Raw genomic sequence first — 57,671 nt, 5'->3', positions numbered from 1 at the left:
ATCTGTTTTTTCTTTGTTGGCCAAAAAATACCCTTGAAGATTATCCAAAAAAGCCCTTAGTTTTTTTTGTTTTAAAGCCATTTTTACCGAAGCAATAAGGGTAATGAGTAACCCATACCTCATGGTATACATGGCCTTTCCCTGTAGTAATTTGGCTTTTTTGTTATAAGCATTTCCCAAAGGGCGCAAGTGTTTAACCTGCAAGTTGCTATCTGTATAGATGTTAAAACCGTTGTATTGGGCAAGTAGCTCGTCCACGGTATCCCAGCCCATGGCGGTTTTAAGCCCCCCAATAGCCCTAAAGCATCTTTTGCTATATGCTTTAAAAGCACCGCGCACATGGTCTTTGTCCATAGGGTGATTTAGTTTCCAATCCCCATTTTTATCCTGTTCATAGGCAAATCCCCCTGCTAACCCAATTTTTACGTCTTTAGAAAAAATCTTGGCTACTTTTTCAAAATAGGAATCGGGAAGAATTATATCGGCATCTAATTTCACTATAAAGTCATAGTCGTCATCCAATTGTTCCAAACCTTTATTGAAGGCATTAACAACTTTACTGCCTGGCAAATGGGCAGTGGACGAATGTGCATTGATCTTAGATATATAGCTGTATTTGGCTGTGAAGCTATCTATTATTTGCTCGGTATTGTCCGATGAATTATCATTTACCACAACAACTCTTTTAGGAGGTAAGGTTTGCGTAACCACAGATTGCAAGGCGTCCGTTAAGAACAGGCCTTCGTTATGTGCAGGGATGATAATATAATACTTCACCGTTAAATATATATTTGTTTTAGTGGTTGAATCGGTCCGTTTTCTGTCTGCTGAAGTACAGGTGCAAACTCAAGGCTGTTTTTTTCTTTCGGCATACACAATGTAATATCTGGGGGTAAAACTGCGTAGCAATGGTCTAATCCCAATTTTTTTTACGGGATTGGTCCATTTTGCCCTATCTTTAATTTCCCACCCTGCTTTTTCCAATAACCAATCAAACTGCCAGTCTTCAAACTCGTGATAGTGCCTGTCCCATGGATCGGTCTTGCTTTTATAGGCAGATGAAAACCATAATCTTAGTGGAATACTGGCCACCAATTTTTCGCTTTTTATCTGGCTAAGAATATTGAAAGGGGCCAAAAGATGCTCAAAGATTTCAAAAGCAGTGACAACTTCCGCCTTGGTTGTGTGGACAGCGGAATAATCCAGATCCAAATCTTCACCTTGTGTGTTTTCTACCTGATATCCATTTTCCTTCATAATCTTGGAAAATGGATTTTCCACCCCAAGATCTAAAATGGATTGGTCGGTAGATATGTGTTTTTGAAGAAATTCCAGGGTATGTTTAAAACGTTTGTTCGGGAAGGTTCTTTCGTACATCGGCAGGTATCTGGTTTGTTTTATAACATGTTTTTGCGGCTTCAAAGGGAATGGATCCCAAAACCAGAAACAAAGATATTTGAAATAGTGTTAAGTGGTCTATGGATTATACCCTGTAGACAATGGCGTTTATGTTCATGCCTGCACCAACACTGGCAAATATAACAACATCTCCCTTTTTTATCGACTGATTTTCCATTTTTCCATTTTTCACCATATCAAATAGGGTGGGTATGGTGGCTACCGAACTATTTCCCAATTTTTCTATGCTCATAGGCATAATTCCATCGGGCATTTCCATATCGAAAAGTTTATAGAAACGTTTTACAATCGCCTCGTCCATTTTTTCATTGGCCTGGTGAATGAATATTTTTTTTACCTCGGTAATTGGCACCCCACTTTTATCCAAACTATCTTTCATGGCCTGGGGAACATGGGTAACTGCAAATTCATATATTTTTCGGCCATACATTTTTATATATAGCGTGCCGTCTTGGGCAGTTTTGGAATAGGACTCGCCAAAGAAGAGAAAAAAAGCTTCCTCATTGGCATAGGTTGCACTATTGTGGGATAGGATTTGGCCAGCATTATCACTAGCTTCTACAATAGTGGCCCCTGCGCCGTCAGAATAGATCATGGAGTCCCGATCATGCTTGTCCACAATTCTGGATAGGGTTTCTGCGCCAATTACAAGGCACTTTTTGGCAATCCCACTTTTGATAAATGCATGTGCTTGGATTATTCCTTCTATCCAACCTGGGCAACCAAATAAGAGGTCATAGGCAACGCATTTGGGATTCTTGATCTGTAATTGGTGTTTTACACGTGTAGCTAAACTTGGCAAGGCATCTCCTTGGGACTGGCCAACAGACACGTCACCAAAATTATGGGCAAAAATTATATAGTCCAACTCCTCTTTGTCAATTTTTGCATCGGCTATTGCCTTTTCTGCTGCAAAAAATGCCAGTTTGGAGGTGTTTAAATTATCTGCGGCGTAGCGCCTTTCACTGATTCCGGTAATGCCTTGGAATTTTTGAATGATTACCTCATTAGGATGTTTAAAAGGGGTGCCGTCCTCATTTAAAAAATCATGATTTTCAAAATCTGAATTCTTTGTTACGATGGATGGTAGGTAAGAACCAGTGCCAGTAATGCCAATGTTCATAATGATATGCAAATTTAATAGTATAAATATAAACCAATTGGGCCGCGGTAATTTTTGTCCTTTGGATTTGATATGATGTTCAAGATAATTGCGCTTTTGCAATTGTCAATAAAAAAGCCTTTCACAATTGGGTGAAAGGCTTTAAAAGGCTTGGTTTTGTTGAGGTTTTTATGCTTCCGCATAAGCCTCGATAGGAGCGCAGGTACATATTAAATTACGGTCTCCATATGTGTCGTCTACGCGTCTTACACTAGGCCAAAACTTGTTTTCCAATATATATGGCAAAGGGAAGGCGGCCTGTTGTCTACTGTACGGAAACTCCCATTTGTCAGTGGTCACCATTTCCAAAGTATGGGGTGCATTTTTTAGGGCATTGTTGTTGTCTTCGGCTGATGCTGCATCAATTTCTTCACGAATGGATAGCATGGCACTACAGAATCGATCCAATTCAGCTAAGCTTTCGCTCTCCGTTGGCTCTATCATAAGTGTTCCGGCAACTGGGAAAGAAACGGTAGGTGCATGGAATCCATAATCCATTAATCTTTTTGCGATATCCGTAACTTCTATGCCATTTTCTTTAAATGGTCTACAGTCTATAATCATTTCGTGGGCAGCCCTACCTCTTTCCCCGGTATATAGCACATCGAATTTTCCACTTAGCTTATTTTTAATGTAGTTTGCATTTAGGATTGCCGTTTTGGTAGACTGGGTCAAACCATTTTCCCCTAACATTTTTATATATCCATAAGAAATCAAACATACCAAAGAACTTCCCCAAGGAGCAGCCGAAATCGCTGTAATAGCTTTGTCTCCGCCAGTTTTAATTACAGGGTTTCCAGGTAGAAACGGCACCAATTGTTCCGCTACACAGATGGGTCCAACTCCCGGACCACCACCACCATGCGGAATAGCGAAAGTCTTGTGCAGGTTTAAGTGGCAGACATCGGCTCCAATGGTGGCAGGATTTGTCAATCCTACCTGTGCATTCATATTGGCTCCGTCCATATAGACTTGACCTCCGTTATCATGGATCAATTTTGTGATTTCCTTAATGGAGGATTCAAATACTCCGTGGGTAGACGGATAAGTTACCATTAAGGCGGACAGATTGTCTTTGTGCAGCTCGGCCTTTTCTGCTAGATCGGCCACATCTATGTTTCCGTTTTCGTCGGTTTTTGTAACTACTACCTTCATGCCAGCCATTACTGCCGAAGCAGGGTTGGTGCCATGTGCAGAGGCTGGTATCAAGCAAATATTTCTATGGGTTTCCCCTCTGGACTCATGATAGGCCCTTATAACCATTAGGCCGGCGAATTCTCCTTGTGCCCCGGAATTTGGCTGTAAAGAAGTTCCTGCAAACCCGGTGATGATATTCAGATCTTTCTCCAATTCCTTAAGGATGATCTGATAGCCTTCGGCTTGTTCAATAGGTACAAAAGGATGGATATTTCCCCAACGCGCCATACTCAAAGGAAGCATTTCGGAGGCAGCATTCAATTTCATGGTACAGGAACCCAAGGAAATCATGGAGTGGTTCAAAGCCAAATCTTTTCGTTCCAATTTTTTGATATAACGCATCAATTCTGTTTCCGAGTGGTAAGAATTGAATACGTTGTTCTCCAAAAAGGTTGAGGTACGCGCAAGCTTGTTTTCGAGCAAGGATTGTGATAAAAGGCCATTGATTGTAATAGCTTTTTTGCCGATAGCTTCGGCGAAGATATTCACTATTAATTGTAGGTCTTTTATGGAAGTGGCTTCGTTCAATGCAATAGATATGGTGTCTGCATCAACGTATAGGAAATTAACCTCATATTTTTCGGCAATGGGCCTTACTTTGGAGGAATCTGCCTTTATACTTATGGTGTCAAAATAGGAAGTGTTAGTTTGATACAACCCTAATTTTTCAAGACTATCCGCCAAGGTAACGGCTGTGGAATGAACCTTGTTTGCGATATATTTTAATCCTTTTGGACCGTGATATACGGCGTACATCCCGGCCATAACGGCTAATAGGACCTGAGCTGTGCAGATGTTGGAGGTAGCCTTGTCCCGTTTTATGTGCTGTTCCCTTGTCTGAAGTGCCATCCTTAAGGCCGGCTTGCCATCGGTGTCCTTTGTAACTCCGATTATTCTACCAGGGATACTCCTTTTGTACTCTTCCTTTGTGGCAAAAAAAGCGGCATGTGGTCCACCATAGCCCAAGGGAATACCAAAACGTTGAGTGGTTCCAACAACCACATCGGCTCCAAATTCGCCCGGAGGTGTCAATAAAGCCAAACTTAAGATATCTGCGGCAATGGCAACTTTTATATTTTTTTCAACGGCCTTGGCCACGAAGGAGGCATAATCATGTACTTGACCATGCTTGCCGGGATATTGCAACAAGGCACCAAAATAATCGTCACCGAATTCGAAGCTTTCGTGGTTGCCAACTATAAGTTCTATTTCGAGTGGGGTGGACCTTGTTTTTAATAGGGACAATGTTTGGGGCAATATTTCTTCTGAAACAAAGAATTTTAAAACGTTGTTTTTCTTTTGATCCCTACTTCGTACATCAAAGAGCATGGTCATGGCTTCTGCCGCGGCAGTACTCTCGTCCAAAAGGGAGGCATTGGCCAATTCCATTCCTGTAAGTTCGGCTATTACGGTTTGGAAATTCAATAAGGCCTCCAAGCGCCCTTGGGCAATTTCAGCTTGGTATGGCGTGTAGGCCGTATACCATCCTGCGTTTTCCAAAATATTTCTTTTTATCACAGAAGGAGTTATACTTTCATGATAACCTAGCCCTATATATGATTTAAAAACTTTGTTTTTCTCGGATAAGACTTGAATATGGGACAAATACTCGTGTTCACTCATTGGAGTCTCCAAAGCCAAGGGCTTAGCAAGACGAATATCGTCTGGAATAGTTTCTGTGATCAACTGGTCTACGGAGTTGACATTGATGGTTCTTAGCATCTGTGGAAGGTCTTCTTCTCTAATGCCGATATGGCGCAAGGCAAATAAGTCTGTCCTCATAAATTCAAGCAATTTTAATCTAAAATATAAGTGAGCAAAAATACTCATTATTTATGTTTATTTTGCGGCTTTTACTTCCAACTATTTCAAAGTTTTTAACTAAAATAAGAGGTTATGAACACTTTGGTTATTTTTGATTTATGAACTGGCGTAGATACTTATTTCATTTTTACTTGGATGCCAGTATACATGTAGCACTAGCCGTTTTTGCATTTATTGAAATCACCTGCGTTTTTTTTGGATTGTCCAGGGACAACCATATAGCATATTTGGTATTTTTCGGAACCATTGCGTGTTACAATTTTGTGAAATATGGGGTGGAGGCAAAGAAGTATTTTCTAGTAGCCAATACTTATCACAAGAATATTCAAGTGGTCAGTTTTATTGCAGGGGCATTTGCTCTATATCATTCCTTTTTTATGTCTTTTGAAACTTGGATCGGAATTTCGATTTTGCTGGTTTTGACCAGTTTATATGCAGTTCCGCTTTTGCCCAACGCAAAAAATCTTAGAAGTTTGGGGGGGCTCAAAATTTTTATAGTGGCTTTAGTGTGGGCAGGTACAACGGTTGTCCTGCCAATAATAGCTGCAGATATGGTTTTGGATTGGGATGTTGCAGTAGAGTTGGTACAGCGATTTCTAATGGTCCTGATCCTAATGTTACCTTTCGAAATTAGGGATTTGGATTATGATGATCCGGAACTAAGAACTTTGCCCCAAAGATATGGTTACTTAAAAACAAAGGTTTTTGGAGCAGTAGGAGCGGTGGTTTTTTTCTTTTTGACTTTTTTGAAAGATTACCTTACGTATTTTGAAGTATTGGGCAAGGGTCTGGCATTTCTTGGTCTAGGAGTATTGATGCTGGCGACCCGAAGAAATCAATCCCAATTTTTTTCTTCGTTTTGGGTAGAGGCCATTCCAATTTTTTGGTGGGTATGTATTTTGTTGTTGGATGTCTTTTTAAATCCTTGATTTTAACTCCGTTTTCATTTTTTCCTTTTCCTCTACTGGAAGAGTCTTAATATTTGCTTTGGAGCAAAGAGAAGTTAGCTCTGTGTTTTTTTTGGAAAATGATTGACAGGTTTTGCAAAATAATACGTGTAGTTTGATCTTAATTTTCTCTAAGAAAGAGGCTTCCTTATACTGAACTTTAGTACAAATTATTTCAACGTCCTTACAGCTTTTCATATCTTGAACCAATTGTTGTTTAGGCAATCCATGAGAACAGTTCTTGCTCTATGGAGGATAACCCAAAGATTAGACGGATTGATGTCCAGCTCCTTACATACCTCTTCGGTACTGAGTCCGTTTATAGTTTTCAGGGTAAATGCCAAAGCGTGTTTTTTGGGGAGCTTGGCTATACAATCCTGAATGGCTATGCCCAATTCTTCGTTTTCTATTTGGCTGTTTTCCAATAGGCTCATTGGGTCCGCGACTTGTTCTTCCAAAAAGTTGCTATCGGCCTCACTATTTTGATTCTGGGTAATACGGACCATGGATTTCGCCTTTTTTGAATTTATTTTGCGATAATGATCAATTACTTTTCTTTTTAGAATAGAGATCAGCCAAGTGCGTTCAGCGGCCTCTCCTTTAAAATTTTTTGCAGATTTTAATCCGGCAAAAAAAGTTTCCTGTACCAAATCTTTGGCAATTTCAGAATCGCTTACCCGGCTTACCGCATAATTGAAAAGGTAATCGGAATAACTATCGACCCAAATGTCCGGATTTAATTCTTGTTTTGTCATACCTGTTTGTCCTTTCAAAAATAAGTGATTTTTTTCTGAAGAAGAATTCTTATTTTTGATTAAGCAAATAAGTTATGAGAACAATATTTCTTTTTTTGGTGGTATTAATGCTGCAAACGGGCTGTTCACAAGAAAATAAGACCAAAATGCCGATAGTCGACTTTAAACAGGAAATGTTGGATAACGCTATTTTGGTAGATGTTAGGACCCCTGAGGAATTTAGTGCAGGGCACTTGGAGAATGCCGAGAATATTAATTGGTATGACGATGATTTCTCGGATCGATTTAAAACAGTGGACAAAAACAAAACTATTTACCTCTATTGCAAGATGGGGGGCCGCAGTGCGAAGGCACAGGAAAAGTTGAAATCTTTGGGTTTTACCAATGTGGTTAACCTAGAGGGGGGATATGATGCTGTTAAGGCAAACAATTAATCCCGAGGCATCGGCTAGGCTATAACGGTTGACTTGGGTGCCCTAAATGGTTCCTGGGAATTTAGAGGCTATGGTAAGATATAAGTCAAAAATAGGTTGGATTATGGTAGTTGCAGTCCTGCTTTTACTTTTAGCGCCTATTGTTCAGTTGCTGAAATATTCTTTAAGTATTGGCACTATCTTAATGTTAATCCCTTCAATTTTTATTGGTTACCTCTTTGTTTCTACCTATTATGAAATTGGTAATGGAGTCTTAAGGGTTAAAAGTGGATTTTTGGTAAATCGTTCCATTCCCATAAGCTCCATAACAAAACTGGAGGCTACCAAAAATCCTATAAGTGCACCGGCCACTTCCTTCGACAGGTTGGAGGTTTTTTACAACAAATATGAAAGCGTTATCATTTCCCCTAAAGGGAAACGCGCGTTTATAGGCCATTTAAAACAGCTAAATCCCCAGATACAGGACAATACGGGATTGTAAATTGTATACTCTGGTTCAGGAAAAAATGCACTCAGTAATACATCCCGGTAGCGGATTGGATTTTTGTCATAGTCGAATGCTGAAACTAATTGGTAGTCTCAGCTAACAAACCTGCCCTTTTTAACAAGGCCTCTATCTTAGGTTCGCTACCTCTAAAGCGTTTGTATAATTCCATAGGCTTTTCAGTTCCGCCTTTAGATAGAACATTGTCCTTAAATTTTGTGGCCACTTCTTGATTGAAAATACCTTTCTCCTTAAAGTAGGCAAAGGCATCCGCGTCCAATACTTCTGCCCACTTGTAGCTATAATATCCAGAGGAGTATCCGCCTTGAAATATATGGGAAAATGAGGTGCTCATGCAGGTTTCAGGACATTCCGGGTATAGGTCTGTTGGTTCAAAAGCCTTAACTTCCTGTTCCTTTACGTTGCTGATACCAGATGGATCTGCACCATGCCACGACATGTCCAACAGGCCAAAACTAATTTGTCTTAAGGTGGCCATCCCTTCTTGGAAGGTAGCCGAGTCTTTTATTTTTTGTACCAATTCCATAGGTATTACTTCTCCCGTTTGGTAATGCGTGGCAAACAACTCCAATGCTTCCTTTTCATAGCACCAGTTTTCCATGATTTGGCTGGGAAGTTCCACAAAATCCCAATATACAGAAGTTCCGGACAGGCCTGGGTAAACCGTATTTGCCAACATGCCGTGCAATCCGTGGCCAAACTCGTGGAACAAGGTGGTAACCTCATTAAAAGTAAGTAAGGAGGGTTTGCTAGCGGTAGGTTTGGTGAAATTGCAGACATTGGAAATATGTGGACGTACATTAATTCCGTTTTGAACGTATTGCGCTTTGTAGGATGTCATCCAAGCGCCTCCGCGTTTTCCCGGTCTAGGATGGAAATCTGCATAAAACAGGGATACTAGATTCTTGTTCTTGTCATAAATGCGATATGTCTTTACATCCGGATGATATTTGTCGATATCAAAAACTTCTTCAAATTGCAGGCCGAATAATTTTGCCGCTACTTTAAATACTCCGGCAATTACATTTTCCAATTTAAAATAGGGCTTAAGTTTTTCATCGTCCAGATCGAACAGTTTTTGCTTTAATTTTTCAGAATAATAGGCTCCGTCCCATTTTTCCAATCGGTCTATTTTGTCCAATTGTTTTGCGAAGTTTTCCAACTCGGCAAATTCCCTCTCTGCTGCCGGTTTTGCTTTTTCCAACAATTCTTGAAGAAATTGGTGGACTTTTTCAGGTGTTTCGGCCATGCGTTCCTCCAGCACATAGTGCGCATGTGTTTTATACCCTAACAGATTGGCCCTTTCGTGTCGTAGGTTGGCAATGTTTATTATATTTTTCTGATTGTCCAATTCATCGTTATGAAAGCCTTTGCTGCCAAATGCGATGGAAAGTTCCTTACGTAATTTTCTATTACTGGCATATTTCATAAAAGGAATATAACTGGGGTAATCCAAGGTAATCAACCAGCCGTCTTTGTCCTTTGATTTTGCCAATTGCGCAGCTGCCTCTTTTTCCCCTTCAGGAAGTCCGTCCAAATCTTCCTCGTTGGTCAGGTGCATTTCATATTTGTTGGTCTCGGCCAAAACATTTTCCCCGAATTGAAGCTTAAGTTTGGACAGTTCGGCATCAATTTCACGTAGGCGCTTCTTTTTATCCAAGGGCAAATTGGCGCCGTTCCTACTAAAACTTTTATATTTTTTATCGAGAAGGGTTTGTTCCTCGGTGGTCAGTTCCAGATCATTCCTTTGGTCGTATACCGTTTTAACCCGCTTAAACAATTCCTCGTTCAGGGTAATGTCATTGCTGAATTCCGACAATAGGGGAGAAACCTCCTGGGCTATTTTCTGAATTTCTGGATTGGTCTCTGCAGAATTCAAATTAAAAAACACACTGGATACCCTATCCAATTGTTGCCCGGCAAAATCCAATGCGGCTACGGTATTTTCAAAAGTAGGAGCCTTTTTGGAGTTTGCAATGGCATCGATTTCTAACCTGGCATCCTCAATGGCCTGCAAAAATGCAGGTTTAAAATGTTCATTTTTTATTTTGGAGAATGGTGCTGTATCAAATGGGGTCAATAATGGATTCATATTGGGGTATTGCGTTTTTTAATGGGTATTCGGTTTCAAAATGGATAGTAAAAATGGATAACTATTTAAGATTTTCCTTTTTTCATTTCCTCGGCTCCTTCAATGACCTTTTGCTTCAAGCCTTCCTTGTAAAAAATAATCTTGTCCAGGACACATTTATCCGAGCTTCCAATGATCTGGGCCGCTAAAATTCCTGCATTTTTTGCACCATTAAGTGCTACTGTTGCCACGGGAACACCTCCCGGCATTTGTAGTATGGATAGGATGGAGTCCCACCCATCTATGGAATTGCTGCTTTTTACGGGAACACCTATTACGGGTAGAGGGGACATGGACGCCACCATTCCCGGTAAATGTGCTGCCCCACCTGCACCGGCAATGATTACGGAGTAGCCATTTTTATGGGCATTCTTGCTAAAATCGAACAATTTTTCAGGGGTACGGTGTGCAGAGACAATATCTACATCTACCTCAATGTCAAAACCTTTTAAGATATCAATGGCTTCTTGCATAACAGGGAGGTCGCTGGTGCTTCCCATAACTACGGCTACTTTACTCATATCATTGAAAATTTTTATTCGCTAATTACTTTTATGGTATTCTTAACTTGTTCGGCTATTCTTCTTGCCTCTTTAATGTCGTTGTTCACTATGGTGACATGTCCCATTTTTCTGAAAGGCCTGGTCTGTTTTTTACCGTAAATATGTGGTGTAACGCCATCCATGCTCAATATCCTTTCTATATTTTCATAGACCACGTTGCCGGTATGGCCTTCTGCACCTACCAAATTCACCATAATGCCGGCTACTTTGCTGGCGGTATTTCCCAAAGGAAGGTCTAGAATGGCACGTATATGTTGTTCGAATTGGTTTGTATAACTTGCTTCAATACTGTAATGTCCACTGTTATGGGGTCTCGGGGCCACCTCGTTTACCAGAATTCTATCGTCCTGTGTCTGGAACATTTCCACGGCCAAAAGTCCAACGTGCTTAATTTTATTGGAGAGTTGTAATGCTATTTCCTGGGCTTTTTCCGCTATTTTGGCGTCTATGCGTGCAGGACAAATAACATATTCCACCTGATTGGCCTCAGGGTGGAACTCCATTTCCACTACGGGATAGGTTTTTACTTCCCCACTGGCACTCCGTGCTACGATCACGGCCAGTTCATTTTTGAAATTTATCATTTCTTCGGTAATGCATTCGCCAGCCGGCAGACCGTTCAGATCTTCCAGTTTGCGAACTACCTTGACCCCTTGGCCGTCATATCCGAATTGTGTGGCTTTCCAAATAAAAGGGAATTTTAGTCCGCCATTGGCAACACTGTCTTCAATCTCACTTTTATAAGCGAAACGCTGAAAATCTGCAGTGGGTATATTATTGTCCACATAAAACAGTTTTTGTTTTGCCTTGTTCTGAATAATGCGCAGTGCTCTAGTGGGCGGAAATACCTTCAATCCTTCATCCTCTAATTTTTCCAAGGCATCCAGGTTTACGTTCTCGATTTCTATGGTAAGCACGTCTACTTTTTTACCGAGCTCATAAACCGCATCAAAATTCATTAAATCGCCCTTAAAAAATTCATTGCAGGCTATTCTGGAAGGAGCTTCGTCCGAAGGGTCCAATACCTTGGTATGGATATCGAATTTTCTTGTTTCGTACAAAAGCATTTTACCTAATTGACCGCCTCCTAGTATTCCTAATTTAAATTCAGAAGAAAAATAGTTCATTGGAAATGATTCACTTGTATTAAAGTAGATTGTATATTAGGAACAAAAATACAGCTAAATCTTAGAAACTAGGCCTGGACCCTTAAAAAAGAGAAATCAAAGTGCTATATTTGGCATCTTGAATTTATTATAAAAACATTAGTCTTGATTAAGCTACACGACAAATATTTTAAGCCTTTTATTAGTGAAGGTGAGATTATGGCCGCGATAAAAAAGATTGCGGACCAGGTCGCTGTGGATTACAAGAAGGAAACTCCCATATTTGTGGGTGTCCTAAACGGGGCATTTATGTTCGTTTCCGATTTTCTAAAAGCCTATCCATATCCCTGTGAGGTTTCCTTTGTGCGTCTAAGCTCCTACCAAGGACTTACTTCTACGGGAATTGTGGAATCGTTATTGGATGTTCCGGAAAATATTGAGGGCAGAAGTGTTATTATCTTGGAAGATATTATAGATACAGGTAGGACCGTAAAAAAACTAATAGACCTATTTTCCAATACCAAGGTAAAGGAATTTAAAATTGCCACCTTGTTCTACAAATCCGAAGTGTATAACGGGGAGTATGATATAGACTATTTCGGCATGAAAATCGAGGACAAGTTTATAGTGGGTTATGGATTGGATTATAATGAATTGGGACGAAATTTAAGAGCAGTATATCAACTAAACCAAAAGCACATGATAAACCTAGTTTTGTTTGGAAAACCTGGTGCAGGTAAGGGCACGCAGGCTTCATTTTTAAAGGAAAAGTATAATTTAAAGCACATTTCCACAGGGGATGTCTTTCGTTATAATATTAAGAATGGTACCGAACTGGGAACACTGGCTAAGTCTTATATAGACAAAGGAGAATTGGTGCCGGATGAGGTTACCATTAAAATGTTACAGGATGAGGTAGAGAAAAACCCCGATGCCAGCGGATTTATCTTTGATGGTTTCCCTAGGACCACAGCACAGGCCAAAGCATTGGATGATTTTCTGGTAAGTAAGGAAATGAGGATCGATGCTACCATTGCCTTGGAAGCCAATGATGAAGTATTGATACAAAGATTATTGGAACGAGGTAAGGTTAGTGGCAGAAGTGACGACCAGGACGAAAAAATGATCCGGAACCGTTTTGATGAATACAATGAAAAAACAGCTCCCTTAAAGGATTACTATGATGACCAGGGGAAATTTCACAGTGTCAACGGAATAGGTTCCATAGAAGATATTACAAGCCGCTTGGCAAAAGTAATAGAGGAGTTACAGGCAGTCTAAGTCAGGGGTGCATTATAGATGCTCGCTGTTAAGAGAAACTGGCTTTAAAGGCTCCTCAGTGGTCCTTAGGATTGGCCATTCATAATTTCTAGGTTTAAAGTGGGACTATAAAAATTTGTGGTCCTGCGTATTGGAACCTGGAACAATAAACTAAAAAAATGACGGAAGGAAATTTTGTGGATTATGTAAAAGTGCACTTGGAATCCGGTAACGGAGGAAAAGGTTCCGTGCATTTGCATAGGGAAAAGTTTATTACCAAAGGTGGACCAGATGGTGGTGATGGGGGTCGTGGCGGACACGTAATTGTCCGTGGCAATAAGAATTTATGGACCCTTTTGGGCTTTAAGTTTACCAGAACCTTTAGGGCCGGTCACGGTGAGCATGGCAGTAAGAACCGCAGTAGTGGGGCAGACGGACAGGATGTTTATCTGGAGGTGCCCTTGGGGACCGTTATTAAAGATGCTGAAACCCTAGAAGTTCTAATGGAGATTACCGAGGATCAGGAGGAAAAAATACTTTTGGAAGGAGGCATGGGAGGTCGCGGTAACTGGCATTTTAGAACGGCTACCAACCAAACGCCAAGATACGCCCAGCCTGGAAAAAGTGGTCAGGAATTAGACCTTATTATGGAGTTGAAAGTATTGGCGGATGTAGGCCTGGTAGGTTTCCCAAACGCTGGTAAATCTACCCTTCTATCCGTTCTAACCTCTGCCCAACCCAAGATTGCGGATTACGAATTTACGACCCTAAAACCTAATTTGGGGATTGTGGAGTACAGGGATTTTAAAAGTTTTGTTATTGCGGATATTCCCGGTATCATAGAAGGAGCGGCCGAAGGAAAGGGTCTTGGACATTATTTTTTAAGGCACATTGAGCGTAATTCCACCTTGTTATTCTTGATCCCCGCAGACAGCAAGGATATTTCCAAGGAATATGAAATTTTGTTGGACGAGCTTCGCAGATATAATCCGGAGCTTTTGGACAAGGACCGCTTGATCGCTATCTCCAAAACAGATATGTTGGACGAGGAGCTAATTGCGGAAATGAGAATTGAATTGGATAAGGACTTTAAGGATGTGCCATATATGTTTATATCCTCCGTGGCACAGATTGGGCTGGTTGAACTTAAAGACAGACTGTGGGCCATGTTGAATAAATAAGCCTAATTTTCATTGCATATGCATATGCCCGTTTTTAATACTCCTAATGCCCTTGCGTTTTAACGAATACTTGCCCTCTTAAAAAACGACAATAATAATTTTCACTATTTTAGAGTCTATTTAGGAAATTATAATCACTATTTCCTAAACAGGCTCTTCTAAAAATTGGAATAATGAAAAGTATAATCCCGTTCTTGCTCTTGCTCTTTTTAGCTTCGTGCAGCGCCATTCGCGTAAATTATGACTATGATAGGGATACTGATTATTCTAAATATACCACCTATAATTACTATTCGGACATGGATACCGGTTTAAGTGAATTGGATACCAAACGATTATTAAGGGCCATAGATTCCACTATGCGGGCTAAGGGTTTTTTGTTGTCCGAGGAGCCTGAATTTTTAATAAATATTTTGAGCAGCTCTTTTCAAGCTCCTAGAAACAATACCGTAGGGGTAGGAATAGGAGGTACGGGGAGAAATGTTGGTGGTGGAATGACCATTGGTATTCCTGTAGGGGCAGCCAATGTGGAACGGGAGATTCAGTTCGATTTTATAGACAGTCAAAAGGACGAACTTTTTTGGCAGGCAATAGCAGTAAGTAGTTTAAGGGAAAACAGTTCTCCTAGTGAAAGGGAGGATAAAATACAGGCATTGGTAACTAAAACTCTTGAAAAATACCCGCCAAAAAGTAGAAAGTAAGCCAAATGTTTTAGTTGGCAAATGACTAAAATATTATAATAAGAAGCGGGACCCAAATTTGGTCCCGCTTCTTATTTATAGAATATATTTACTATGGTTTATGGTCTAAGTATATCCTTATATCTTTCTTTGTAAGCGTACAGCATTACTATATTGAGAATAAGCAATACCAGAGTCAGGCCGATGGATCCTGGTTCCAAAAATGCATTGAACAATAACGCATTCACAGAGACGGTCATGAGTATAATCATCATTAACGCACCAAATTTATTGATCAATAAGGAAAGTCCTGAAAGAATCTCCACTATGGCCACCACATAAAGGGTATTGGTACTCATTAAGGCTGAAAAATAGTTCATTGCGGCTTCGGACATTTGCCCTGCCGGCATAAAATGCAAAAATTTATTCGCCCCGAAGACGATCAGAAAAATTCCAAAAACAAAGCGCAAGGCGATAAAAAAGGTAGAGTTCATAATTCTTTGATTTTATGTTAGTTATTTATGAATTTATGAAAAAAAGCAATACCTTTTTAACAATATTATATTTTTTTATTATTCAATAAGAATTCTCACTCCTTCACTATGACTACTGAATTCCGGAGCGTACATACTCTGAATGGTGGAAATTCCGTTGCTAAAATCCCCGGCATTGTTGACCCTTAAGTCATATTCGAACACATATACACCTTTGGACAAGTAGTCGAAAAAGAAATTGGTGCTGGCATCTTTGGTGCTTTCATAATACCCCAGACCATCTTGCCATTTATAGGTAGACAGGACATTGATGGGTTCCATCCCTGCGGCCCGCATATCTTTCATATGAACAAATTCCATGGGTCTATCTACCCTTAATTCAATTCTAATACGAACTAGATCGCCAACATGTAAAGGTGTGTTGTCATTTATTTCTGACAATTCCTCCCCGGTATCCGTGTTCTTCTTTAAGAAGACTTTCTTTTTTAATTTCAAAGGCGTATCTGCAGGGGTTATTTTGTCCAAATCTTCAAAGTATTGCCAGTACATAGCTCCCCAGGCAATACCATCCCCTTTTTTGCTAAGCTGTACCTCTGCCATTTTTGGGCTTATTTCCTTTTTATTCCAAGAGGTTTTGTAATATCCGGTTCCAGCTTCCACTTGGACATTTTCGAGTTTAGCGGGTTCAATTTTGTCACCTCCAATCAATACTTCTACGGCTTGGGTTACAGACAACCATTCACTTCCCCTTAAAAGAAGGGCATAAACTGCATCTGTAGTGGCTTTGGTGGTTTTCCATTGATTGGTCTGTTTGTTCTTCAACAACCAAATTTTGAGATTGTCTACTGTTCTGATATCATCTTTAATTTCGGAAAAGGCTTCTATTAACAGGGATTGGGTCTCAATTGGAGCTTGGTACCAATACCAGGAACTGTTATTTTCTTTCCAGTACATTCCCAATTCATCACTCAAAATGCTATTTTCCTCCAAGGACTTTATTATCTTATTGGCGGTAGCCGTGCTTCCATTTCTATAGAGTATTAAAGAAAGCAGACCTTTTGAATAGAGATCTTTTTTTACCCAATATTTTTGTGCCTGAAGAGTGTAGTAATCCATAATTTCGGCAACTTTTTTGGAAACCTTTACTTCTGGATAATAACTGCGCATGTATAGATAATGTATTTGGGTATGGCTCAAATGGTCATCGTTAAGGTCGTTGGCGTATTTTTTCATTTGCTCGTATTCTTTCACAAATTCATCGTCCAAATAGGCAATCGCATTTTTTATTACTTGTTGTTCTTTGAGCTTGTTGTTCTTTCCAACCCTGTAGTCTTCCTCACTTCTTGTTGTAGAGGTTAATTTATTAAGATGCCCTAGGCCAGTAATAATATGTTGGGTAATAAATCGGTTTTCGGGGCCTCCCTTAAACCAGGCCCAAGCCCCGGACGACATTTGGTTCAGGACAAGTTTGTTGAAGGCATTCTCTTGATCATTTTTTAATTTGTTAAGATCGAAGAGCAGTGCTATGCGTTTCTTTTGTTCGGTTTCGGATTGGGCATCTCGCAACCAAGGCGTTTCCTGAATTAAAATCGATTTTAATTCTTCATTTTTCTCAAGATTGCTCAATAAGGCATCGGAATTTGCCCATTGGTCAAATACCTGTTGTATTCTTGGATTGGAATTGGCAATATACCCTCCCAAAGTATTGGCGTAATATCTCGAAAATATTTGCTCGTTACAGTCATAAGGATATTCCATTAAGTAAGGCAGGGCCTGAACGGCATACCATGCCGGATTGGAAGTTATCTCCAGACTAAGTTGATGATGTTTTAGGGTAGGGGAAGTGGTATTCTTTAACTTGTCTAGGCTAAAGGTCTTGGTTTCATTGCCCCGCACCCACATTGGTAGGGTTTCGGTAACCAGCATTCGGTTAGAGAGCACGGGAAGTACACTTTGTTCGCCATCGCTAAAATTACCCGCCTTGGCCATTACCTTGTACTGTACGGCTCCAATTCCTTCAGGAATTTTCAGGTTCCATGATACTTGGGTATTTCCCTTGGCATCTACCGTAAAAGTATTTTCGCCCAAAACAGATTCGGAATCTGGGCCGGTGATCAATAATTCTTGGGTTATATCCCTTCCGCTAAAGGCATCTATCAATTCCAACTTGGCATTCCCGCTGAGCAATTTGTTGGTTAGATTCGCGATTTTTGTGCTGATCGTAATTTTATCTCCCTCCCGCAAGAAACGGGGTGCATTTGGGGTAACCATTAATTCTTTTTGCGTAACGGTTTCCAAAGTGGAGGTGGCGCTTTCCATGGTCTTGGTATGAGCCAGTAGCTGTAGCTTCCATTTGGTCAAGGCCTCGGGGGTAGTGAAAGTAAAGGAAACATTTCCGTCCTTATCGGTTAGTAGCTGCGGGAAGAAAAAGGCAGTTTCTTGAAGGTCTTTCCTGATTTGGATATCGTCAAAGCCGTTTTTGCTATCGTCCCCAGTTGGGACAATTGGGTCGTTGTTCCCTTTATTTTCTGGGGCTGGGGCCCCACTTCCGGTAATAACTGTTTCCTCCAGGGATTCACTATCGGCAAATTCTGCCCTTTGTATACCTGGTGCACTGCTCTTCATCATCATTCTGTCGCGTAGGGCATAACCATATCCAAAATGGAAACCGAACCAATCAAAGGAGTCATAATATTGAGGGTCATATGTAAACCTATCTCCAAAATTTAGATAGGCATTAAAGGAGGTGATCCCGTAACTTTTATGAGCATTAAGATGTCTGTTGGAGTAGTATTGCCCCCTGTAGTTCGGGGAGAAATTCCAATGATGTCCTTTAAAGGCATCCAATGAGGCATCGTACATACTTGCCAGTAGTTCGGCGGTAACCTTATCACCTTTGGGGCCTTTAATATTAAAGGACCAGGTTTCCTCTTTTCCAGGCTGGAGCTTATCCCGAAAGGTAATTGTTTCAATTTTTAACTCAGAACTCGGGTAGGGGACAGCAATGGAAAGGCTGCCCGATTGAAAGGCATTGTATGCAGAGAAGCTATAATTTATGGCAAATCCTCCCAAGTCATCGGCAGTAACCGGAATTTCAATGGTCTTTGAGTCATTGTGCAATTCAATTAGGTGTGTTGCAACGATTTTACGATCCTTTTCAACGAATAGGGAAATGGTAAGATCTTCCACGGCGGAGCTCAAGATTAGTTTCATTTTGTCCCCAATGGAATAAGAGTTTTTATCGGTCTTTATTCGAAAAATTTGATTATCCGCCGGTTTCTTGTCCTTGTCACTGTAGAAAGTAGTCTGTGTAATATCCTTTACCAGTTGACCAAATTTGTCCTTTGTTTCCAATTCAATGACATATTTGCCGGACAACCATTTTTTTACGTTGCCCAAGTCGACTTCTTTGGATATTCCAGTGTCAAAGCTGGATTTCCAAACCAATTCCCCTTTTTCCCAAAAGGCCGGGTTATCTTCCTTGCCAAAGGCATCATGGGGGAAAAGTTCCTTAAACTTGGTTTTTCCAAAGCCATCATAATCCGGAGCAGCCCAAGGTCTTGGTCTAAGGACATTGTTCGGTGCCTTTAATTTATACATTTTTAGGCTTCCTTGCGCTGCAACAAACTCACCGTTAAGGTTATAGGAGGAGATGGTTATCTTAGGATTTTTGTCTTCCTTGTTCAAAGGATCATTAATTTGAATATCGGCCGTTAGCGCATGATACCCCACGTTGACCATGGTAGTTGCACTATGGGTCTCGCCATTGAGGTCCGTAACATCTGCCGTAACCTCATAGTTGAAAGTGGGCATATTCTCCTTGGCAATACTTAGATCTGGTATGGCTTTGAAGTTAATTTCGTAGTTGCCGTTGGCATCGGTAATCGTTTCGCCATGGGTAATTTCCTGGGGGACCCCATCAGAATAGGGCAGGTGCCAATAATACCATTTAGGGTAGTACACCACTCGCCTAACCGTATAGCTTACCTTGGCACCTGTAATAAGGCTTCCGGCATAGGCCTTGGCCTTTCCCTTAACGGAGATAGTATCGTTAACCCTATACGTCTCTGTAATGGCTTCCAATGAGGTTTCAAACTTGGGACGCTTGTATTCTTCCACTGAAAAATAACTGTTGCCGCTAATTTCAACTTCGTCAGAATCCAATTTCAAATAATAATTTCCTGTAAGCTCATTATTGGGTAAAATGAATGTGCCTGAAATGGAGCCATAATCATTGGTTTTAAATTCCTGTTGGGAAACTTCTTGATGATTTACATCCATAAGGCTCACCGTTATTTTAGTTTTGTTAAGCACGGTGGATTTATCGTCTTTTTGTACCATAGCCAACCCTTTAAAATATACGGGTTGGCCAGGCCTGTAAATACTACGGTCCGTAAACAAAAAACAGGAATAGAGGTTGTCATCCTCTCCTTGGTCATATTTGGCATTAACATAAAAATCTTCAAAATGGGCCTCCTCATTTTTAGTGTTGATCTGGATGTCTACATTGCTCCACCTTTCGCTGCTTAAGGGAAGTGTTACCATCCCGTTTTGGTCGGAAATCAAGGTCTTGGTCAGGATGGGTCTTTCGTAGTTCTGTTGATAGGAGAATTTTAGTGTAGCTCCTAACATTGGCTTTCCATTATTACGATCAATTAGCTGAAAGTTATGTTCCGTGTTGGTATCCCCCTCCACCAATGCCAAATTGGTGACTTGGATAGGGCTATAGGCGAAGGTGATGCCGGAATCGGTGCTTGGAGAGGCCAAAATAATGTAGGACCCGTTACTTAATTCTGGCAACAGGATTTCAATTTTGTGGGATTGGTAATCATTCTCGTTGATAAGCTTGGTATCCCAACTCTTGACTTCCGTTAATTTTTTAATAAAAGCCAATATTTTTTCCTCGGAATAAAGGCTGTTCAGCTGCTTTATCTCTTTTTGGGTAATCCTGCGGGCCGATAATTGAAGTGAATGTAGATTTTTGTATTCTACAAGTAAACGGGAAGGTAGGTTAATTGGAATATGTCTTTCCCCGGTTAATTGAAGGTCTTTGGATAATATGTCCGATTTTAGTGCCTTACATTTTTCGGCGCCCCTACTGTTAGGAAACTTATCTATTACAGATTCACATACGGCCATGGCCTCTTTCTGTTTCCATCTGTACTCCTCTTTGATATTAGGTTGGTAGCTGTTGCCCCATTCCCGGTACAACATGGCAATTTCGTACTGGTACAAAGCCCAGCTTTTATTGTTTTTGATAGATTCGGCGGTATTTTGCAAAACCTCCAGGTATTGTTGGTCCTTGTTGGGAAATACTGCATTTTTCTTAATATATTTTAGACGTTCAATATCAACTTCCACATAGGCTTCATCCGTAGGGTCCTGAAAATGAAAATCCAAGAGTTGCTGATAAAGTATTATTGCCTTGGACTGTAAGGAAGTATTGTCTTTGGTGCTGATTTGATGTTCCACAAATTGTTTTCCCTCACATAATATTTCAGGGTTGTCCAATTCAAATTTATCTGCCGGACGTGTAATGCTATTTTCACTGGTTTTATAAAAATCCAGTGCAGAATGGGCTAAAAGATCAAATAGGGTGGGGCGGTATAATTCGGAACCTTTTTGTTCATTAAGGATTTCATTATAAGCATCCACTTTTAGCTGCTGTAGTTCCAAAGGTTTTTGTAATGAAGCATCAAAATGCAGGCTTATTTCATGAAAAATAGTGCTAAGGTCCCAGGTTCTAAAATCAATACTATCCACTTTCTTCGCAGTTGTAGTCCGGTCGTAGAATCGATATCTGTTTTGTTGAAAATATTGCCAGTACATATTTGCCAAATAGCCTTCCAAGATATTTTTGGTAGGGAACTTACTTTGGTCTATTTCTTGTTTAAAATCGCGGACAATTTTTAATTGGGCATCCTCCTCCAAGTTAAGTGCGTATTTGGAGGTATATATAAGCGATCTAATGATCTGAACTGAATTCTGCTCTTTTTTGGCTTTTTTTGAAATTAAAGCTACTATGTCCAATGCCGATTTGGTCATGGCCTCGTTCTCCAATTTTTGAACCCTTTGCCATAAAGAGGAATAGGTATCGTTGGTAGACTGGGATTGTGCCATTTGAGAGAATAGGATTAAGGTAAATATTGTTGCTATCTTTTTCATTTGTATTGATATATTTAACAAAATTGGCGTTTATTTCATGGGGTTGCAATCCATAATGAGTGAAATGCACTTTTAAGTGAGTGAACACACCATGAAGTGACTAGATGCAAAAAGAATACCAACGTTGCTTTATTGGTACAGGGATTTTTTTGTGTCCATACAAGCCTTAACCTCTCTAGGTCGCTCTTTGTCTTGTTTGCCAGTTGTTTAAAGTGACTTTAGCAAACCACCATCAATAGGAATATTGGTGCCTGTTATAAAAGAGGCGTACTCAGAGGCCAAAAAAGTAACCAAATGGCCATATTCCGTTGGGTCTCCAAATCGTCCAACAGGTACATTGGAGAGCATTTGATTTTCAACTTCTGTAAGGGGAATACCCAAGGATTTGGCCTTGGCACCATTAAGTTGCTTTAGTCTTTCCGTGTTAAAATAACCCGTTAGGGTGCAGTTTGCAGTGATATTGTATTTACCTACATCGGAAGCCAGGGTTTTGGACCAGGTAACAACAGCGGCACGTATGCTATTCGAAAGGGCCAAATAGGGCAACGGCTCCTTTACGGAAACCGAGGCAACATTAATAATACGACCGTATTTCTTGGATATCATACCCGTAAGCGCCTGTTCTGTGGTGAATACCACAGTCTTAAAAAGAAGATCAAAAGCTTCCTGATAATCATCGATCTTTTTGTCCAAGGCACCTCCTGCCGATGGTCCCTGGGTATTGTTCACCAAAATATCTACCGTGTTGGTTTGAAAGAAGGTCGCTATACTTTTCTTATAAGCATCCAAATTGGAATAATCTACCACCAAATACTGGTGTTGCTGTCCGCTGTCCGTGGGCAAATTGGATATCAGGGATTTTAATTGTTCCTCGCTACGGGCCATGACGGTCACGCTTGCGCCACTGGCAGCTAATTGTTGGGCAATGGCCCTGCCAATTCCACGGCTACTACCGCCGACCAATGCTTTTTTGTTTTTGAGTGATATCTTCATCCTGATAATATGTTTTAACACTATCCCACCGGGATAATAGGTTTATTTATATTCTTCCCTTGTGGGACTAAAAACATCCATTAATTTACAGGGGGTTAGTGCTAAGCCACTATGCGAAACATGGGGTGGAATTATAACCAGATCCCCTGGTTCATAGGTTTTGGTAACGCCGCCTAGGGTAAATTCAAATTTTCCTTCCAATACCTGCATTACCTGCTCATTCATATGTGCATGTTCGGGGACCTTGGCGCCAGCTTCCACCTCCCAAAAAGCTAGACTCATATTTTGGGTGTGTATAAGTTTGCCGTGGTAGCCAGGCATAATTTCCTTGGGAACAATTTCGGCAAGTTTTATTTTCATGGATAGTGTTCTTTGGTACTAAATTAAAAAATATTGAGGGTTCGGATATAGTTTTTTATCGTAATCCAATCTTTACTCGTGATATCCGTATTTTAAAAGCTGCTGGCTTATTCAAAAGCGAAAGTAGAACCAATCAACGCTCTTGGTAGGGAATTCGGTTTAAACTTCTGGCCAGGACCTGTTCTAATAAGGGGTACTGCTTATTCAAGGGTTTGGTTATTTTTTCCTTATTGCGTAAAACCATAGGCTAACTTTTTTTGATAGCCTTGAACAATGATTATCTTTACCCCTTAAACCAATCTTTTCATGCACATTCATTTTATTGCCATCGGGGGCAGTGCTATGCACAATTTGGCTTTGGCATTACATCATAAGGGATATATTGTTTCAGGGAGTGATGACGTAATTTTTGAACCTTCCAAAACCAGGTTGGCAACCAAAGGGCTTTTGCCGGAACAATTTGGCTGGTTTCCAGAGAAATTGAACTCCAATTTGGATGCAGTGATTTTGGGGATGCACGCCAAGGCGGACAATCCTGAGCTACTTAAGGCCCAGGAATTGGGATTGAAAATATTTTCCTATCCGGAGTTTCTTTACGAACAGTCCAAAAATAAGACCCGAGTGGTCATAGGAGGGAGCCATGGTAAGACTACCATTACTTCCATGATATTACATGTTTTAAATTATCACGACATAGCCGTAGATTTTATGGTAGGGGCCCAATTGGAAGGTTTTGGCCGTATGGTACATCTTACCGAGGAGAACGATTTTATAGTGCTGGAGGGTGATGAATATTTGTCTTCCCCAATAGATAGGCGGCCTAAATTTCATCTATACAAACCCAATATTGCCTTGTTGAGCGGTATAGCCTGGGATCACATTAATGTATTTCCTACATATGACAATTACGTGGAGCAATTCCGGATTTTTGTGGATAGTATTGTAAAGGGAGGTAGTATTACTTATAATGAGGAAGACCCTGAGGTGGATAGGGTGGTAAAAGCCTCGGAGAATGCTATACGCAAACTCCCCTACAACACTCCTGACTATGCTGTTGAAAATGGACAAACCATTTTGGAAACCCCGGAAGGCCCTATGCCTATCGAAGTTTTTGGAAAGCATAACCTGAGCAATTTGGCCGGGGCAAAATGGATATGTCAAAATATGGGAGTGGACGAGGACGATTTCTATGAGGCCATTGCATCCTTTAAAGGGGCTTCCAAAAGATTGGAAAAAATTGCTGAGGGAAAGACCTGCGTTGCTTATAAGGATTTTGCGCATTCACCCAGTAAAGTAATGGCCACAACCAAAGCCGTTAAAGAGCAGTATCCGGACAGAAAATTAATTGCATGTCTGGAATTGCACACCTATAGCAGTTTTAATCCGGAATTTTTAAGGGAATATAAAGGTGCCTTGGAAGCTGCGGATGTAGCGGCGGTTTTTTATTTGCCGGAATCGGTTAGGATAAAGAAACTTAAGGAGGTTACTCCTGCACAAATATCGGAAGCCTTTGTTCGCGACGATTTACAGATTTTTACCGATGCCGAAGATTTCAAAAACTATGTTTTTGGCCAGGAATATGATAATTCCGTACTACTTTTGATGAGCTCTGGGAATTATGGAGGATTGAATTTGGAGGAGGTTAAGGTGTTGGTTGAAAAGTATTAGGCAGTAGGCCTTTCTGTGGTGTTGGACTATGTGAAAAAAAATAAAATGTGGAGAAGCTGGCGTTTTATTTCAATAAAGAGACTACTCCAAGAAGCAATATTAATGTAAATTTATGGCTGTTTAATCTTTTTGTTTTAAATGAATAAAGGACCCATAGGTATTTTTGATTCCGGCATTGGTGGCACCTCCATATGGCGGGAGATTAACAAGGTTCTTCCCTATGAATCCACTATTTATCTGGCCGATAGTAGGAATGCACCCTATGGAGAAAAATCGAAGGAACAGATACTTCAACTTAGTATTAAGAATGTGGAATTTCTTCTGCAAAAGGGTTGTAAACTTATTGTAGTTGCCTGTAACACCGCTACCACCAACGCCATAAAGGAACTTAGGGCCAGTTATAGCGTCCCCCTTATCGGTATTGAGCCAGCGATTAAACCCGCTGCCCTTAATTCCAAAACTAAAACAGTTGGTGTTTTGGCAACCAAGGGTACTTTATCCAGTGCTTTATTCAATAATACTTCGGAAATGCATGCCAGTGGTATAAAGGTACTCGACCAAGTTGGTACTGGGCTGGTAGAGCAGATCGAGAAAGGTGAGATCAATACCTCCAAAACTAAGGAGTTATTGCGGAATTACCTGGATCCCATGTTGAGTCAAGGTATGGATCAATTGGTTTTGGGCTGTACACATTATCCCTATTTGCTTCCTTTGATAAAGGAAATTTTACCTGAAAATATTAAGATTATCGATTCTGGAGAGGGAGTGGCCAGACATACCAAAAATGTCTTGCAACTAAATGATTTATTGTCGGGATCGGATGGCGAAAGTAGTTCGCACCAGTTTTTTACCAATGGGGATGTTGAGGTATTAAAATTCTTTTTAAGGGATGTAAGTGTGCCTTATAGTGCACAGTTTCTAAATTTTTAGTTTTTATACTAGTACAGTTGCCCGTGGAAATACTATCGATAATTTCCTTCCGATGCCGCTTTGGGCTGCCATTGTTGATATACGGGTTTGCTCTATGGTAATTGGCTTATTCCTTATTGTTTTTTGGTATAGGTTAAATAGGTAAATTCATATTCATGTCGGTCATCCTTGGGGTGGTATTCTTCTTTTGTCAGCTGCCATTTGTCCTTGTCGAATTCTGGAAAAAAGGTATCCGCATCAAAGGTTCCGTGTACCCTTGTCAGTTCCATTTGATTGGCGTATTTCAAACCTAGTTTGTATATTTCGCCCCCACCTATTATAAAGGATAAGGGATCGCCTTTTACAAGATTCAAGGCCTCTTGCAAGGAATGTACTACTATACAATCTTCGTACTTTACTTTGTAGTTTTTATCTCTGGTTATAATGATATGGGTTCTGTTGGGCAAGGGTTTGGGGAAGCTCTCGAAGGTTTTGCGCCCCATGATTATTTTATGCCCTGAAGTAAGACTTTTGAACCGTTTAAAATCATCGGGTAAATGCCACAACAGGTCGTTGTCTTTTCCCAAAGCGTTGTTCTCCGCGGCAGCGGCTATAATACATAGAATGTTCACTCTTCTTTTTTTTTATTGATGTTGGATAATGGAAATTCCGTTTCAATCTCCTTCTGCAATTCGGCTATTTTTTGTTTCTGCTTCAGGACCAGTTTTTCCCTTTGAGACCTTTCCCATTCCAAGCCCATAAATTTGGTAGTAACAAATACGTTAAAGAGGTGGATTGCAAACAAAAAGGCCCAGAAAGTAATGGCCCAAATAAACCAGTTGTACTCCACGCCATACTTCAATATTTTATTGATGATGATCATGAATACACTGCCGATCAAAAACACAACCAAATGATTATAAAGTCGCTTTTTTTGCTTTATTCTCATTTGGGCATGTTCCAATAGTTCATGCTGTTCCAATTCTATAAGTGATTTTTTTTTATTAATGGAGAACATCCTAATTCCTATCTTTAGACAAAGATACCATAAATACAAAATTTACCAGTTTGGATATGCAAAAGATTATCAAGCAATTCCCAGTTTTAAGTCAATATACCTATGTCAATACTGCCACTTCTGGCCTTCTTTATGATGGTCTTCTGGACTGGCGGCAGGAACATGACCTTGATTTTTTAATTGGAGGGAGCAAAATGAAGATGAAAGGTCATCTACTTATTTCTGAAACCAGAAATTCTATTGGGAAATTCTTTGGTTGCAAAGCCAATAATGTGGCATTGGTTCCTAATTTTTCCATCGGACTTAATTTATTGTTGGAAGGCATGGAAGCCACAAGGAACGTATTGCTGTTGGAAGGGGATTATCCTTCTGTGAACTGGCCATTTGAAACTAGGGAGTGCGTCACCTATTACTTAAAAGTGACGGATGCTTTGGAGGAGAATATCTATGATAGGATAAAAAAGGACAACATTAATGTCTTGGCGCTTAGTTTGGTGCAGTGGCTAAATGGAATCAAGGTAGATCTAGAGTTCCTGAGAAATTTAAAAAAAGATTTTCCAGATCTAGTGATCATTGCTGATGGTACGCAATTTTTGGGCACTGAGGTTTTTAACTTTGAGGATTCCGGAATAGATGTGCTAGGTGCCAGTTCCTATAAATGGTTACTTGGTGGCTATGGTAACGGGTTTCTGATGTTTGCAGAGGACACTCATTCCAAATTCAAGTGCAGGTCTACAGGTTTTAATGCTGCGGATGGGGACATGGAAGCTAAGGAGAAGATATCCTTTGCCAAACAGTTTGAGCCTGGGCATTTGGACACCTTCAATTTTGGGAGTCTAAATTATTCCCTGGGGTTTCTATCGGATATTGGAATGGATAATATAGCCGAACAGATTAAAAAGCTTTCTATAAAGGCAAAGGGCGAACTGGAAAATTTAGGTATGTTGGAAGAGTTCGTGGTCAAAAGAAAAGAACATAGTTCAATATTCAATATCCCCGGGGATAAGGAATTATATGCCAAGCTAATGGAGCACGATGTGGTTTGTGCACAACGAGGAAATGGTATTCGTTTAAGTTTTCATTTCTACAATACAGAAAATGAGATAGATAAGATTATGGGAATCTTAAAAAGAAGTTAGACATTGTTGTTTACTTGGGAATTTTATCTGTTAAAATTATCAAAGAAGGTCAATTGTTAAACTTATTTTAAGAAAATGATAAAAATGATATTGGTCATTGGTAATGAGGCATTTAATGATGTAATTTTGCGCTTTAATCTAAAATATAGAGGTTATGGGAATTACAAAACAATACTTAAAGAGTAAGCCAATATGCAAGGTAACTTTTTCTGTACCTGCTGAGGATGCAAAGAAGGTGGCTGTAGTTGGGGATTTTAATAATTGGAGCCCAAAAGGAAGTGCACTGAAGAAACTAAAAAACGGAACCTTCAAAGGAACTTTCGATTTGCCAAAGGAAGGTACATATGAATTCAAATATATAGTTGACGGTAATTATGTTAACGAAGCTGAGGCCGATCGTTTCCAGTGGAACGAATTTGCCGGAGCTGAGAATTCAGTATTGGAACTTTAACGAAATTACATCCGATACCATTGGAATCATAGTTTCAATGGTGTCGGTTTTATTAAAATTGTGGCTCCTGCTTTAATACGCATTTTCTAAAGTAAAGGTAGGTACACAGCCATGTTTCAGGCCTATTTTTGTGGTCGCCTTTTTGATGTGCAACCATAAATTATGAATTGTTTTCTTCCCCCTAAAGGGCCTGCCATAATTTGCTAAACTGCCACGATTCCTTTTATGTGTGGGTGTGGATCATAATCCAATAAACTAAAATCTTCAAAAGTAAAGTCGAATATATCCTTTACTTCAGGATTCAGGACCATTTTTGGCAAGGGCCTAGGTTGTCTACTTAACTGTAGTTCCACTTGTTCAAAATGGTTGTTGTAGATATGTGCGTCACCAAAGGTGTGGATAAATTCACCGGGTTGAAGTCCGCAAACTTGTGCCATCATAAGGGTGAATAAGGCATAGGACGCTATATTGAAAGGGACTCCCAAAAATATATCGGCACTTCTTTGGTATAATTGACAGGACAATTTTCCATCGGCAACATAAAATTGAAAAAAGGCATGGCAAGGAGGCAATGCCGCTTTTCCGTTGGCTACATTTTCCGAAAAAGATACTGAGGTATCTGGAAGCACACTGGGATTCCAAGCGGAAACCAACATACGGCGACTGTTGGGGTTCGTTTTGAGTGCGTTTACTACTTCTTTTATTTGATCTATCTCGTCACCGTTCCAATTGCGCCATTGATATCCATATACAGGGCCCAAATCCCCATTCTCATCCGCCCATTCATTCCAAATACGAACACCGTTTTCCTGCAAATAGCCAATATTGGTATCGCCTTTTAGAAACCAAAGCAATTCATGGACAATCGATTTTAAATGTAGTTTTTTTGTGGTTACCATGGGGAATCCCTCGGCAAGGTCAAAACGCATTTGATATCCAAAAACACTTTTGGTACCTGTACCGGTCCTATCTCCCTTTTGGGTTCCGTTTTCCAATACATGTTTTAGTAAGTCGTGGTACTGTTTCATAATCTTTAGCCTTTACGCTCTCCAAAATATAGCGAACCTATTTTGGATTTATATCCAAGAACAATTGTGTAGCGAAATTATGCAAAACTATATTGAGTAGGATTGGGAAACGTTTTAAGTTATTAAATTTTATTAACGGGGATCAAGGGTGAATGCTTCTTAATGGAGCTATTATTTCCAAATTTATTGGAGGTGTTTACCCTAGAATCATACCGGCAATAGTAGCCGAAAGTAAAGAGGCGATAGATCCGCCCAAAACAGCTTTCATTCCAAATTCCGACAATGTTTTTCTTTGTCCTGGTGCCAAGGAGCCTATGCCCCCGATCTGAATGCCAATTGAGGCAAAATTGGCGAATCCGCATAACATATAGGTAGCCATTATCACAGATTTGTTATAGGTGAAATGGGTGCTGCTGGCAATATTTTTTAGTTCGGCCAATTGTATATAACCTATAAACTCACTGGCGGCCAATTTAATGCCCAAGAGCTGTCCCATTAGCATGATGTCTACGGAATCCACTCCAATGAGCCACATTAGAGGGGCGAAAATGGTTCCGAGAATGGCTTCCAAAGAAAAGTTTTCGTAAGGTGAATTGAGTGCAATCCATGAGTTTAGATCGGTAATATCGCCCGTCCAATTTAAAATGCCATTTATCATGGCAATAAAGGCCACAAATACCAAAAGCATGGCGCCAACGTTTACGGCCAATTTTAAGCCTTCGGTTGTTCCATTGGAAATGGAATCCAGAATATTGGAACCAATCTTTTCATTGGAAACATGTACATCTGTATTGATGGCTTCGGTTTGCGGATATAGAATTTTGGAAATAACAATTGCCCCCGGAGCTGCCATTACCGATGCTGCCAAGAGGTGTTTTGCAAACTGTAGCCTCAGGATTGGGTCGTCTCCACCTAGAAAGCCTATATAGGCCGCTAAAACGGCCCCGGCAACGGTTGCCATGCCGCCGATCATCACCAAAAGCATTTCCGATCGGGTCATTTTTTCCAAATAGGCCTTAATCAATAAAGGGGCTTCGGTTTGTCCTAAAAATATATTGCCTGTTACGCTTAAACTTTCGGCACCGGAAATCCCCAATGATTTGGTCAGTAACCAAGCCAATGCCTGGACTACTTTTTGGATAATGCCCAAATAGAACAAGACCGATGTCAAGGCCGAAAAAAAGATGATGGTGGGTAGTACCTGAAATGCAAAAATAAATCCGAAAGTATCCATGTCCACCACCAGGCCTTCAAAGAGGAATTTGCTTCCTGCCCTAGTAAAATCAAGAATACTTACGAAAATCTTCCCTCCAAATTCAAAGACTTTGGAAACAAAGCTGAGGTCGAATCTATAGCCGAAGGCGTTAAAACCTATTTTTTCGCCGATTAGAATACAAATGGCCAAGAGCAATTGGATAAAGAGTCCGATACCCGCGGTTTTCCAATTAATGGCTTTTTTGTTATTGCTAAATAGGTATGCAATAAAGATCAACGATATCATTCCAAGAATACCTCTCCATAGACTCTGAAATGATATGCCTTGATTGGCAATGATCTCTGGGGTATTCTGTGGTAAGTTTGGGTTGCTTATTTCTTGGGCTAGGGATGGAAATGCTATAAAGCAGAATATAAATAAAACCCAAAGCTTATTTCTCATCCAATAATCTTATTTATTCCTAAACTATTTGCGTTTGGATATTTCGTCCCTGAGTTTTGCCGCCTTTTCATAGTCTTCGCTGGCAACGGCCTTGTCCAACTCGGCATACAATTCCTCTAGGCTGAGTTCCTTGTAGCCTTCGGAAGCGCCAGGATTTATTTCTACGGTTTCCCCTTCCTGAAGAATTTCATCTACCATAATGCTGTCGTCAGAATCTTCCTTGTCCTTCTCTTTTGAAGAAAATTTAAGGAATATACCCGCTTTGTCCAAGATGGTTTTGTAGGTGAAAATAGGTGCGTTGAACCTAAGGGCCAAGGCAATGGCATCACTGGTCCTGGCATCTATAATCTCTTCTATCTTATCGCGTTCGCAAATAATACTGGAATAGAAAACACCATCGACCAATTTGTGGATGATGACCTGTTTGATTACGATATCGAAGCGATCCGCAAAATTTTTAAACAGATCATGGGTCAGGGGTCTTGGAGGTTTAATTTCCTTCTCTAGGGCAATAGCTATGGATTGGGCTTCAAATGCCCCAATAACTATAGGTAGTTTACGGTCACCATCAACTTCATTCAATATAAGGGCATATGCACCATTTTGCGTTTGGCTATAAGAAATCCCCTTTATTTTTAATCTAACTAAACTCATAGAAATTTATAACTAAAAAAGGCTGTTCAAATTACTGGACGGGCCAAGTATATTTGAGCAGCCCTTTAAGGGGCACAATTTAACAAAAATTAAGCGTTTTGTGCCTTAAATTCCTTTAATTTTTCGATTAGCTTGGGAACAACTTCAAAAGCATCGCCAACTACACCGTAGTCTGCAGCTTTAAAAAAGGGAGCTTCCGGGTCCGTATTGATGACTACTTTTACTTTGGAAGAGCTAACTCCCGCCAAGTGTTGAATTGCTCCGGAGATGCCTATAGCAATGTATAGATTACTGGCTACCGGTTTTCCGGTTTGCCCAACATGCTCTCCATGAGGTCTCCATCCAAGATCTGAAACGGGTTTGGAACAAGCTGTGGCCGCTCCCAATACTTCTGCCAATTCTTCTATCATTCCCCAATTTTCTGGTCCTTTTAATCCGCGGCCTCCAGATACCACAATATCGGCATCGGCAATAGTGGCTTTTCCTACTACCTTATCTATTTCTATAGATTTGGTGGTAAAGGTATCGTCGCCAAGGCTGGGGTCAAAACTCTCAACTGTGGCAGTAGTTTTGTTTTCCGCACTCCCAAAAGCGTTATTGGAAACGCCAACAATTTTAACGTCGGAACTAATTTCGGTTATGGCAAACCCCTTGTTGCTAAAGACAGTTCTTTTTACCTTGAACGGACTGGTACTTTCTGGGGCCGATACTACGTTGGGAACGTAACCGGCCTTTAATTGTGCCGTTAAGATCGGGGCCAAGAATTTTGTATCCGCACTGGAGCTAAGAATAATGACTTTGGCTGTTTCTTTTTCTGCCGCTTGGGCAATTACCTGGGCATATGCCTTTGCGTTAAAGGTTTTTAGTTGCTCATTGGAAACAATCAAGACCTTGGAAATTCCAAAGTCTCCCAAGTCCCCAGCGCTATTGGCATTGATGGAAATGGCCGTAGCTGTGGTTCCCAGTTGCTTGGCTACCTCGTAAGCGTAGGAGGCAACCTCATGGGCATTCTTCTTAAATTTCCCGTTTTCGGATTCTGTATATACTAAAACTGACATAGCGTTATATGTTTTTTAATAAGTGCCCTGTTCCAAAGATATATGGTATTGGGCGCTATAAATTATTTTCTTTTGGATTGATGAAAAATTGCATTCCTAAGGCAATAGGCTTTGTTAGATGACCTTCGCCTCATTGTGCAATAAATTGATCAATTCGTCAATATTATCCGCATCCACCAATGTCACCTTGCCTTTTGGTGCCGGTTTTTCAAACTTAACGTCGGTCGTGACATTTTTGGATGAAGTGGGTTCAACCACATTTAATTTCTTTTGGCGTGCCATCATAATTCCTCTCATGTTCGGAATTCTTAGGTCACTTTCTGCAACAAGGCCTTTTTGGCCCCCGATCACCAATGGCAATGTAGTTGCTATTTTTTCCTTTCCACCGTCGATCTCCCTAGTGGCGGTAGCGTTGTTGCCTTCAATTTCCAAACTTATACAAGTGTTGATGAAGTTCATGCCCAATAAGGTGGCCATAATCCCAGGGACCATTCCTCCATTGTAATCAATGGATTCCCTTCCGGCAATTACTAGGTCATATTCTCCGTTTTTAACAATTTCTGCCAACTGTTCGGCCACAAAAAAGCCGTCTACAGGAAAAGCGTTTACACGAATTGCTTCATCCGCACCAATGGCAAGGGCTTTTCTAATGGTTGGTTCCGTGCTGGCCTCGCCAACAGTGGCAACATGTACGGTGGCTCCTTGTTTTTCCTTGAACCACATGGCACGTGTAAGGCCAAATTCATCATTAGGATTAATTACGAATTGAACCCCGTTGGTGTCAAATTTGGTATCACCGTCCGTGAAGTTTATTTTTGAAGTAGTGTCCGGGACATTACTTAGACATACTAAAATTTTCATATATTAATATTTTGTTGACCATTGATTAAGAAATGGTGGCTAATATACTCAATAATTTTTTAAAATACTATGCATGCATAGTATTTTTTTGAGTTATTTTTAATTGTTTACTTCTTAGTTTTGATATATTATTTCCTACTTTTGCTAGCGCTTTAAGCATTTTAACATAAAGATTCCATTTTAAAGATGAAAACACTACAGTTTAGGGAGGCTATACAGGAGGCAATGTCCGAGGAGATGAGGAGGGACGAGTCCGTTTATTTAATGGGTGAAGAAGTTGCTGAGTACAACGGGGCCTATAAGGCTTCCAAAGGAATGTTGGATGAATTTGGTCCGGAAAGGGTAATAGATACTCCAATATCCGAACTTGGTTTTGCCGGTATTGGCGTGGGTTCTGCTATGATTGGTAACAGACCTATTATAGAGTTTATGACTTTTAATTTCGCTTTGGTGGGGATAGATCAAATCATCAATAACGCGGCCAAGATCAGACAAATGTCCGGAGGTCAGTTTAATTGTCCCATTGTTTTCCGTGGCCCAACAGCTTCTGCTGGTCAATTGGCGGCGACCCACTCGCAAGCTTTTGAAAGTTGGTATGCCAACTGTCCAGGGCTAAAAGTAGTGGTTCCTTCAAATCCAAAAGATGCCAAGGGACTTTTAAAAGCTGCCATACGCGATAATGATCCGGTTATCTTTATGGAGTCTGAACAAATGTATGGTGATAAAGGTGAGGTGCCGGAAGGAGAATTTACTATTCCATTGGGTGTTGCCGATTTAAGGAGGGAAGGTACAGATGTTACCATTGTTTCCTTTGGTAAAATAATTAAGGAAGCGGATAAGGCGGCGGAAGAATTGGCCAAGGAAAATATTAGTGTAGAAATTATTGATTTACGTACGGTTAAGCCATTGGATTATGAGGCTGTTCTAAATTCTGTTAAGAAAACCAATAGATTGGTTATTTTGGAAGAAGCATGGCCGTTCGGCAATGTGGCCACTGAGATTACCTATCACGTTCAGGCCAACGCATTCGATTATTTGGATGCTCCAATCGTAAAGATCAATACGGCTGATACCCCAGCACCATATTCCCCCGTACTATTGGCAGAATGGTTGCCTAACCATGAAGATGTGGTAAAGGCGGTCAAGAAAGTATTGTATAAATTATAATACCTAATTTTAAAATGATGTTATGGCTTCGTTGGCTTTTGGTCGACGGAGCTTTTATATTATAAATCTAATTAAAAGGGTAAGTATGGACTATTGGTTACGTCTATACGTTCGGTTCCTTGCTATAATGGAGAGGTGCTTTTTTATTAGAAGTCTTTTTAAACAAGAAAATGACAAGAATCCTTTTAATCTTATTCTTATTTATCGCTCAATGCTCTGTTTCCCAGACCAAGGTTGGGGGTATTGTATTGGATGAGGCCGGTGAACCCGTTTCGTTTGCCAATGTCCTTTTCAAAGATTCCTCGGAAGGCACCATAACCAATGACAATGGTAGGTTTTATATGGAATCTGATAATACGCATTCTACCTTATTGGTGTCCTTTATTGGTTATGAAACCAAGGAAATAAACCTTACGGCTAAGGTTACTTATGATATGAATATTGTGCTCGCTGAGTCTAGCGAACAGTTGGATGAGGTAGTGGTTTATTTTGGTAAAACCGACAAAAAAAATAATCCGGCGATAGATATTCTCAAAAAAATATGGGCCAAAAAGCGTAAGAACGGGGTTCATATGTTTAAACAATATCAGTATGACAAGTATGAGAAAGTAGAGTTCGATCTCAATACTATAGATAGTGCCCTTATGAAGAGTAGAGTCTTTAAGGGGTTGGAATTTGTTTTTAACGATTTGGATACTTCACGGATAACAGGGAAGACCTATCTGCCCATTTTTTTGAACGAAACTTTTTCCAAGGTCTACGGGAATAATGAGACGGCCGTAGTAAAGGAAGATGTCTTGGGGAGCAAGAATTCCGGCTTTAGCAATAATCAGGCTATAATTGCCTTTATCGCCGATCTTTATTCGGATTACGATATTTACAATAATTATTTAAAATTTTTCGATAAGAGTTTTACCAGTCCATTGTCCAGGACAGGGGTGGATACCTATAATTATGTTTTGGCGGATAGTGCCTTTATAGATAATAAATGGTGTTACAATATTATTTATTATCCTAGACGAAAGAATGAGCTAACGTTTAAAGGGGACTTTTGGGTGAACGATTCCACCTTTGCGGTGAAGAATATAAATTTAGCCGTCACCAAGAGTGCCAATATCAACTGGGTAAAGGAGATTTATATAGAACAGGAGTTCGATGTGGTCAATGATTCGGTTTTTCTTTTGACCCGCGATTATATGTTATCCGATTTTAGCTTCAACAAAAAAGAAAATTCAAGAGGGGTATACGGAAAAAGGACTACGGTTTATGGGGATTATAAATTTAATCAGCCGAAACCAAATGAATTTTATAGGGCCAAGACCGACCCGTTTGATCCATTGGTCTTGAACAAGGAAGACGAATTTTGGGAAGCCAATAGGTTGGAGTCGTTAAATGCCGATGAAAAAGGGATTTATAAATTGTTGGATACCTTAAAGACAGTGCCCAAATTTAAAAGCTATTATAACATAGTGAGCATACTGGGATCCGGGTATGTGGAAATAGATAAGTGGAATTTGGACCTAGGGGATGTGTACAGTATTTTTGGTTATAATGAAGCTGAGGGAGTGCGACTAAGGGCCGGAGCCCGGACTTATTTTGGGCAGAACGATCCTTGGCGATTGCAGGCCTATCTGGCATATGGGTTTGGAGATGATAAATTTAAATATGGGATTTCCGGAAAATGGCTGGTGGACAAGAAATCCAGGTTTATAATTTCAGGTGGTAAAAGAAGGGATATAGAACAACTGGGGATTAGCTTAACGGCCACTACGGATGTATTGGGAAGAAGTATAGCTTCCTCTTCCGTATTTACAGTGGGTTCCAATGACCGACTTACCAATATAGATCTCAGTACATTTAATCTGGAGCTGGAACCGGTTACCAACTTTAGGATAGGTGTAGGCGGGTCTTACAGGTCACTTAGTTCCGCATTGCCCAATGCTTTTAGCTTGGATTATATAGACCCCACTTCGCCCACGGGGATATCATCGGAAATTGATCAATTTGATCTTACCACCATTTTAATATATACTCCGGGAAAGAAAACCATAGGAAACGGGGTGGAAAGGCGCGATGTAAATGATAACTATAGTACCTTATTTTTGTCCTATACCAATGGGGTGAAGAACTTCTTGGATAGTGATTTCGATTATAAAAAGGTTCAGTTTAGTTATACGCAGCCTTGGCAGGTAGGTGGACTTGGCAGGTTACTAAGTACTGTGGAAATAGGGAAGACATATGGGGAGGTTCCGTTGGGATTGCTTAATGCTATTCCTGGAAATCAAACTTTTTTCTCCGTGTACAATACGTTCTCAAATCTGGATTTTTATGAATTTGTGACCGATACTTATGTCTCGGCACATTTGGAACACAATTTTAATGGAAGATTTTTCTCCAGGATACCCTTTATGAGAAAATGGAACCTTAGGGAGATAGTTGGACTAAGGGGAGTGTGGGGAGAACTTTCGGATGAAAACCGAGCCTTGAGCGCCCCGGCAAATATTCCCTTAATGGCCCCTAATGATAAGATATATTGGGAGTATTCGGTAGGAGTTGGGAATATTTTAAAGATATTGAGGATAGATTTTAACTTTAGGGGGAATTATTTGGAAAACCCTGGAGCCAGGTCTTTTGGTGTAACCGGATCATTCGGATTTCACTTCTGATATACTTTTTTGACCGTTACCTGATATTAATTTGTTATTTTAGAAAATTATAAGATTAAACATAACCATATGAGCAGTGAAGATATTACGTCGTTCGATGTATTGATTGAAATACCTAAGGGTAGTAGAAACAAATATGAATACGATTTTGCCTTAAAGAAAATAAGGTACGATAGGATGATTTTTTCGTCCATGATGTATCCGGCCGATTACGGGTTTGTACCGGAAACCTTGGCTCTGGATGGTGACCCGTTGGACGTTCTTGTTTTGGTGACCGAAGCAACTTTTCCCGGTTGTGTTATGGAAGTAAAGCCTATAGGCGTATTTCATATGACCGATGAAAAAGGACCGGATGAAAAGGTAATCTGCGTACCCGTATCCGATCCAGTATGGAATAAGATCAATGATCTAAGCGAATTAAATCCCCATTTAATAAAGGAAATTGAACATTTCTTTAAAGTCTACAAGGATCTTGAAAAGAAAAAAGTTGATGTTGGCGGATGGGGAGAGCAAAAGGAAGCTAGGGAAATTGTTGCAAAATGTATACAGAGGTTTAAGGATAGTGACGTCCCAAAACAGGATGTAAGCATAAAGTATTAAGCCTTAATTTTTTAAAAAGTTAAAAAGCAATATTGCGGAAGTAATATTGCTTTTTTTATTCTACCATATTTTACTACTTTTGCCCCTCAAAATATATAACAAACAATCAAACAAATGGAATCAATAATTATTTACTTGCCAGTAATTATGGCATTGGTAGGTCTTGCTTTTATGGCGGTAAAAAGGTCTTGGGTGTTAAAACAAAATGCCGGGGACGGTAAAATGAAAGAAATTTCAGATTATATCTATGAAGGTGCCTTGGCTTTTCTAAAAGCAGAGTATAAATTATTGACATTTTTTGTTATAGGGGCCAGTGTTGCTTTGGCCGCAATTTCTTTTATAGTGCCTACTACCCATATTCTTATTGTGGTAGCTTTTATTTTTGGCGCATTCTTTTCTGCATTGGCAGGTAATATGGGAATGAAGATTGCCACAAAAACTAATGTTAGAACCACGCAAGCTGCTCGTACCAGTCTACCTCAGGCCTTAAAGGTGTCTTTTGGGGGCGGTACTGTCATGGGGCTTGGTGTTGCAGGTCTGGCCGTATTGGGTCTGACTACGGCTTTTATACTGTTATTTCAGTTCTTTATGAACGGTGCTTGGACTTCTACCGAGGATATGACCATTGTTCTTGAAACATTGGCTGGTTTTTCCCTTGGTGCGGAATCTATTGCCTTGTTCGCTAGAGTTGGTGGAGGTATTTACACTAAGGCTGCAGATGTTGGGGCGGATTTGGTAGGAAAGGTAGAGGCCGGTATTCCTGAAGATGATCCCCGTAACCCGGCTACCATTGCCGATAACGTAGGGGATAATGTTGGTGATGTTGCAGGTATGGGGGCCGATTTATTTGGTTCTTATGTTGCTACCGTTTTGGCAGCCATGGTTCTTGGGAATTATGTTATTAAGGATATGGGTGGTGCCATCCAAGATGCCTTTGGTGGTATTGGACCAATTTTATTGCCTATGGCAATTGCTGGCTTTGGAATTATATTTTCCATAGTAGGTACTATGTTGGTGAAAATTAAAAATAACGAGGCCAAGGAAAAGGAAGTACAGGGTGCCTTGAACGTAGGAAACTGGGTTTCTATTGTATTGACCCTGATTGCCTGTTTTGTTTTGGTAAAATATATGTTGCCAGAAACCATGCAAATGGAGTTTTTTGGTGAAGGTTTAAAGGATATTTCGTCTATAAGGGTGTTTTATGCTACCGTTATAGGTTTGGTTGTTGGTGGGGTTATCTCTTCGGTTACTGAATATTATACAGGTTTGGGAACAAAGCCAGTTATGGCCATAGTTCAAAAATCTAGTACTGGTGCCGGGACCAATGTAATTGCCGGTTTGGCAACGGGGATGATTTCTACATTTCCAACGGTACTAATATTTGCTGCCGCAATTTGGTCTTCTTACGCCTTTGCCGGTTTTTATGGGGTGGCATTGGCCGCTTCCGCAATGATGGCTACCACAGCCATGCAGTTGGCTATAGACGCGTTTGGACCTATTTCGGATAACGCAGGGGGTATTGCAGAGATGAGTGAGCAGGATCCTATTGTTAGGGAGAGAACTGATATTTTGGATTCTGTAGGGAACACCACGGCGGCTACAGGAAAAGGATTTGCTATTGCTTCCGCTGCATTGACTTCCTTGGCATTATTTGCCGCTTATGTAACTTTTACGGGAATCGACGGAATTAACATTTTTAAGGCACCAGTATTGGCCATGCTTTTTGTAGGTGGTATGATTCCGGTTGTATTTTCGGCCTTGGCCATGAATTCGGTGGGAAAAGCGGCTATGGACATGGTTTATGAGGTGAGAAGACAGTTTAAGGAAATTCCTGGAATAATGGAAGGCACAGGGAAACCTGATTATGCTAAGTGTGTGGATATATCTACCAAGGCTGCACTACGTGAAATGATGTTGCCAGGTATACTTACCATTGGATTTCCTATTGCTATTGTGCTTTTGGGTAAATTGGTTTATGGAAGTGATAACCAATTGATTGCTGAAATGTTGGGAGGTTATATGGCCGGTGTTACAGTTTCTGGGGTACTTTGGGCCATATTCCAAAACAATGCCGGTGGTGCTTGGGATAACGCTAAAAAGTCTTTTGAGGCAGGTGTTGAAATTAATGGAGAGATGACCTACAAGGGGTCTGACGCCCACAAAGCTGCAGTAACAGGGGATACCGTAGGTGATCCATTTAAGGATACCTCAGGACCTTCAATGAATATTCTTATAAAACTTACTTGTTTAATTGGATTGGTAATCGCCCCAATATTAGGAGGACATTTGGAATCAGGGGTTGCGGAGCAAGAGGTGCAGATTGAAATGAACGTTGAATCGGCCGATTTGGCTCAGGCTGTAATAACTTATACAACTACCGTGAGCGGTGAAACCACCATTGAGGAGAAAACGTTCAATGGAACCCAGGCGGAAGTAAAAGCCCAATTGGAGGCATTTGAAAAGACTGCCCAGACATCGGATGAAAATGATAAGAAAGTAGTTATTGAGAAAATAGATATTAGAAAGTAAGTTGTAAAACTTATTTTTTTGACATTGTCTTAAAAACCCCGTTTATACGGGGTTTTTTGCTTTTAAGTTGTTAATACCCAATGGTGTGTGGATTATCACGATTCAACTACATTGGGCATTGCTTTTGGATTGGGCTTTTAGGTAGGTCTTCAACTTGAAAAAGCCAATAGTGACCTCGCAGGGCTACAGACCTTTAGCCTATGTGTAAATTTAGGGGTTATGGCAGGTGTTTGTAACCAGGCAGTTATCAAAATGGATTGTGCTTATCCTTGGAATGGCAATAATTGTAGGAGTGTTTTTAATATGGTTCTTTCCTGCTTCCTAGCATTTCTGACCAGTTTGTTTTAGAGTAGTGGCGGCAAGCTGTTAATGGATCCAATTTAGGACTACTGGGCTTAGTTGTTTCTTTTTATCAATAAGATTCCTAAGGTAAGTGGATTAAAAAAGTCCATTGATTTCGGCGTCAATCTTGTTGATTACCAAGCCCAAATCTTCCGGTTCGTCCACGAAATTCAATTTGTCAACATCAATGACCAAAAGATTGCCTTTTTCATAGCTTTGCGCCCAGGCTTCGTAGCGTTCGTTCAATCGGCTTAGGTAGTCGATGGAAATACTGTTTTCATATTCACGTCCGCGCTTGTGAATTTGATTTACCAAATTTGGGATGGAACTTCTTAAATAAATCAATAGATCTGGAGGTTGTACCAAAGACTCCATTAATTCGAACAAACTGGTGTAATTGCTGAAATCCCTATTGGTCATTAAACCCATGGCATGAAGGTTTGGGGCAAAAATGTGGGCATCTTCGTAAATGGTCCTGTCCTGAATAGTGTCTTTGCCACCCTTCCTTATCTGTAAAATTTGTCTGTACCTATTGTTTAAAAAGTAAATCTGGAGATTAAAGCTCCATCTTTCCATTTGATTGTAAAAGTCATCCAAATAGGGATTGTCTACCACATCTTCAAATTGGGCCTCCCATTGGTAGTGTTTGGATAGTAATCTTGTCAAGGTTGTTTTGCCAGCCCCAATATTTCCTGCAACGGCGATATGCATAGGTTTGTAATTATGGTTAGTGTTTTTGCACTTATAATAAAGAGGTACAATATACAAGATATCGGGTGCATGGTAAAATCTTTGTGGGAATATCCGATAAAAAACTTATGGAAAAGGATAATTGTATTTTTTATTCATTTTGGATTAAACCAAATCAAATTGTTGCAGTCTTAGGGTTGATATAAATTATATAATAATGAAAATTTTCTATTTGTTTTCCTTGATGCTATTGGCATCCCAATTCGGAATTTATGCCCAGGATTTTCAGGGCGAGGCCACTTATTTTAGTAAGACCACTGTTAATATGGATTTTGGGGGAAGGCAAATTCCGGAGGATAGAAAAAAGGAAATAATGCAAAGAATGAAGGAAGCCAATGAGCGGACCTATATTTTAACCTTTGACAAATCCGCATCGATATACAGTGAGGAGGAAAGATTGGAACAACCTGGCAACGACAGGGGAGGTAGACGATTCGGCATGATGAGCGGAGCCGGTGGGGATTATTATAAAGATGTAAAGGAAGGTAGGTATTTGGTTAAAAATGAACTTTTGGGAAAGATTTTTCTAGTAGATGATACTTTGCCCAAATTGGAATGGAAACTGGGAGGGGAGTCAAAGCAGATCGGTAATTATACTGCCTTTAAGGCCACTGCAACCAAAACTATTAAAAGGCCCAATATGAGGGCAATTTTTCGTAGGGGAGGTGGAAACGATGATAATCAGGAAGAGGAATTTACAGAAAAGGATATTGAGATAACTGCTTGGTATGCTCCGGATATCCCTGTAAATCAAGGTCCAGGGGAATATTGGGGGCTTCCTGGTCTAATTTTGGAAGTTACAGATGATGTTACGGTTATTCTGTGTACAAAACTGGTACTCAACCCAACAGAGAAGAAAGAGATAAAGGCACCAAATAAGGGCAAAACGGTTACTCAAGAGGAATATGATAAAATATCCAAAGAAAAGATGGCCGAGATGAGGGAGAATTTTCGTCGTGGTGGCGGAGGAAATAGAGGTGGTGGAGGTGGCAGGCCATAGTTCTTACTTTTTTTAGTCATTAACCATATTTTAGGTATTTTAATATTTTATAGATGTACAATAAGAATGTTTATTCCGTACTTGTAGCTATTTTTGCTTTTACTACAGCTTTCGGTCAAGAAATTACCCTAACGGGAACAGTAAAGGATTCTACAGGAGTAGGAGTCGATATGGCAAATGTCATTGCCATAAATACAGAAACCAAGGCGTTGGAATCTTACGGTATAACAAATCATAGTGGACTCTATAAGTTAAATTTGAAAGCAGGAGCAAATTTTAATGTTCGTGTAAGCTATTTAGGTTTTAAAACGGAAGAATTCTCTTTTACCGCGCCTACAAACAATGTTAACAAGGACATTGTTCTTTATGAGCAAACCAATCAGTTGGACGAGGTTGAGGTTACCTACGAGATGCCCGTTTCGGTGAAGGGAGATACCATAGTTTATAATACGGATTCTTTTGTTACAGGTACGGAAAAGAAGCTTAAGGATGTACTGGCCAATTTACCTGGGGTAGAAATAAATGAAGATGGGCAAATAGAGGTAGAGGGGAAACAAGTGACCAAAGTAATGGTAGAGGGCAAGGATTTCTTTGATGGGGATTCCAAGCTGGCGGCAGAAAATATTCCGGCCAATGCCTTGGATAAAATAGAGGTTTTGAGGAATTTTAATGAGGTAACCCAAATGAAGGGACTAACCAATGATACGGACAATGTTGCGCTTAATATTAAGTTGAAGGAAGGGAAGAAGAGGTTTTGGTTTGGTGAAATAACGGCAGGCGTTGGTACCAATGATAGTTATTTAGCGCATCCAAAATTGTTTTACTACAGTCCGGATTACAGTATAAATATTATTACCGATCTTAATAATATTGGTGAAGCTCCTTTTAATAGAAGGGATTACCAGAATTTTACCGGCGGATTTAGAAATCTGGGCAGTTCAAGTGGAAGTTCCATTGATATTGGGGGTGATGGCCTGGGATTGTCCAGTCTTCAGAACAATAGGGCAAAAAACATAGATACTAAGTTTGCCGCTGTAAATTTTAGTTATTCCCCAAAGGAAAATTGGGATTTGAGTGGATTTGGTATTTATTCCTATACCGGGACCATAATGGAAAACCAAACGAGAAGGGTTTATATTTCCTCCAATGAAACGGAGGATGCCACTACCTCTACAGATCAAACCGCTCATTTGGGATTGGCGAAATTTAGTTCCAAGTACAAGCCTAATGACAGGTTGCAATTTGATTATGACATACTTTTGAAACAATCTGATGATGATGAAATTGAGAACGTTATTTCAGTTTCCACAATTACCGATGAAATTACGGAAACCAAGAAGCAAAGGCCTATTTCCGTAAATCAAAATGCCAATATTTATTATACCACTCTAAATTCAAAGAATATTTTTGCATTTGAAGCCCAACATATTTATCAGGATGAGGATCCATTTTACAATGCTATAAGGGATAATTTTGCCTTTATTGATATTTTTCCGGTAGATGAAGATCAGAGTATCTATAACCTCAATCAGGGAAAAAATACCATAACCAATAAAGTGGATGCGAAATTGGATTATTATTGGGTAACCGGCCAAAAGAGTAATTTAAATTTTACTCTGGGTACTACACAGAGTCATCAAAATTTTAATTCCGACATTTTTCAAATATTGGATGGTGGGGCACCATTGACTTTTACAGACAGCGAGTTCAACAACGATGTAACTTATAATGTTTCGGATTTGTATTTGGGTTTTCATTATAAGGTAATAGCAGGGATATTTACCTTTAATCCGGGTGTTACCTTACATCAATACAGTACTAAAAACGAACAGCTGGGAACTACTGTTGAGGATAATTTAACCGCTTTGTTGCCCGATCTGTACATAAATGCGCAACTTAAAAAATCAGAAAATATTCGATTTAATTATAGGGTATCAAGATCTTTTACCGATGTTAATAGCTTTGCGGAGGCCTATGTGCTCAATAACTACAACTCCGTTTATTCTGGGAACAGGGATTTGGAGAGTGCTTTGAATCACAATCTATCATTGAACTTCTTTAGTTTTAATATGTTCAATTTTACCAATATTTTCGGGAATGTTACTTATACCAAACGAATAGACGCGCTTAAAAGTTCTTCGGAAATTATTGGGATAAACAGGATTGGTACTACCATAAATTCTAATTTGGAAGACGAATCCTTAAGTGCCAATGGTAGGTATCAACGAACTTTTGGTAAAATAAAAGCTTCCGTAGGGGCAAATGTTTCCTGGTCTGCCACCAATAATATTATTGATTTGGAACCTAGAAGATCGGAATCCTTTACACAGAACTATACTTCTTCCCTGGCCACCAATTTTAGGAATGCCCCAAACCTGGAGGTAGGTTATAGGTATAATGTAAATAATTATGATAATGGGGGTAGAAAAACTACCTTTTATACGAACCAGCCCTATGCTAAGTTTGATGCCAACTTTCTAAAAAGCTTCATTTTTACCATGGATTATGATTACTATAAGTATATGGACAAAGATAATACCATCGACAATACGTATAGTTTTTTGGAAGGAAACCTTAGTTACCAGAAAAAGGACAGTCCGTGGGAATTTGGGATTAAGGGTACCAACCTGCTTGGAACGGATACCTTGAATAGGGATAGCACCAACGAATTATTTTTTACGACCTCTGCTTATTTCATTCAACCAAGGTATATCCTGTTTACCGTAAAATACGATTTGTAGATTTTTAGGGTCAATTTTAAATTTGTTGTTAAACATTTTTAGTTACGTCAAGAATTCTTGTACTTTTGTACGCGAAAAAATATCGAGGAAGGATTTGACTGATTGCAACCTCATGTGCTGAATTAGTTTCGGCATAAATAAATGCTAAAGCAGTTTACGTTGTTCTGTTCCATTGGAACTGTAACATCCACTCTTCTCTAGTATGCTTGGTCAAATCCCTATTAATTTTTATTTAGAAAGGATTTATGGCATATTTATTTACTTCGGAATCTGTTAGTGAAGGACATCCAGATAAAATAGCGGATCAAATTAGTGATGCGTTATTGGATCATTTTTTGGCTTTTGACTCGGAAAGCAAGGTGGCTTGCGAAACCTTGGTGACCACTGGTCAGGTGGTATTGGCCGGGGAAGTTAAGAGCCATACCTATCTTGATGTACAACAAATAGCGAGGGATGTTATCAATAAAATTGGGTATACCAATGGTGATTATAAGTTTAGCGGGGATTCCTGTGGTGTAATTTCGTTGATCCATGAGCAGTCCAAAGAGATCAACCAAGGGGTAGATCGTGGTGCCAAAGAAGATCAGGGGGCAGGCGATCAAGGTATGATGTTCGGTTATGCCACCAAGGAAACGGAAAACTATATGCCTTTGGCCTTGGATATTTCCCATAAAATATTGCAGGTTTTGGCAGATTTGAGAAGGGTAGGAGATGCAATTTCCTATCTAAGGCCAGATGCCAAGGCGCAAGTAACTATAGAATATTCCGATGATAATGTTCCACAACGAATAGATACTATTGTTGTTTCTACGCAGCATGATGAGTTTGATAAGGATGACGATGTGATGTTGGCCAAAATTAAGAAGGATATTATTTCAATTCTTATACCAAGGGTCAAGGAACAATTGCCAGTGGCAATACAGAAGCTTTTTAACGATACTATAAAGTACCATATTAACCCTACAGGGAAATTTGTTATAGGTGGGCCCCATGGCGATACCGGTTTAACCGGAAGAAAGATTATCGTGGACACCTATGGTGGCAAGGGGGCCCATGGTGGCGGAGCTTTTAGTGGAAAAGACCCCAGTAAAGTAGATCGAAGTGCTGCCTATGCCGCGCGCCATGCAGCCAAAAATCTTGTTGCTGCAGGGGTTGCCGATGAAATTTTGGTTCAGGTTAGTTACGCTATAGGTGTTGTGGAGCCTACTTCTATTTTTGTGGATACCTATGGTTCCGCTAAAGTAGCTTTGAGCGATGGCGAGATTGCCAAGAAAGTATCCCAATTGTTTGATATGCGTCCTTTTTCCATAGAAGACAGATTAAAACTTAGAAATCCCATTTATTTGGAAACGGCGGCCTACGGACATATGGGCAAAGAACCTAAAAAAATAACCAAGATTTTTGAATCGCCTTACAACGGAAGGGTAGAAAAGGAAGTGGAATTATTTACTTGGGAGAAATTGGATGCCGTTGATATGGTGAAGGAAGCCTTCGGTTTATAATTTTATTGAAAAGATTAGGAAAAAAGAATTTTCCATACCTATATTTGCAAACCTAAAGTTCAAACACTTATTGAATTGTTATCAAGAAAGGTGGAGGGAATAGACCCTTTGAAGCCTTAGCAACCCTTTGATCAATTATTAAAGAAGGTGCTAAATTCTACCTAAATACTGGGCCAAATTATTAAGGCTTGTTTTACAGTATCCATGGCAGATAACACTAACGGTTACTTCTGTAACGGATTTTCTTTTTAACTTTTTGATTTTATAATATTGCATTGTCCGCATTATTTGTTTTGGCTTTTTATTTTATCTATTTTAATAATATAAAAAAACAAGAAATCATGAGTACTCAAAAATTTTCAACAAACGCTTTGCATGCCGGACATGACACAAAATTAACAGCTGGCACCAGAGCGGTACCTATTTATCAGAATACCGCCTATGTATTTAATAATACGGACCATGCGGCCAATCTTTTTAATTTATCGGAACCTGGCTTTATTTACACTAGGCTGAACAACCCTACCAATGACATTTTGGAGCAGCGTTTGGCAGCCTTGGAAGGTGGTATTGCCAGTGTGGTTACCGCATCCGGGACAGCAGCCATTTCTACCGCTTTATTGGTTCTACTTAAAACGGGTGATCATATTGTGGCTTCCAGTAGCCTTTATGGAGGAACCTATAATTTGTTGGCGGTGACTTTGCCAAGATTGGGCATAACCACCACTTTTGTTGAGCCAGGGGATGAGGAGAATTTTGCCAATGCCATTCAGGAAAATACAAGGGCCATTTTCGTGGAATCCTTGGGGAATCCTAAATTGGACGTATTGGATTTGAAGGCAATATCCGAAGTGGCCAAAAAAGCCAAAATACCATTTATAGTAGATAATACGGTTGCTACTAGTGCTCTGATAAAACCAATTGAATATGGAGCAAACATTGTAATACATTCCCTTACAAAATATATTAATGGCAATGGTACTTCCATGGGAGGTGTAATTGTAGATGCAGGAACTTTCGATTGGAGCAGTGGAAAATTCCCTGAGTTTACCGAGCCATCCCCGGGTTACCATGGATTGGTCTATCACGATGTCTTGGGAGCGGCAGCCTTTATTGCAAAAGTAAGAATTGAAGGTTTAAGGGACCTAGGAGCTGCCTTGAGTCCGTTTAATGCCTTTCAAATTATTCAAGGTTTGGAAACCTTGGAACTTCGTATAAAGAAACATAGCGAAAATGCTTTGGAATTGGCCAAATGGTTAGAGGGTAGAAAGGAAGTGGCATGGGTAAACTATCCTGGCCTTTCATCCAGTCCCTATTATTCCTTGGCAAAGAAATATCTTCCAAAAGGACAAAGTGGAATCGTGACCTTCGGGGTTAAAGGAGGTTATGAATCGGCCAAAAAGGTGGTCGATGAAACCAAGCTATTTTCTTTATTGGCCAATATTGGAGATACAAAGTCTTTAATTATTCATCCTGCGAGTACAACGCACCAACAATTAGATGATGAAGCCCAGCAAACTACAGGAGTAACAAAAGATCTAATACGTCTATGTGTAGGGTTGGAGGATATTGAAGATATAAAAGCGGATTTGGTGCAGGCATTTTCTGTCATTGATAAATCTGTTTTGGCATAATAAATATTTAATATCCTTTTGTAGGCATTGGTAAAGTGATACGGGAGTGCAGCAATTAATATGTTAAATAACATCGCGCTCCCTTGTCTTTTTATAATCTATGACAATGTTGATTAAAGTCAATTACTAGTACAAACAACCTATGTTACATCATCTTTCAATAAATAAATACATAACCTATAGCGGTAAGACCTTGGATATTAATCTGTCCTATGAGATCTTTGGCCAACCATTGCATTCCGCACCTATCATATTGGTAAACCACGCCCTTACCGGTAATTCCAATGTGGCGGGCGAAAATGGCTGGTGGACAACCTTGATCGGGGAGGGTAAATGTATAGACACCAAGAAGTACACCATTCTATGTTTCAATATACCTGGAAATGGGTATGATGGGTTTGTAATAGATAATTACAAGGATTTTGTTGCCAAGGACATTGCCAAGATTTTTCTTCTTGGACTGGAGGCCTTAAAAATAAGTAAGTTATATGCACTTATAGGTGGTTCTTTAGGAGGGGGTATCGCCTGGGAAATGGCTGCCCTTGATCCCCACTTAACAGAACATCTTATTCCGGTAGCATCCGATTGGAAGTCTACGGACTGGCTTATTGCCAATTGCCAGATTCAGGAACAGTTTTTAATAAACTCCAAGCAGCCAGTGCATGATGCACGTATGCATGCCATGCTCTGTTATAGGACACCGGAATCCTTTAAGGAGCGTTTTAAAAGAAGTACCAATGAGGAGCTAAAAGTCTTTAATGTAGAGAGTTGGTTGACACACCATGGTAAAAAATTACAGGAACGTTTTCAATTGTCTGCCTACAAACTAATGAATCAATTGCTGAAGACCATTGATATCAATAGAAATGGGGAAGAGGCATTTATTAATCTACAGAATAGCGATACCAATATCCATATTATTGGGGTAGATTCCGACCTTTTTTTTACGGCCCAGGAAAACAAGGATACCTTTAAGAAATTGGCCCAGGCAAACAGCAATGTAACCTACGGGGAAATACATTCCCTACACGGGCATGATGCCTTCTTGATAGAGTTCAATCAAATGGAGGAGTTGTTAAAGGGAGTTTTTGAGCGTAATGGAAGATCTAAAAAAGTGAAGGTCCTGAAATTTGGTGGCAAGTCATTGGCCAATGGAGAGGGGTTGGATACCGTACTTCAGATAATAACGGATAAGGTCGCCGATGGTGAAAATATTGCAGTAGTTGTTTCGGCAAGGAACAAGGCTACGGACGAATTGGAAGCTATTTTGGACAAAGCCGCCAAAGGGTTGGACTATGTAAAGGATTTTGAAGAATTTGAAAAATATCAAAAGCACACCTATAGCAATGTAAATCTTTCCGAAGACTTTCGTGGATTGGTAAAATTGTTTGAAGGGGTAGCATTATTGGGGGATTATAGCCCTAAAATAAAGGACCAGGTGTTGGCTTTTGGAGAGTTGCTTTCCGCAAAATTGGTGACCAAATTGCTTATTGGCAGAGGGGTCAATGCAAAATTCATCGATTCGAGACAACTTATTAAAACAGATTCCAACTTTGGCGATGCCAAGGTATTGGAGACCTTGTCCAAGGAAAATGTAAAAAGTGAGTTTGGGAAATTGGAAATGGATGCAGTAGTGGTCACTACTGGTTTTATTGCCTCCAATGAGCAGAATGAAACAACTACCTTGGGTAGAAATGGAAGTAATTATTCCGCTGCCTTATTGGCCAATTACCTCAATGCGGAAGAATTGCAGAACTACACCCATGTAGATGGGATATTTACGGCCAACCCGGATTTGGTTCCAGAGGCCAAAAGAATCTCGGAACTTTCCTATAGCGAAGCTAATGAGTTGGCAAATTTTGGAACCAATATCTTACATGCAAAGACTATTATTCCATTAATAGAAAAGAATATTCCGCTGCGGATCCTAAATACCTTTAACAACGATAATGAGGGTACCTTGATCAGTGCCAAGACCAGCAAGGAGGGTATAAAATCCTTGTCCGTCATCGAAAATATGGCGTTGATCAATTTAGAAGGTCGCGGTTTATTGGGTAAGGTAGGGGTAGATGCCCGTATCTTTAGGACAATGGGCAATAACAATATAAGTGTTAGTATTATTTCCCAAGGGTCATCGGAAAGGGGGATTGGTTTGGTGGTCGACGCCAAAAATGCCAATTTGGCCAAAACTTCCTTGGAAGAGGAGTTTCAAACCGATTTCAAACTACAGGATATCAACAATATCACGGTTATAGATCAAGTATCGGTTATTTCCATTGTAGGACAGGACTTGAGTACTTTTCACAAGCCATTCAATGCACTCATCAAAAACCAGGTGGTTCCTTTGTTGTTCAACAATACCGTTTCGGGAAAAAATGTGAGTTTGGTGGTAAAAAAATCAGATTTGCACAAGGCATTGAATGTAGTGCACGGGCAGATATTTGGGATAAGCAAAAAAGTGAATTTGGCCATTTTTGGACATGGAAACGTTGGTGGAACCCTAATTGATCAAATTCTTAAATCCAATAAGACCATCGAAAAAAGAAAGGGTATCCATATCAATGTATTTGCGGTTGCCAATTCTAAAAAGGTTCTTTTGAATAAAAATGGGATTTCCAAAAATTGGAAAAGCGCCATGGAAACTAAGGCTATACCCTACAAACTGGACGATATATTTAAATATGCCAAGGACAATCATTTGGAAAACCTTATTGCGGTAGACAATACTGCCAATGAAGATTTTGTGGCCTCCTATTTTGATTTTGTGGATAATGGATTTGATTTGGTGTCATCCAATAAGATTGCCAATACACTACGGTTCGATTATTACCAGTTGCTTAGGGAGGAACTTGCCAAGCATCAAAAGCAATACTTATATGAAACCAACGTAGGTGCGGGATTGCCTTTGATAGATACCATTAAATTGTTGCATCTTTCAGGAGAGAACATCACCAGAATAAAAGGGGTGTTTTCGGGTTCCTTAAGCTATATTTTCAACACCTTTTCGGAAAAGGATGCCTTGTTCTCGGAAATTTTAAGGGAAGCGATGGACTTGGGGTATACCGAACCGGATCCGCGCGAAGATCTTTCGGGTAACGATGTGGGCAGGAAGCTGCTTATTTTGGCCAGGGAATTGGATCTGAGCAATGAGTTTTCGGATATTCAAATTGAAAATTTGATTCCGGAGTCGTTGCAGGATGGGGACGTAAAAGGCTTTTTGGAGCGATTGGCTATCTTGGATGAAAAGTTTAGCAAGATAAAGAATGCGCAAAAGCCTGGTCATGTACTACGTTATGTAGGGGACCTGTCCGGGGACCTGCAAAAGGAAAAAGGGAAGTTGGAGGTAAAATTGATCTCTGTTCCCAAAGAAAGCGCTCTAGGACAAATAAAAGGATCGGATTCCATCATTGAAATATATACAGAGTCCTATGGACAGCATCCGTTGGTTATTCAAGGTGCGGGCGCAGGAGCTGCGGTTACGGCCAGGGGTGTTTTTGGGGATATATTGCGAATTGCGGAAAAAGGATAAATTTCTGTGGCTTCGGCTCCGCTCAGCCACCGGGGAAATGTCATTAAATAGCCGAATCCTACATCGGAATCATGCATATTAATTTTAGTAGGAGAAAATAGAAGAATTAGACAGATCAGAAATAATGAAGAAGAATTTTAAATTTGAAACGGAAGCTATACGCACCCAAACGGAACGCACCCAATTTTTGGAGCATTCCACACCAATGTATTTAACCTCTAGTTTTATTTTTGAGGATGCGGAGGACATGCGTGCCTCTTTCGCGGAGGAAAAGGAACGTAATATATATTCAAGGTATAGCAACCCCAATTCTTCCGAGTTTATTGAAAAGGTTTGTAAGATGGAAGGGGCCGAGGATGGTTTTGCCTTTGCGTCGGGTATGGCGGCCGTGTTTTCAACTTTTGCTGCGCTATTGGATAGTGGGGATCACATAATTTCTTCTAGAAGTATATTTGGGTCTACCCATAGCTTGTTCACTCAGTTTTTCCCAAAATGGAATGTGTCAACCAGCTATTTTAAAATAGATGAGCTGGATAAATTAGAGAAATTGCTCACTCCAAAAACCAAAATTATCTATGCAGAGACGCCCACCAATCCGGGAGTGGACGTTTTGGACTTAGAGGTATTGGGCAATTTTGCCAAAAAGCACAATTTGATATATATCATAGATAATTGTTTTGCTTCGCCCTATTTACAGCAGCCTATAAAGTATGGGGCCGATTTGGTCATCCATTCAGGAACAAAATTAATGGATGGTCAAGGAAGGGTCTTGGCCGGTATCACTGTGGGGAGCAAGGCATTGATAGATAAGGTGTATCGCTTTTCCAGGATAACTGGCCCTTCGTTATCACCTTTTAATGCTTGGGTGCTATCCAAAAGTTTGGAAACTTTGGCACTGCGGGTAGACAAGCATTGTGACAATGCACTGAAGCTGGCCGAATTCCTGGAGGGTAACCCCAAGGTTAATTGGGTAAAATATCCCTTTTTAAAATCGCATCCTAAATATGAAGTGGCCAAGAAACAGATGAAGGCAGGGGGTTGCGTTGTGGCATTTGAGGTAAAAGGAGGGGTTGAGGCCGGACAAAAATTCTTCAACGCTATAAAAATGTTGTCATTGTCGGCCAATTTAGGGGATTCAAGAAGCATAGTTACACATCCGGCGTCTACCACACACAGTAAATTGTCCGTGGAGGAAAGATTGGCTTCCGGAATTACCGATGGTATGGTAAGGGTGTCGGTAGGCTTGGAGCATATAGATGATATCATCGCAGATATTGAACAGGCATTGGGATAGCAGGAAATACAAATAGATTGCCTTGTTGCTAAACCTCTTTATGTAAAATTGGGGCATGCCTAATTGTGAATGTTAATTTTCCTTATCTTCGCTGCATGCTTTCCAAAAAGACAAAATACGGATTAAAGGCGCTTACCTTCTTGGCGGCCCAAAAGGGACGTACTCCTGTTCAGATTTCTGAAATAGCCAAACATGAGAACATTTCCCAAAAGTTTTTAGAGAGCATTCTTCTTACTTTGAGAAAAACAGGTATTCTTGGTTCCAAAAAAGGAAAGGGTGGAGGCTATTACCTTATTAAGGATCCCAAGGATATTCCAATGACCACCGTTATGAGGGTGTTGGAAGGACCTATCGCAATGGTGCCCTGTGTAAGTTTAAATTTCTACGAAAAATGTGAGGATTGTCCCGATGAGGCCAGCTGCTCCGTACATAAATTGATGCTACAGGTAAGGGACAGTACCCTAGAGGTCTTTAGGAACAATACGCTTGCCGACCTAGTGCCTTAAGGATTAGCCATATTTTGTGGTAGTGCGGTAATTTGTTCTGTAATTTGCTTATGGACATTAATTATCTTCAAAATTCAAAGGAAATTTTATTAATCTACTAAATTTATAGGGTAAGTTGAATTTTAACTATATTTTTTTATTGTGGTTCGAAAAATATTTTTATTTTTGCTTACTCTATTAAATCGATAGGGTAATAAATTTAAGTTTTTTGTCATATGATTGCTGAACAATTAATCGCAAATAATAATTCAAATACTGTAACTAAAAGCTATAAGGCGGATAAGTCTTCCGAGAATCCTAAAAGGAGTATTGCTAAATCTATTAGTTGGAGAATTATTGGAACCTTGGACACTATTCTTATTTCTTGGATCGTTACCGGGACATTGTCAGTTGCATTTTCTATTGGAGTTGTAGAGTTGTTTACCAAGATGTTGTTGTATTTCTTCCATGAAAGAATCTGGAACAAGATTAATTGGGGAAAGTAGAACGGTAAAATTCAGAGTAATTAAAGAATTGAGGATAATGGCATATACAGAGGAGCAAATACACAAGTTAAATCAACAATTTAAAGGGATACCACCAGAGGAAATAATTTCATGGGCAATACAGTCTGCCGAGAAGCCTGTGGTAACCACAAATTTCCGGCCATACGAAGTTGCTATTTTACATGCGGTGACGGAAGTTTCCCCTCATATTCCTGTTATTTGGTGCGATACAGGTTATAATACGCCCAATACCTATAAGCATGCCGAAGAATTAATTACAAGATTGCATTTGAATGTAAAATTATATGTTCCCAAGCAAACTTCTTCACACAGGGATGCTATCATGGGGATTCCTGGTATTGATGATCCCAGACATCAGCTTTTTACGGAGCAGGTAAAATTGGAACCGTTTAGAAGGGCCATGGAGGAGCATAAGCCAGATGTTTGGTTTACGAATCTAAGACAGGGGCAAACTGCTTTAAGGGATTCTTTGGATATTTTAAGTTTAAGTAGGGATGGGGTGTTGAAGGTGAGTCCTTTTTATCATTTTAATGATAGTCAATTGGATGCTTACCTCAAGGACAGGAATTTACCCAATGAGCATAAGTATTTCGACCCTACCAAGGTTTTGGAAAACCGGGAATGTGGATTGCATACCTAAGAAAAGAATATTAACAATTGGCGAATGATTCCTTTGGGGTAAGCCAATTAAATACAGAATTATTGTGAGCATTGTAGAATCAGAATTGGAAACATTAGTAGGCGTGAACGAATCGAATGAATTGGAGGTATTGAACAATAATGCTTTGGAGAACGAAGCTATTTATATTTTAAGGGAAGTAGCTGCCCAGTTTGAAAAACCGGTATTGCTGTTTTCTGGGGGTAAAGATTCCATTACTTTGGTTAGATTGGCTCAGAAGGCCTTTTATCCGGCTAAGATACCTTTCCCTTTAATGCATATAGATACCGGACATAATTTTCCGGAGACCATTGCCTTTAGGGATAAATTGGTCAAGGAATTGGGTGTGGAGTTGATTGTGCGTAATGTTCAGGATTCCATAGATCAAGGTAAAGTTGTGGAGGAAACTGGCAAATACTCCAGTAGGAACATGTTGCAGACTACCACATTGCTCGATGCCATTGAGGAATTTAAGTTTGATGCCTGTATTGGAGGTGCAAGAAGAGATGAGGAAAAGGCGCGTGCCAAAGAACGTATCTTCTCGGTTCGTGACGACTTTGGTCAGTGGGATGAGAAAAACCAGCGTCCGGAATTGTTCGACATGTTGAATGGTCAGATAGAGTTGGGACAGAACGTAAGGGTTTTTCCAATTAGTAACTGGACGGAATTGGATGTTTGGAGCTATATCCAAAAAGAGCAAATAGAAATACCATCCATCTATTTTGCCCATAAGAGAAAGATATTCCTTAGGGACGGATTTATTTGGTCTGCAGAAGACGATGTGGTATTCCGTGCAGAAGATGAAAAAGTGGAGGAGCGTATGGTTCGTTTTAGAACTGTTGGGGACATGAGTTGTACCTCCGCGGTACTGTCCCATGCAGATACCATTGAAAAGGTAGTAGGTGAGATTAGGGAATCCAAGATTTCCGAAAGGGGAGCTAGGATAGATGATAAGCGTTCCGAAGCGGCAATGGAGAAAAGAAAACAACAAGGATACTTTTAAAGTCGGCAGTAGTAATTGGTTGGCTAATTCAAATTAGTCAACATAAACGAAGCCAAATACAAAACACAAAAGAAATGGAAGTACTAAAAATAGCAACAGCAGGAAGTGTGGATGACGGTAAAAGTACCTTGATCGGAAGATTGCTGTATGATACCAAATCGCTGACAGATGATAAGTTGGAAGCCATTGAAAAAACATCAAAGCAAAAAGGATATGATTATCTGGATTTCTCCTTGGCTACAGATGGTTTGGTGGCCGAAAGGGAACAGGGGATTACTATAGATGTAGCGCATATCTACTTCTCTACGCCCAACAAGAGTTATATTATAGCTGATACTCCTGGGCACGTGGAATATACCCGTAACATGGTTACCGGTGCTTCAACCTCCCAAGCGGCCATTATTCTGATAGACGCAAGAAAAGGGGTAATAGAGCAGACCAATAGACACTTTTTTATCAATAATTTATTGAGGATCAAAGATGTTATCGTAGCCATTAATAAAATGGACCTGGTTGATTATTCTGAAGAAAGATATAACGAGATCAAGGCCGATTTTGAGAAATTGATGAGCAAACGAGATTACCAGGATCAGAAAATTACTTTTATCCCGGTTAGTGCGCTTAAGGGAGACAATGTGGTAAACAGGTCGGAAAAAATGGCTTGGTACAAAGGACAGACCTTGTTGGAGCATTTTGAGGAATTGGATAGAAAGGATATCTATAACGTTGGGACCCCAAGATTCCCGGTACAGTATGTAATACGTCCCAAAACCGATGAATTCCACGATTTTAGAGGATTTGCCGGTAAAGTGTATGGAGGAGAGCTAAGTGTTGGGGACGAGGTAGTGGTATTGCCATCTATGACCAGGTCCAAGATCAAAGATATTTATTTTTACGATAAGAAGTATAAAACAGCAACCAGACGTTCTTCGGTAACAATTACCTTAGAGGATGAGATCAATGTGAGTAGGGGGGATATGTTGGTGAAGGCAGGTGATTTGCCTACTATCGACAAGCAATTTACGGCAACGGTTTCATGGATGGATTCGCAAAAATTAACCGTGGGTGGTAAATATGTAGTGCAGCACGGTGTGAATAAGGTTTTGGCCAAGGTCGAGAACATTCACCATAAGATTCATCCAGATTACTCTGGTATAGATACGTCTATCACAGCCTTGGGTATGAACGATATAGCACAGGTTACTTTTAGATTGAATAAGCCTATTTTTTATGATTCCTTCAAGAATCACAGAACCAATGGCTCTTTTATCCTAATAGATAATCAGACCAATACAACAGCTGGGGTCGGGTTTATAAATTAATCCACCTTCCGCCCCCAAGGGGATGGAGTTGTTGTCAATTTAACCTATTATTCCTATGGGATAAAGGTTTAAAAGAATTTAATAATCATTTTGAATAAAAAATATAAGTAGCATGCGGACTTTCAGAACAGAAGTGGAAAACCCGGTTGTAGAACAGGACATTATAGCATTGGAAGCTAAGATCCGTGAATTTCAAGGCGGTAATTTGGATGAGGAGAAATTCCGTAGCCTTAGATTGGCAAGGGGAATTTATGGTCAAAGACAGCCTGGGGTCCAGATGATTCGTATTAAGTTGCCCTATGG

The 57,671-nt window shown here is 40.0% G+C and carries 46 protein-coding genes and 1 riboswitch (2 of these 47 only partly in view); of the genes, 26 read left to right on the top strand and 20 right to left on the bottom strand.

Annotated elements, in window-relative coordinates; all coding sequences use genetic code 11:
* From BUA60_RS21675 to gcvP, 4 genes are all read right to left on the bottom strand, one after another.
* On the bottom strand, positions 1–777 hold the 5' portion of the coding sequence (locus BUA60_RS21675; RefSeq protein ID WP_072865496.1) for a glycosyltransferase family 2 protein. Its footprint begins 78 nt before the window's first position; the window shows 777 of its 855 coding nt (coding positions 1–777); it begins with the start codon at positions 775–777; the stop codon falls past the left edge of the window.
* 69 nt (positions 778–846) lie between these two features.
* The gene (locus BUA60_RS21670; protein ID WP_072865534.1) at positions 847–1,377 is read right to left on the bottom strand and encodes a class I SAM-dependent methyltransferase; all 531 of its coding nucleotides are present in this window, start codon (positions 1,375–1,377) and stop codon (positions 847–849) included.
* A 106-nt stretch (positions 1,378–1,483) separates the two neighbouring features.
* Positions 1,484–2,542, bottom strand: coding sequence for a 3-oxoacyl-ACP synthase III family protein (locus BUA60_RS21665; RefSeq protein ID WP_072865494.1), 1,059 nt, complete (start codon positions 2,540–2,542; stop codon positions 1,484–1,486).
* Between the two features lie 168 nt (positions 2,543–2,710).
* Entirely contained in the window at positions 2,711–5,560 is a 2,850-nt protein-coding gene (gcvP, locus tag BUA60_RS21660) for an aminomethyl-transferring glycine dehydrogenase (RefSeq protein WP_072865492.1), read from the bottom strand.
* 140 nt (positions 5,561–5,700) lie between these two features.
* Here gcvP and BUA60_RS21655 point away from each other — a divergent pair, with 140 nt between their 5' ends.
* Complete coding sequence (locus tag BUA60_RS21655) at positions 5,701–6,531, top strand: UbiA prenyltransferase family protein (RefSeq protein ID WP_072865490.1); 831 nt, start codon at positions 5,701–5,703, stop codon at positions 6,529–6,531.
* 212 nt (positions 6,532–6,743) lie between these two features.
* Here the strand turns inward: BUA60_RS21655 and BUA60_RS21645 are convergent, their stop codons facing one another.
* Positions 6,744–7,304, bottom strand: coding sequence for a sigma-70 family RNA polymerase sigma factor (locus tag BUA60_RS21645; protein WP_072865485.1), 561 nt, complete (start codon positions 7,302–7,304; stop codon positions 6,744–6,746).
* A gap of 74 nt (positions 7,305–7,378) precedes the next feature.
* Here BUA60_RS21645 and BUA60_RS21640 point away from each other — a divergent pair, with 74 nt between their 5' ends.
* Together BUA60_RS21640 and BUA60_RS21635 are read left to right on the top strand one after the other, a co-directional pair.
* Positions 7,379–7,738 carry a rhodanese-like domain-containing protein gene (locus BUA60_RS21640; protein ID WP_072865483.1) on the top strand — a complete coding sequence of 120 codons (360 nt, stop codon included), beginning with the start codon at positions 7,379–7,381 and terminating at the stop codon, positions 7,736–7,738.
* Between the two features lie 103 nt (positions 7,739–7,841).
* Positions 7,842–8,219: a PH domain-containing protein gene (locus BUA60_RS21635; RefSeq protein ID WP_178347048.1), complete on the top strand. Its 378-nt coding sequence runs from the start codon at positions 7,842–7,844 to the stop codon at positions 8,217–8,219.
* Positions 8,220–8,304: 85 nt separating this feature from the next.
* On the opposite strand, the gene BUA60_RS21630 is transcribed toward BUA60_RS21635, so the two are convergent.
* The 3 genes from BUA60_RS21630 to BUA60_RS21620 all read right to left on the bottom strand — a co-directional run bounded on the left by BUA60_RS21630 (position 8,305) and on the right by BUA60_RS21620 (position 12,064).
* Positions 8,305–10,335 carry a M3 family metallopeptidase gene (locus BUA60_RS21630; RefSeq protein WP_072865481.1) on the bottom strand — a complete coding sequence of 677 codons (2,031 nt, stop codon included), beginning with the start codon at positions 10,333–10,335 and terminating at the stop codon, positions 8,305–8,307.
* Positions 10,336–10,400: 65 nt separating this feature from the next.
* Positions 10,401–10,895 carry a 5-(carboxyamino)imidazole ribonucleotide mutase gene (gene purE / locus BUA60_RS21625; RefSeq protein WP_072865478.1) on the bottom strand — a complete coding sequence of 165 codons (495 nt, stop codon included), beginning with the start codon at positions 10,893–10,895 and terminating at the stop codon, positions 10,401–10,403.
* Between the two features lie 14 nt (positions 10,896–10,909).
* A complete protein-coding gene (locus tag BUA60_RS21620) occupies positions 10,910–12,064 on the bottom strand; it encodes a 5-(carboxyamino)imidazole ribonucleotide synthase (protein WP_072865476.1) in 1,155 nt (384 codons plus the stop codon).
* 144 nt (positions 12,065–12,208) lie between these two features.
* Between BUA60_RS21620 and BUA60_RS21615 the strand changes: the two genes are divergently transcribed.
* The 3 genes from BUA60_RS21615 (at position 12,209) to BUA60_RS21605 (ending at position 15,185) form a co-directional block, all read left to right on the top strand.
* Complete coding sequence (locus BUA60_RS21615; protein WP_072865474.1) at positions 12,209–13,324, top strand: adenylate kinase; 1,116 nt, start codon at positions 12,209–12,211, stop codon at positions 13,322–13,324.
* A 158-nt stretch (positions 13,325–13,482) separates the two neighbouring features.
* Positions 13,483–14,484 (top strand): GTPase ObgE, encoded by a 1,002-nt coding sequence (gene obgE / locus BUA60_RS21610; protein WP_072865472.1) that lies wholly within the window; start codon positions 13,483–13,485, stop codon positions 14,482–14,484.
* 173 nt (positions 14,485–14,657) lie between these two features.
* On the top strand, positions 14,658–15,185 hold the full coding sequence (locus tag BUA60_RS21605) for a DUF4136 domain-containing protein (protein WP_072865471.1): 528 nt from the start codon (positions 14,658–14,660) through the stop codon (positions 15,183–15,185).
* Between the two features lie 98 nt (positions 15,186–15,283).
* On the opposite strand, the gene BUA60_RS21600 is transcribed toward BUA60_RS21605, so the two are convergent.
* From BUA60_RS21600 to BUA60_RS21585, 4 genes are all read right to left on the bottom strand, one after another.
* Positions 15,284–15,658, bottom strand: a complete 375-nt coding sequence (locus BUA60_RS21600) for a DoxX family membrane protein (protein WP_072865469.1) — start codon at positions 15,656–15,658, stop codon at positions 15,284–15,286.
* Positions 15,659–15,736: 78 nt separating this feature from the next.
* On the bottom strand, positions 15,737–21,823 hold the full coding sequence (locus tag BUA60_RS21595) for an alpha-2-macroglobulin family protein (protein WP_072865467.1): 6,087 nt from the start codon (positions 21,821–21,823) through the stop codon (positions 15,737–15,739).
* A 207-nt stretch (positions 21,824–22,030) separates the two neighbouring features.
* The gene (locus BUA60_RS21590; RefSeq protein ID WP_072865466.1) at positions 22,031–22,816 is read right to left on the bottom strand and encodes an SDR family oxidoreductase; all 786 of its coding nucleotides are present in this window, start codon (positions 22,814–22,816) and stop codon (positions 22,031–22,033) included.
* 42 nt (positions 22,817–22,858) lie between these two features.
* The gene (locus BUA60_RS21585; protein ID WP_072865464.1) at positions 22,859–23,176 is read right to left on the bottom strand and encodes a cupin domain-containing protein; all 318 of its coding nucleotides are present in this window, start codon (positions 23,174–23,176) and stop codon (positions 22,859–22,861) included.
* A 306-nt stretch (positions 23,177–23,482) separates the two neighbouring features.
* Here BUA60_RS21585 and BUA60_RS21580 point away from each other — a divergent pair, with 306 nt between their 5' ends.
* Together BUA60_RS21580 and murI are read left to right on the top strand one after the other, a co-directional pair.
* Complete coding sequence (locus BUA60_RS21580) at positions 23,483–24,844, top strand: UDP-N-acetylmuramate--L-alanine ligase (RefSeq protein ID WP_072865462.1); 1,362 nt, start codon at positions 23,483–23,485, stop codon at positions 24,842–24,844.
* Positions 24,845–24,982: 138 nt separating this feature from the next.
* The gene (murI, locus tag BUA60_RS21575; RefSeq protein WP_072865461.1) at positions 24,983–25,774 is read left to right on the top strand and encodes a glutamate racemase; all 792 of its coding nucleotides are present in this window, start codon (positions 24,983–24,985) and stop codon (positions 25,772–25,774) included.
* A 113-nt stretch (positions 25,775–25,887) separates the two neighbouring features.
* Here murI and BUA60_RS21570 read toward each other — a convergent pair whose 3' ends face one another.
* Positions 25,888–26,379, bottom strand: coding sequence for a dihydrofolate reductase (locus BUA60_RS21570; RefSeq protein ID WP_084532722.1), 492 nt, complete (start codon positions 26,377–26,379; stop codon positions 25,888–25,890).
* A 2-nt stretch (positions 26,380–26,381) separates the two neighbouring features.
* Positions 26,382–26,771 (bottom strand): 2TM domain-containing protein, encoded by a 390-nt coding sequence (locus BUA60_RS21565; protein WP_072865457.1) that lies wholly within the window; start codon positions 26,769–26,771, stop codon positions 26,382–26,384.
* A 56-nt stretch (positions 26,772–26,827) separates the two neighbouring features.
* Here BUA60_RS21565 and BUA60_RS21560 point away from each other — a divergent pair, with 56 nt between their 5' ends.
* A complete protein-coding gene (locus BUA60_RS21560; RefSeq protein ID WP_072865455.1) occupies positions 26,828–27,910 on the top strand; it encodes an aminotransferase class V-fold PLP-dependent enzyme in 1,083 nt (360 codons plus the stop codon).
* Between the two features lie 154 nt (positions 27,911–28,064).
* Entirely contained in the window at positions 28,065–28,361 is a 297-nt protein-coding gene (locus BUA60_RS21555; protein ID WP_072865453.1) for an isoamylase early set domain-containing protein, read from the top strand.
* 203 nt (positions 28,362–28,564) lie between these two features.
* Here BUA60_RS21555 and BUA60_RS21550 read toward each other — a convergent pair whose 3' ends face one another.
* The 5 genes from BUA60_RS21550 to BUA60_RS21530 form a co-directional block, all read right to left on the bottom strand.
* Positions 28,565–29,389: a thymidylate synthase gene (locus BUA60_RS21550; RefSeq protein ID WP_072865451.1), complete on the bottom strand. Its 825-nt coding sequence runs from the start codon at positions 29,387–29,389 to the stop codon at positions 28,565–28,567.
* 196 nt (positions 29,390–29,585) lie between these two features.
* Entirely contained in the window at positions 29,586–31,046 is a 1,461-nt protein-coding gene (locus BUA60_RS21545) for a NupC/NupG family nucleoside CNT transporter (RefSeq protein WP_072865449.1), read from the bottom strand.
* A 24-nt stretch (positions 31,047–31,070) separates the two neighbouring features.
* Positions 31,071–31,700, bottom strand: coding sequence for a bifunctional nuclease family protein (locus BUA60_RS21540; protein WP_072865447.1), 630 nt, complete (start codon positions 31,698–31,700; stop codon positions 31,071–31,073).
* An 89-nt stretch (positions 31,701–31,789) separates the two neighbouring features.
* Positions 31,790–32,758, bottom strand: a complete 969-nt coding sequence (locus BUA60_RS21535; protein ID WP_072865445.1) for an electron transfer flavoprotein subunit alpha/FixB family protein — start codon at positions 32,756–32,758, stop codon at positions 31,790–31,792.
* Between the two features lie 114 nt (positions 32,759–32,872).
* The gene (locus BUA60_RS21530; RefSeq protein ID WP_072865443.1) at positions 32,873–33,619 is read right to left on the bottom strand and encodes an electron transfer flavoprotein subunit beta/FixA family protein; all 747 of its coding nucleotides are present in this window, start codon (positions 33,617–33,619) and stop codon (positions 32,873–32,875) included.
* Between the two features lie 186 nt (positions 33,620–33,805).
* Here BUA60_RS21530 and BUA60_RS21525 point away from each other — a divergent pair, with 186 nt between their 5' ends.
* From BUA60_RS21525 to BUA60_RS21510, 4 genes are all read left to right on the top strand, one after another.
* Positions 33,806–34,786: a pyruvate dehydrogenase complex E1 component subunit beta gene (locus tag BUA60_RS21525; protein ID WP_072865441.1), complete on the top strand. Its 981-nt coding sequence runs from the start codon at positions 33,806–33,808 to the stop codon at positions 34,784–34,786.
* A gap of 170 nt (positions 34,787–34,956) precedes the next feature.
* Entirely contained in the window at positions 34,957–37,452 is a 2,496-nt protein-coding gene (locus BUA60_RS21520) for a DUF5686 family protein (protein WP_072865439.1), read from the top strand.
* Between the two features lie 69 nt (positions 37,453–37,521).
* Positions 37,522–38,052 (top strand): inorganic diphosphatase, encoded by a 531-nt coding sequence (locus tag BUA60_RS21515; protein WP_072865437.1) that lies wholly within the window; start codon positions 37,522–37,524, stop codon positions 38,050–38,052.
* A gap of 114 nt (positions 38,053–38,166) precedes the next feature.
* On the top strand, positions 38,167–40,581 hold the full coding sequence (locus tag BUA60_RS21510; protein ID WP_072865435.1) for a sodium-translocating pyrophosphatase: 2,415 nt from the start codon (positions 38,167–38,169) through the stop codon (positions 40,579–40,581).
* Between the two features lie 438 nt (positions 40,582–41,019).
* On the opposite strand, the gene BUA60_RS21505 is transcribed toward BUA60_RS21510, so the two are convergent.
* Positions 41,020–41,634, bottom strand: coding sequence for a deoxynucleoside kinase (locus tag BUA60_RS21505; protein ID WP_072865432.1), 615 nt, complete (start codon positions 41,632–41,634; stop codon positions 41,020–41,022).
* A gap of 196 nt (positions 41,635–41,830) precedes the next feature.
* Here BUA60_RS21505 and BUA60_RS21495 point away from each other — a divergent pair, with 196 nt between their 5' ends.
* From BUA60_RS21495 to BUA60_RS21440, 12 genes are all read left to right on the top strand, one after another.
* Positions 41,831–42,673, top strand: coding sequence for a GLPGLI family protein (locus BUA60_RS21495; RefSeq protein WP_072865428.1), 843 nt, complete (start codon positions 41,831–41,833; stop codon positions 42,671–42,673).
* 53 nt (positions 42,674–42,726) lie between these two features.
* A complete protein-coding gene (locus BUA60_RS21490) occupies positions 42,727–45,414 on the top strand; it encodes a carboxypeptidase regulatory-like domain-containing protein (RefSeq protein WP_072865426.1) in 2,688 nt (895 codons plus the stop codon).
* 245 nt (positions 45,415–45,659) lie between these two features.
* Positions 45,660–46,916 (top strand): methionine adenosyltransferase, encoded by a 1,257-nt coding sequence (metK, locus tag BUA60_RS21485; protein ID WP_072865425.1) that lies wholly within the window; start codon positions 45,660–45,662, stop codon positions 46,914–46,916.
* Positions 46,917–46,991: 75 nt separating this feature from the next.
* A riboswitch (SAM riboswitch) is annotated at positions 46,992–47,100 on the top strand.
* Positions 47,101–47,257: 157 nt separating this feature from the next.
* Positions 47,258–48,550 (top strand): O-acetylhomoserine aminocarboxypropyltransferase/cysteine synthase family protein, encoded by a 1,293-nt coding sequence (locus BUA60_RS21480; RefSeq protein ID WP_072865530.1) that lies wholly within the window; start codon positions 47,258–47,260, stop codon positions 48,548–48,550.
* A gap of 142 nt (positions 48,551–48,692) precedes the next feature.
* The gene (gene thrA / locus BUA60_RS21475; protein ID WP_072865423.1) at positions 48,693–52,079 is read left to right on the top strand and encodes a bifunctional aspartate kinase/homoserine dehydrogenase I; all 3,387 of its coding nucleotides are present in this window, start codon (positions 48,693–48,695) and stop codon (positions 52,077–52,079) included.
* A gap of 124 nt (positions 52,080–52,203) precedes the next feature.
* Positions 52,204–53,373 (top strand): trans-sulfuration enzyme family protein, encoded by a 1,170-nt coding sequence (locus BUA60_RS21470; protein WP_072865421.1) that lies wholly within the window; start codon positions 52,204–52,206, stop codon positions 53,371–53,373.
* A 95-nt stretch (positions 53,374–53,468) separates the two neighbouring features.
* Complete coding sequence (locus BUA60_RS21465) at positions 53,469–53,879, top strand: RrF2 family transcriptional regulator (RefSeq protein WP_072865418.1); 411 nt, start codon at positions 53,469–53,471, stop codon at positions 53,877–53,879.
* Between the two features lie 215 nt (positions 53,880–54,094).
* Complete coding sequence (locus BUA60_RS21460) at positions 54,095–54,364, top strand: DUF2061 domain-containing protein (protein WP_072865416.1); 270 nt, start codon at positions 54,095–54,097, stop codon at positions 54,362–54,364.
* Positions 54,365–54,401: 37 nt separating this feature from the next.
* Positions 54,402–55,025, top strand: a complete 624-nt coding sequence (locus tag BUA60_RS21455) for a phosphoadenosine phosphosulfate reductase domain-containing protein (protein ID WP_072865528.1) — start codon at positions 54,402–54,404, stop codon at positions 55,023–55,025.
* A gap of 121 nt (positions 55,026–55,146) precedes the next feature.
* Positions 55,147–56,046 carry a sulfate adenylyltransferase subunit CysD gene (gene cysD, locus BUA60_RS21450; RefSeq protein ID WP_143153255.1) on the top strand — a complete coding sequence of 300 codons (900 nt, stop codon included), beginning with the start codon at positions 55,147–55,149 and terminating at the stop codon, positions 56,044–56,046.
* A 74-nt stretch (positions 56,047–56,120) separates the two neighbouring features.
* A complete protein-coding gene (locus BUA60_RS21445; protein WP_072865414.1) occupies positions 56,121–57,368 on the top strand; it encodes a sulfate adenylyltransferase subunit 1 in 1,248 nt (415 codons plus the stop codon).
* Positions 57,369–57,480: 112 nt separating this feature from the next.
* Positions 57,481–57,671, top strand: the start of a protein-coding gene (locus tag BUA60_RS21440; protein ID WP_072865412.1) for a HEPN domain-containing protein. The gene runs 1,900 nt beyond the window's last position; only the first 191 of its 2,091 coding nucleotides appear in the window; the start codon lies at positions 57,481–57,483; the stop codon falls past the right edge of the window.

It is taken from the genome of Arenibacter palladensis, assembly GCF_900129275.1.
In the GTDB taxonomy this organism is placed as follows: Bacteria; Bacteroidota; Bacteroidia; order Flavobacteriales; family Flavobacteriaceae; genus Arenibacter; species Arenibacter palladensis.
This window is presented reverse-complemented; position numbering and strand designations above follow the sequence as displayed.

Coding starts and splice junctions, on each gene's coding strand:
- BUA60_RS21490 (WP_072865426.1), top strand. CDS start 42,727: ATGTACAATAAGAATGTTTATTCCGTACTTGTAGCTATTTTTGCTTTT.
- BUA60_RS21465 (WP_072865418.1), top strand. CDS start 53,469: ATGCTTTCCAAAAAGACAAAATACGGATTAAAGGCGCTTACCTTCTTG.
- purE (WP_072865478.1), bottom strand. CDS start 10,895: ATGAGTAAAGTAGCCGTAGTTATGGGAAGCACCAGCGACCTCCCTGTT.
- obgE (WP_072865472.1), top strand. CDS start 13,483: ATGACGGAAGGAAATTTTGTGGATTATGTAAAAGTGCACTTGGAATCC.
- BUA60_RS21545 (WP_072865449.1), bottom strand. CDS start 31,046: ATGAGAAATAAGCTTTGGGTTTTATTTATATTCTGCTTTATAGCATTT.
- murI (WP_072865461.1), top strand. CDS start 24,983: ATGAATAAAGGACCCATAGGTATTTTTGATTCCGGCATTGGTGGCACC.
- BUA60_RS21525 (WP_072865441.1), top strand. CDS start 33,806: ATGAAAACACTACAGTTTAGGGAGGCTATACAGGAGGCAATGTCCGAG.
- BUA60_RS21655 (WP_072865490.1), top strand. CDS start 5,701: ATGAACTGGCGTAGATACTTATTTCATTTTTACTTGGATGCCAGTATA.
- metK (WP_072865425.1), top strand. CDS start 45,660: ATGGCATATTTATTTACTTCGGAATCTGTTAGTGAAGGACATCCAGAT.
- BUA60_RS21470 (WP_072865421.1), top strand. CDS start 52,204: ATGAAGAAGAATTTTAAATTTGAAACGGAAGCTATACGCACCCAAACG.
- BUA60_RS21590 (WP_072865466.1), bottom strand. CDS start 22,816: ATGAAGATATCACTCAAAAACAAAAAAGCATTGGTCGGCGGTAGTAGC.
- BUA60_RS21520 (WP_072865439.1), top strand. CDS start 34,957: ATGACAAGAATCCTTTTAATCTTATTCTTATTTATCGCTCAATGCTCT.
- BUA60_RS21635 (WP_178347048.1), top strand. CDS start 7,842: ATGGTAGTTGCAGTCCTGCTTTTACTTTTAGCGCCTATTGTTCAGTTG.
- BUA60_RS21455 (WP_072865528.1), top strand. CDS start 54,402: ATGGCATATACAGAGGAGCAAATACACAAGTTAAATCAACAATTTAAA.
- BUA60_RS21645 (WP_072865485.1), bottom strand. CDS start 7,304: ATGACAAAACAAGAATTAAATCCGGACATTTGGGTCGATAGTTATTCC.
- gcvP (WP_072865492.1), bottom strand. CDS start 5,560: ATGAGGACAGACTTATTTGCCTTGCGCCATATCGGCATTAGAGAAGAA.
- BUA60_RS21515 (WP_072865437.1), top strand. CDS start 37,522: ATGAGCAGTGAAGATATTACGTCGTTCGATGTATTGATTGAAATACCT.
- BUA60_RS21565 (WP_072865457.1), bottom strand. CDS start 26,771: ATGTTCTCCATTAATAAAAAAAAATCACTTATAGAATTGGAACAGCAT.
- BUA60_RS21540 (WP_072865447.1), bottom strand. CDS start 31,700: ATGAGTTTAGTTAGATTAAAAATAAAGGGGATTTCTTATAGCCAAACG.
- BUA60_RS21480 (WP_072865530.1), top strand. CDS start 47,258: ATGAGTACTCAAAAATTTTCAACAAACGCTTTGCATGCCGGACATGAC.
- BUA60_RS21585 (WP_072865464.1), bottom strand. CDS start 23,176: ATGAAAATAAAACTTGCCGAAATTGTTCCCAAGGAAATTATGCCTGGC.
- BUA60_RS21530 (WP_072865443.1), bottom strand. CDS start 33,619: ATGAAAATTTTAGTATGTCTAAGTAATGTCCCGGACACTACTTCAAAA.
- BUA60_RS21580 (WP_072865462.1), top strand. CDS start 23,483: ATGCACATTCATTTTATTGCCATCGGGGGCAGTGCTATGCACAATTTG.
- BUA60_RS21600 (WP_072865469.1), bottom strand. CDS start 15,658: ATGAACTCTACCTTTTTTATCGCCTTGCGCTTTGTTTTTGGAATTTTT.
- BUA60_RS21550 (WP_072865451.1), bottom strand. CDS start 29,389: ATGAAACAGTACCACGACTTACTAAAACATGTATTGGAAAACGGAACC.
- thrA (WP_072865423.1), top strand. CDS start 48,693: ATGTTACATCATCTTTCAATAAATAAATACATAACCTATAGCGGTAAG.
- BUA60_RS21495 (WP_072865428.1), top strand. CDS start 41,831: ATGAAAATTTTCTATTTGTTTTCCTTGATGCTATTGGCATCCCAATTC.
- BUA60_RS21460 (WP_072865416.1), top strand. CDS start 54,095: ATGATTGCTGAACAATTAATCGCAAATAATAATTCAAATACTGTAACT.
- BUA60_RS21510 (WP_072865435.1), top strand. CDS start 38,167: ATGGAATCAATAATTATTTACTTGCCAGTAATTATGGCATTGGTAGGT.
- BUA60_RS21640 (WP_072865483.1), top strand. CDS start 7,379: ATGAGAACAATATTTCTTTTTTTGGTGGTATTAATGCTGCAAACGGGC.
- BUA60_RS21620 (WP_072865476.1), bottom strand. CDS start 12,064: ATGAACTATTTTTCTTCTGAATTTAAATTAGGAATACTAGGAGGCGGT.
- BUA60_RS21555 (WP_072865453.1), top strand. CDS start 28,065: ATGGGAATTACAAAACAATACTTAAAGAGTAAGCCAATATGCAAGGTA.
- BUA60_RS21670 (WP_072865534.1), bottom strand. CDS start 1,377: ATGTACGAAAGAACCTTCCCGAACAAACGTTTTAAACATACCCTGGAA.
- BUA60_RS21630 (WP_072865481.1), bottom strand. CDS start 10,335: ATGAATCCATTATTGACCCCATTTGATACAGCACCATTCTCCAAAATA.
- BUA60_RS21605 (WP_072865471.1), top strand. CDS start 14,658: ATGAAAAGTATAATCCCGTTCTTGCTCTTGCTCTTTTTAGCTTCGTGC.
- BUA60_RS21445 (WP_072865414.1), top strand. CDS start 56,121: ATGGAAGTACTAAAAATAGCAACAGCAGGAAGTGTGGATGACGGTAAA.
- BUA60_RS21595 (WP_072865467.1), bottom strand. CDS start 21,823: ATGAAAAAGATAGCAACAATATTTACCTTAATCCTATTCTCTCAAATG.
- BUA60_RS21560 (WP_072865455.1), top strand. CDS start 26,828: ATGCAAAAGATTATCAAGCAATTCCCAGTTTTAAGTCAATATACCTAT.
- BUA60_RS21505 (WP_072865432.1), bottom strand. CDS start 41,634: ATGCATATCGCCGTTGCAGGAAATATTGGGGCTGGCAAAACAACCTTG.
- BUA60_RS21535 (WP_072865445.1), bottom strand. CDS start 32,758: ATGTCAGTTTTAGTATATACAGAATCCGAAAACGGGAAATTTAAGAAG.
- BUA60_RS21665 (WP_072865494.1), bottom strand. CDS start 2,542: ATGAACATTGGCATTACTGGCACTGGTTCTTACCTACCATCCATCGTA.